General features: G+C 55.3%; 42 protein-coding genes and 1 pseudogene (1 of these 43 running past the window's edge). 26 read left to right on the forward strand and 17 right to left on the reverse strand.

Translation table 11 applies throughout. The features are described 5' to 3' along the window. Window positions 1–233 precede the first annotated feature (233 nt). Together EK22_RS15510 and EK22_RS15515 are read left to right on the forward strand one after the other, a co-directional pair. Window positions 234–2,453 carry a pentapeptide repeat-containing protein gene (locus EK22_RS15510; protein WP_036252467.1) on the forward strand — a complete coding sequence of 740 codons (2,220 nt, stop codon included), beginning with the start codon at window positions 234–236 and terminating at the stop codon, window positions 2,451–2,453. Window positions 2,454–2,754: 301 nt separating this feature from the next. Continuing rightward, window positions 2,755–4,272, forward strand: coding sequence for an ISNCY family transposase (locus EK22_RS15515; RefSeq protein ID WP_036252557.1), 1,518 nt, complete (start codon window positions 2,755–2,757; stop codon window positions 4,270–4,272). A gap of 568 nt (window positions 4,273–4,840) precedes the next feature. On the opposite strand, the gene EK22_RS15520 is transcribed toward EK22_RS15515, so the two are convergent. The 5 genes from EK22_RS15520 to EK22_RS15540 all read right to left on the reverse strand — a co-directional run bounded on the left by EK22_RS15520 (window position 4,841) and on the right by EK22_RS15540 (window position 13,763). Then, the gene (locus tag EK22_RS15520; RefSeq protein WP_036252469.1) at window positions 4,841–5,638 is read right to left on the reverse strand and encodes a methyltransferase domain-containing protein; all 798 of its coding nucleotides are present in this window, start codon (window positions 5,636–5,638) and stop codon (window positions 4,841–4,843) included. Window positions 5,639–5,698: 60 nt separating this feature from the next. After that, complete coding sequence (locus EK22_RS15525; protein WP_036252479.1) at window positions 5,699–7,516, reverse strand: hybrid sensor histidine kinase/response regulator; 1,818 nt, start codon at window positions 7,514–7,516, stop codon at window positions 5,699–5,701. A 15-nt stretch (window positions 7,517–7,531) separates the two neighbouring features. Beyond that, complete coding sequence (locus EK22_RS15530; protein ID WP_036252558.1) at window positions 7,532–8,233, reverse strand: response regulator; 702 nt, start codon at window positions 8,231–8,233, stop codon at window positions 7,532–7,534. Between the two features lie 34 nt (window positions 8,234–8,267). Then, complete coding sequence (locus tag EK22_RS15535) at window positions 8,268–13,412, reverse strand: AAA family ATPase (RefSeq protein ID WP_036252481.1); 5,145 nt, start codon at window positions 13,410–13,412, stop codon at window positions 8,268–8,270. 150 nt (window positions 13,413–13,562) lie between these two features. After that, window positions 13,563–13,763 carry a hypothetical protein gene (locus EK22_RS15540; RefSeq protein WP_036252482.1) on the reverse strand — a complete coding sequence of 67 codons (201 nt, stop codon included), beginning with the start codon at window positions 13,761–13,763 and terminating at the stop codon, window positions 13,563–13,565. A 365-nt stretch (window positions 13,764–14,128) separates the two neighbouring features. Between EK22_RS15540 and EK22_RS15545 the strand changes: the two genes are divergently transcribed. The 4 genes from EK22_RS15545 to glgC all read left to right on the forward strand — a co-directional run bounded on the left by EK22_RS15545 (window position 14,129) and on the right by glgC (window position 22,968). Then, window positions 14,129–15,298, forward strand: coding sequence for an MdtA/MuxA family multidrug efflux RND transporter periplasmic adaptor subunit (locus EK22_RS15545; RefSeq protein ID WP_036252484.1), 1,170 nt, complete (start codon window positions 14,129–14,131; stop codon window positions 15,296–15,298). Further along, complete coding sequence (locus EK22_RS15550; RefSeq protein WP_036252486.1) at window positions 15,295–18,345, forward strand: MdtB/MuxB family multidrug efflux RND transporter permease subunit; 3,051 nt, start codon at window positions 15,295–15,297, stop codon at window positions 18,343–18,345. Before EK22_RS15545 ends, EK22_RS15550 begins: the two co-directional genes overlap by 4 nt. Next, window positions 18,342–21,455 carry a multidrug efflux RND transporter permease subunit gene (locus tag EK22_RS15555; RefSeq protein ID WP_036252488.1) on the forward strand — a complete coding sequence of 1,038 codons (3,114 nt, stop codon included), beginning with the start codon at window positions 18,342–18,344 and terminating at the stop codon, window positions 21,453–21,455. The genes EK22_RS15550 and EK22_RS15555 overlap by 4 nt, the downstream gene beginning before the upstream one ends. A gap of 286 nt (window positions 21,456–21,741) precedes the next feature. Beyond that, on the forward strand, window positions 21,742–22,968 hold the full coding sequence (glgC, locus tag EK22_RS15560) for a glucose-1-phosphate adenylyltransferase (RefSeq protein WP_036252490.1): 1,227 nt from the start codon (window positions 21,742–21,744) through the stop codon (window positions 22,966–22,968). Window positions 22,969–23,377: 409 nt separating this feature from the next. On the opposite strand, the gene EK22_RS15565 is transcribed toward glgC, so the two are convergent. From EK22_RS15565 to EK22_RS15575, 3 genes are all read right to left on the reverse strand, one after another. Then, window positions 23,378–24,007 carry a hypothetical protein gene (locus EK22_RS15565; protein WP_200882608.1) on the reverse strand — a complete coding sequence of 210 codons (630 nt, stop codon included), beginning with the start codon at window positions 24,005–24,007 and terminating at the stop codon, window positions 23,378–23,380. A gap of 1,154 nt (window positions 24,008–25,161) precedes the next feature. Then, complete coding sequence (locus EK22_RS15570) at window positions 25,162–25,905, reverse strand: hypothetical protein (RefSeq protein WP_036252494.1); 744 nt, start codon at window positions 25,903–25,905, stop codon at window positions 25,162–25,164. Between the two features lie 366 nt (window positions 25,906–26,271). Beyond that, entirely contained in the window at window positions 26,272–27,879 is a 1,608-nt protein-coding gene (locus EK22_RS15575) for a hypothetical protein (RefSeq protein ID WP_152565123.1), read from the reverse strand. A gap of 138 nt (window positions 27,880–28,017) precedes the next feature. Here EK22_RS15575 and EK22_RS25585 point away from each other — a divergent pair, with 138 nt between their 5' ends. Next, entirely contained in the window at window positions 28,018–28,245 is a 228-nt protein-coding gene (locus EK22_RS25585; RefSeq protein ID WP_036252498.1) for a transposase, read from the forward strand. 613 nt (window positions 28,246–28,858) lie between these two features. On the opposite strand, the gene EK22_RS23750 is transcribed toward EK22_RS25585, so the two are convergent. From EK22_RS23750 to EK22_RS15590, 3 genes are all read right to left on the reverse strand, one after another. After that, complete coding sequence (locus tag EK22_RS23750; RefSeq protein ID WP_200882609.1) at window positions 28,859–29,101, reverse strand: hypothetical protein; 243 nt, start codon at window positions 29,099–29,101, stop codon at window positions 28,859–28,861. 494 nt (window positions 29,102–29,595) lie between these two features. Further along, a complete protein-coding gene (locus EK22_RS15585; RefSeq protein WP_235209425.1) occupies window positions 29,596–30,306 on the reverse strand; it encodes an amidohydrolase family protein in 711 nt (236 codons plus the stop codon). Between the two features lie 53 nt (window positions 30,307–30,359). Next, window positions 30,360–31,190 (reverse strand): TOBE domain-containing protein, encoded by an 831-nt coding sequence (locus tag EK22_RS15590; protein WP_036252502.1) that lies wholly within the window; start codon window positions 31,188–31,190, stop codon window positions 30,360–30,362. Window positions 31,191–31,824: 634 nt separating this feature from the next. On the opposite strand from EK22_RS15590, the gene msrA reads away from it, so the two are divergent. The 10 genes from msrA (at window position 31,825) to EK22_RS15640 (ending at window position 43,600) form a co-directional block, all read left to right on the forward strand. After that, window positions 31,825–32,442, forward strand: a complete 618-nt coding sequence (gene msrA, locus EK22_RS15595; protein ID WP_235209426.1) for a peptide-methionine (S)-S-oxide reductase MsrA — start codon at window positions 31,825–31,827, stop codon at window positions 32,440–32,442. A 169-nt stretch (window positions 32,443–32,611) separates the two neighbouring features. After that, entirely contained in the window at window positions 32,612–33,817 is a 1,206-nt protein-coding gene (locus tag EK22_RS15600) for an NAD-dependent formate dehydrogenase (protein WP_036252504.1), read from the forward strand. A gap of 681 nt (window positions 33,818–34,498) precedes the next feature. Next, window positions 34,499–36,007 carry an alginate export family protein gene (locus EK22_RS15605; RefSeq protein ID WP_036252506.1) on the forward strand — a complete coding sequence of 503 codons (1,509 nt, stop codon included), beginning with the start codon at window positions 34,499–34,501 and terminating at the stop codon, window positions 36,005–36,007. A 46-nt stretch (window positions 36,008–36,053) separates the two neighbouring features. Further along, window positions 36,054–36,851, forward strand: coding sequence for a molybdate ABC transporter substrate-binding protein (gene modA, locus EK22_RS15610; RefSeq protein WP_051961926.1), 798 nt, complete (start codon window positions 36,054–36,056; stop codon window positions 36,849–36,851). Window positions 36,852–36,859: 8 nt separating this feature from the next. Further along, window positions 36,860–37,546 carry a molybdate ABC transporter permease subunit gene (gene modB, locus EK22_RS15615; protein ID WP_020160944.1) on the forward strand — a complete coding sequence of 229 codons (687 nt, stop codon included), beginning with the start codon at window positions 36,860–36,862 and terminating at the stop codon, window positions 37,544–37,546. An 8-nt stretch (window positions 37,547–37,554) separates the two neighbouring features. Continuing rightward, entirely contained in the window at window positions 37,555–38,634 is a 1,080-nt protein-coding gene (modC, locus tag EK22_RS15620; RefSeq protein ID WP_027147499.1) for a molybdenum ABC transporter ATP-binding protein, read from the forward strand. Window positions 38,635–38,654: 20 nt separating this feature from the next. Next, window positions 38,655–39,083 carry a TOBE domain-containing protein gene (locus EK22_RS15625; protein ID WP_020160942.1) on the forward strand — a complete coding sequence of 143 codons (429 nt, stop codon included), beginning with the start codon at window positions 38,655–38,657 and terminating at the stop codon, window positions 39,081–39,083. 497 nt (window positions 39,084–39,580) lie between these two features. Further along, entirely contained in the window at window positions 39,581–41,248 is a 1,668-nt protein-coding gene (locus EK22_RS15630; protein WP_020160941.1) for an ArnT family glycosyltransferase, read from the forward strand. Further along, the gene (locus tag EK22_RS15635; RefSeq protein ID WP_020160940.1) at window positions 41,245–42,195 is read left to right on the forward strand and encodes a glycosyltransferase family 2 protein; all 951 of its coding nucleotides are present in this window, start codon (window positions 41,245–41,247) and stop codon (window positions 42,193–42,195) included. The genes EK22_RS15630 and EK22_RS15635 overlap by 4 nt, the downstream gene beginning before the upstream one ends. A 70-nt stretch (window positions 42,196–42,265) precedes the next feature. Further along, a complete protein-coding gene (locus tag EK22_RS15640) occupies window positions 42,266–43,600 on the forward strand; it encodes an oligosaccharide flippase family protein (protein ID WP_161786450.1) in 1,335 nt (444 codons plus the stop codon). A 224-nt stretch (window positions 43,601–43,824) separates the two neighbouring features. Here the strand turns inward: EK22_RS15640 and ltrA are convergent, their stop codons facing one another. Then, window positions 43,825–45,075, reverse strand: a complete 1,251-nt coding sequence (gene ltrA, locus EK22_RS15645) for a group II intron reverse transcriptase/maturase (protein ID WP_235209427.1) — start codon at window positions 45,073–45,075, stop codon at window positions 43,825–43,827. 781 nt (window positions 45,076–45,856) lie between these two features. Between ltrA and EK22_RS15655 the strand changes: the two genes are divergently transcribed. Next, the gene (locus EK22_RS15655) at window positions 45,857–47,053 is read left to right on the forward strand and encodes a cation:proton antiporter (protein ID WP_036252511.1); all 1,197 of its coding nucleotides are present in this window, start codon (window positions 45,857–45,859) and stop codon (window positions 47,051–47,053) included. Window positions 47,054–47,224: 171 nt separating this feature from the next. Here the strand turns inward: EK22_RS15655 and EK22_RS15660 are convergent, their stop codons facing one another. The 3 genes from EK22_RS15660 to ycaC form a co-directional block, all read right to left on the reverse strand. Beyond that, window positions 47,225–48,619 carry a DUF1254 domain-containing protein gene (locus EK22_RS15660; RefSeq protein ID WP_036252513.1) on the reverse strand — a complete coding sequence of 465 codons (1,395 nt, stop codon included), beginning with the start codon at window positions 48,617–48,619 and terminating at the stop codon, window positions 47,225–47,227. A 222-nt stretch (window positions 48,620–48,841) separates the two neighbouring features. Then, on the reverse strand, window positions 48,842–50,278 hold the full coding sequence (locus EK22_RS15665) for a DUF1254 domain-containing protein (RefSeq protein WP_036252515.1): 1,437 nt from the start codon (window positions 50,276–50,278) through the stop codon (window positions 48,842–48,844). Between the two features lie 42 nt (window positions 50,279–50,320). Beyond that, window positions 50,321–50,947: an isochorismate family cysteine hydrolase YcaC gene (gene ycaC / locus EK22_RS15670; RefSeq protein WP_036252517.1), complete on the reverse strand. Its 627-nt coding sequence runs from the start codon at window positions 50,945–50,947 to the stop codon at window positions 50,321–50,323. 839 nt (window positions 50,948–51,786) lie between these two features. On the opposite strand from ycaC, the gene zigA reads away from it, so the two are divergent. The 6 genes and pseudogenes from zigA to EK22_RS15695 all read left to right on the forward strand — a co-directional run bounded on the left by zigA (window position 51,787) and on the right by EK22_RS15695 (window position 55,401). Beyond that, the gene (zigA, locus tag EK22_RS15675) at window positions 51,787–52,998 is read left to right on the forward strand and encodes a zinc metallochaperone GTPase ZigA (RefSeq protein ID WP_036252519.1); all 1,212 of its coding nucleotides are present in this window, start codon (window positions 51,787–51,789) and stop codon (window positions 52,996–52,998) included. A 21-nt stretch (window positions 52,999–53,019) separates the two neighbouring features. Beyond that, window positions 53,020–53,319: pseudogene (locus tag EK22_RS23245) on the forward strand (DUF1826 domain-containing protein). 9 nt (window positions 53,320–53,328) lie between these two features. Continuing rightward, window positions 53,329–53,451, forward strand: coding sequence for a hypothetical protein (locus EK22_RS25470; protein WP_255360594.1), 123 nt, complete (start codon window positions 53,329–53,331; stop codon window positions 53,449–53,451). Window positions 53,452–53,615: 164 nt separating this feature from the next. Then, window positions 53,616–54,137, forward strand: coding sequence for a peptide-methionine (R)-S-oxide reductase MsrB (gene msrB, locus EK22_RS15685; protein ID WP_235209428.1), 522 nt, complete (start codon window positions 53,616–53,618; stop codon window positions 54,135–54,137). A 39-nt stretch (window positions 54,138–54,176) separates the two neighbouring features. Beyond that, window positions 54,177–54,854 (forward strand): class I SAM-dependent methyltransferase, encoded by a 678-nt coding sequence (locus EK22_RS15690; protein ID WP_036252521.1) that lies wholly within the window; start codon window positions 54,177–54,179, stop codon window positions 54,852–54,854. Window positions 54,855–54,948: 94 nt separating this feature from the next. Continuing rightward, on the forward strand, window positions 54,949–55,401 hold the full coding sequence (locus EK22_RS15695) for a DUF305 domain-containing protein (protein WP_036252530.1): 453 nt from the start codon (window positions 54,949–54,951) through the stop codon (window positions 55,399–55,401). 15 nt (window positions 55,402–55,416) lie between these two features. Here EK22_RS15695 and EK22_RS15700 read toward each other — a convergent pair whose 3' ends face one another. After that, on the reverse strand, window positions 55,417–55,986 hold the full coding sequence (locus EK22_RS15700) for a CAP domain-containing protein (protein WP_036252532.1): 570 nt from the start codon (window positions 55,984–55,986) through the stop codon (window positions 55,417–55,419). A 95-nt stretch (window positions 55,987–56,081) separates the two neighbouring features. Next, entirely contained in the window at window positions 56,082–56,222 is a 141-nt protein-coding gene (locus EK22_RS24730; RefSeq protein ID WP_161786452.1) for a hypothetical protein, read from the reverse strand. Between the two features lie 134 nt (window positions 56,223–56,356). On the opposite strand from EK22_RS24730, the gene EK22_RS15705 reads away from it, so the two are divergent. Both EK22_RS15705 and EK22_RS15715 read left to right on the forward strand, forming a co-directional pair. Further along, entirely contained in the window at window positions 56,357–56,962 is a 606-nt protein-coding gene (locus tag EK22_RS15705; protein ID WP_036252533.1) for a hypothetical protein, read from the forward strand. Window positions 56,963–57,421: 459 nt separating this feature from the next. Then, a protein-coding gene (locus tag EK22_RS15715; protein WP_036252535.1) for an OmpA family protein crosses the window boundary here: on the forward strand, window positions 57,422–57,671 show its beginning. Its footprint extends 746 nt past the window's final position; only the first 250 of its 996 coding nucleotides appear in the window; it begins with the start codon at window positions 57,422–57,424; the stop codon falls past the right edge of the window.

Raw genomic sequence — 57,671 nt, forward strand, 5'->3', positions numbered from 1 at the left:
GTACCCTACCGGATTTATGAATATCTCTGGCGCACTGCCGGTCAGTGAATGGCTTGTTTTCATGGCGACGCATGCCTGAAGGTAATGTTTCCGGCTAATGAATAAACGCTCTGGCCAGTGTGTTTAACAACGGACGGCACAATCCGTTTTTAACTTTCAATTCATAATAGAAGAATCAATTCAGCTGATTTATACTGAAAATCACCAAACGATCGCAATTCGGGTTAACCGCCATGTCCAGCCCTGCATCGCCGCCCCATGCGCCCACCTCGCCGCATATCGAGAAACTGCTCGATGCGGCCAATTCCGCATCGCAGACAGTGGCGGCACTCCATGTCGCGTTTATTGCGTTCGCCGCCTATCTCGGCGTCATCGTCTGGGGGACCACGCATGAAGACCTGCTTCGCATCAGCCCGGTCAATCTGCCGATTTTGAACGTGGAACTGCCGCTGACCACCTTTTACTCCTTCGCGCCGTGGATGCTAGTCCTGTTGCATTTCAACCTGCTCATGCAACTGGAGCTGCTTTCCAACAAACTCTGGAACCTGGACAATGACCTGCCTGATACGCCTGCCGGGCAGCAAATACGCGATCGCCTGTTCATCTTCCCGTTCACGCACCTCATCGTAGGGCGCTCCGATGTCTGGCTGGTCCGCTGGCTGCTGTCCCTGGTCGTTGGCATCACTATCATTGCCTTGCCTTTATTTATATTACTGGCGGCCCAGATCCGCTTTCTGCCCTTTCACGACGAAGCCATCACCTGGTCTCAGCGCCTCGCGGTCTGGACCGATGCCGCCATGCTGCTTGGCCTGTGGCCGTTGATCGCCTCGCCCCAGGACAGGGCTAGCGAATGGTGGCAAAACCTCACCTTCAAGCTGCTGGGTTATTGGCCTTCATTGCTTCGCTATTCAGCAACCTTCGGCTGGAATAAACTAGTGCGATCGATTCAGCGCCACTGGCCGAACCGTCGCTGGCGTGAACTACCCCCTCACCCCGTGCGGCACCCCGAAATCGAACCCAAAGGCATGGTTATCCTGCTGGTTTCGGTACCGTTAGTCGTTTTGCTCAGCATTATCGCGCTGGTTCCCGGCAGCATTACCGTACGGACGTATTATCTCCCGGCGGAAGACAGCCTTCAAGATAATGCGCCTGAAGAGGCTCCCGGCTATTTCGAAGACTGGCTGATCCGAAGGGTGCCCGAGTCATGGCTGAGCGTTGCCGCCCACAAATATGATGTCGTTTCCTGTACTTCCTTAGAGCAGGCTGAAAAGACCGATGCTTTTATTCTTCAGGTCATGCTTGGCCCCTGCGCGTGGTTTGACTGGGGTATTTTTCCACGCAATCTGAATCTCAGGGAAGCCCGTCTGGTGCCGAAAGAGGTTTCCCTGTCGCTGTTGACGCGTGCGATAGATCCGGATAAAGAAATTCGTGACGCGGCTTTCCAGGAATTCGACGGCCTTAATTTACAAAATCGCGACCTGCGCTTCGCCAATTTGTATGGGGCCGTGTTACCCAAGGCGGATATTCGGCATGTCCAACTGCAGGGTGCGGTCCTGCTAAAAGCGAAACTCCAGGGCGTGGTCGGCTGGGACAAGACGCAACTGCAGGGCGCGATCCTGGGCGGGACGCAACTGCAAGGCGCGGTTCTGACCGAGGCGGATCTGCAGGGCGCGGATCTGCGCGGGGCGGATCTTCAAGGGGCGGACCTGAGCTGGGCAAGGCTGCAAAGCGCCGATCTGCGCGGCGCTAATCTGCAGGGCGTGGATTTGCGCGGGGCGCAACTGCAGGGCGCGGATTTACGCGGTGCACGATTGCAGGGCACCATCCTGCGCAAGGCGAATTTGCAGGGCGCGGATCTGGTCCACGCGGATTTGCAGGCGGCGGACTTGACCATGGCGGAACTGCAGGGCGCGGCGCTGCGTAAGGTGAAACTGCAAGGAAGCGACTGGTCGGAAGCCCGTCTCGACGGGGTGTTCATCGTCGACGCGTCATGGACGGGCTGGGATGAGCGGCAACAGCGTAAGTTGGAAACGGCTCTCAGGCAAATACTGGACACGGAAAAATTCAGGGCCTTCGAGGCTCGCATGACGCATGCCGACACTGGCATGCTGCCGGGCAAGGCGGCCAGCCGAACAGGCTGCTACAGCGACAGCCGAGCCCTGTTGAAATGCGAATACGCTGATCCGTCGCGTCTTAATGCCTATCGTACCCATGTACTGCACCCGAAATTGATCGAGCTGGCTTGTGCCGATGCGTCAATTGCGCCGGGCATTACAAGACGCGCGCTGGAAAACGCCACGGCCAAGGAAGCCGATTATGGTCTGGCGGCCGCCCTGCTTAGGGTACTGGACGCGCCGGAAACCTGTGACGGCCTGGACACACTGCCGGAGCAATTACGGCAACAATTACGGCATGCGGCGGAACAACAAAAAAGCCAGGACAGGCCGAAATGAGACATTGGCACCTGAATTTGCGGATTACCTGAACTCCTGCGCGTAACCGACGAGTAGCGAGCGTCCCTGGTTCCCACGGTCCTCCGCTCATCGTTATACATAGTGCCTGACCGAAAAGCATAATAATATATATTTAACAATAGGTTATAGTATAATATCTCCCGCGAAGATGATAGCTTTGCCGAGAAAGCGGTAATTGGCAAAATCATTCAAGCTATTGAAACATATAGTCAATAAAAAATGCCCAGCAAAAAGCAACAGGGCCAAGACTGCCAAATTGCACAAAACTCAGGAAAAGCTCATGAGAGACACATTCCCAGCCCAACGAGCCTTAGGCGAAATCGACATCGCGGACATAAAAATTGATGTGCGCTCACGGGACGACATTCCTCTCATCCTGCTAGGCCTCCAACACATTTATTGCACCGATGACTTAAGAGAAAAAGTCTTTGAAATCATTAAGGACATACTGCCAACGCAACTTGTAGACGGTCAGGCTAAGCCGGTTTCAGCGGAGTTGGGATGCCCTGGAATGAATCAGTGGACCATTCTGGTGCTGGGCAGCTTGCGCCTGTGCCTGAATGCTGATTTTGACCGCATCCACGAATTGGCCAACCAGCACCGGACCTTGCGGCTCATGCTGGGCATCACCGATTGGGATGAAAAGCTATTTTCCCTGCAAACCCTTAAAGATAATCTTCAGTTGTTTACTCCGGACATTTTAGCGCGTATCAACCAGGCCGTGGTCGAGGCGGGTTATGCCTTGCTCGGAAAAAAAAACAGTCCCGTACCCGTCGCAGGTCGTTGTGACTCATTCGTCGTTGAAACCGATGTGCATTTTCCAACCGACATCAGCTTGCTTTACGATGCCCTGCGTGTTTTGCCGCACATTTGCGCCCGGTTTAGCGAAGAGCTGGGTCTTAAAGGCTGGCGGCAATATAAAAGCGGTTTGAAAAAGCTCAAAAAATCCCTAAGGATCATACAAAAGCTCAAACATTCCACATCAAAGGACGAGTCCAAAAAGCAAGCCAAAGCCGAACAAATCGCTCAGGCGCATCAAACCTTCATTGATTTGTCAGCCACGACCCTGAAACGTGTGGAAGAAACCATCGAACAGCTGGGAAGCCAACACCACGTTGGCGAACTGCAACTGACGAAGCCCAAACATTTCATTGCCCACGCCAAACGCCAAATCGATCAAATCGAGCACCGCGTGATGAAAGGCGAAGCCATCGCGCATGACGAAAAAGTGTTCTCCCTGTTCGAGCCGCACACCGAATGGATTTCCAAAGGCAAAGCGGGGGTGCCGGTTGAGCTTGGCTTGCGTGTGGTGGTAGTGGAAAGCCGGGAGGGTTTTATCCTGCACCACGCCGTTATGGAAAAACAAACCGATGACCAAATGGCCGTGCTCATGGTCAAAGAGACGCAAACACAATTTCCTTCATTTAAGGCCTGTAGCTTTGACAAGGGCTTCCACAACCCTGCTAACCAAACCGACCTTAAAGCCCTGCTTGACCAAGTGACGTTGCCGAAAAAAGGCAAGTGGTCCTCAAAAGATGAAGAGCGCGAGACGAGTGAGGCTTTCGTTGCCGCACGAAAGGCGCATTCCGCGGTCGAATCATGCATCAACGCACTGGAAGTGCATGGCCTGGACAAATGCCTTGACCACGGTATAGAGGGATTCAAACGCTACGTGGCCTTAGCCGTGGTGTCGCGGAATATTCAAAAAATCGGGCAGATCAAGCGCGACATTGAGCGCGAACGGTTAGCCCGCGAACGGGAACGGCAGCGACAGCGCCGGCAAAAGCTCGCTGCCTAAATTTTTTTAACCGTTTTGGCCTCAATGACAGGCATGTTGCGCCTGGAATTTTGTAAGATTGCCAATTGTTGTCGAATTTTATACTTTTAAGCGCGTTGTCCCGAGTCGTCAGCCTATTTCTGTTTAAAACTTAGCCGTGCGTTCCGCCAGTTTTTTATGTTTTTAGCTTTCTCGGTCAGGCACTACATAAGTCAAAAATTACTGTTTTGCAATCTTAGCCAGTGAGGCTTCGATACCCTTTTTTGTCGCCCAACGTTCCCGACTTCGAAATCGCGATCCGGGGATCGCTCCCACAGAGCATCCGCCCCCTTGTGGGAGCGACGCCTTCGTCGCGATTTCGAAGCCACTGATGTTCAATGTCCGCGGATTTATCAAACAGCACCGTTTCCAGGTATACGACGAACTCTGTTTAGCAAGTTTACCGATACTTGTGTATAACGGCGAGCGGTCCTCCGTGGGACCCCATACCGAGCTTTGAGCGCGGCATGTCATGTGCAAGCCCGGTATGAGCGCGAAACGAGTACAGTTCAGCCCGTAAACGAACGCGCCCTTGACGATATAGTGATCGTCATGCGGTTTTTTCCGCTTCGACTTCAATCATGACCATAGCCACATGCGCCTGGCCATCCGCTGCCAGCGGCACTTTCGCCAGATATCCCGAACAAACCTCTTCGATAAACGCCGCCCTTTTTTCCTCGGGAATCCGCCCCGTATAGGGCAGCCATGTGGTTCGAATCCAGCCTTCCAGTCCTGATTTACCATCATGCGTCATATCCTTGGGAATGAGCTCAACATGATTGATGGAAAATCCCGATTCCGTCAATAGGGCTCGATATTCCTCGACACCGGGAAACGTGTAAGGAAATTCGAATCCGGTAAAATATCGTGCCCATTCATGCGAAACTTTAACCTCGTCAATAGCCGAAATGATTCCTTCGGCATCGCCTTTGCCTCCCATGCGCAGGAGAATTTTCCCTCCCGTCCGGAGGCTTTTATACAAGCCTTCAATAACAGGCTGATGGTTCTTGACCCAATGCAGCACGGCATTCGAGAACACCACATCAAAGCATTCCGCAAACGATAAATCACTGGCATCCATCACTTGAAACGAAAGATTCGGATGTCTGGAATGAGGATAGGTCTCCTTTGCCAGCGCTATCATTTGCCTTGAGTTATCAATGCCGACCACCGAGCCCCCGGCCACTAGCCGGGCGATTTCCGCCGTTACTTTTCCATCGCCGCAACCTAAATCAAGAACAGCCTCCCCACCTCTTAAATCCAGATTCGCAATCAGTTCTCTCGCCCATTTTTGTTGAGCTTGTGAGTTTCTTTCGTAATCCTTGGCATTCCAACGGTATGTATTCATATTTTCCTTTTTACATGACAAATAAAGATGTGGCTCCAGGCATCCGGTTTAAAGACGGGCTTAACCGGGCACCTGCACCGGAAATGATGGCTGGGTCAGGGCGCACTGCAGTTCATCAAAATCGACCGGTTTGGTCAGATAACCGTTGAATCCGGCTTTCCTCGCCTGTTCTCGATCCACCTGCCGGCCGTAGCCGCTCAGGGCGATCAGATGCGTCTTTTCCAGGCCCGGATGTTGCCTTAGCGCCCGAGCAACCGTGTAACCGTCCATGCCCGGCAGGCCGATGTCGAGCAGCACGACCTCCGGCCGTTCAGCCAGCGCGGTTTCCAGCGCCGCGTGGCCGTCATAGGCCACGCTTACGGCATGCCCCACGGTGTTCAACAGCAGGGACAGACTCTGGGCGGCATCGCGGTTATCGTCCACTACCAGAATACGGAATGAGCCCTCGGTCGGCTTAACGCCGGCCTGATAAAAAACCGGCACGTCCGGCGCTTGCGGCAGGCAAGGCAGCCGGACGACGAATTCACTGCCCTTGCCGCGCCCTTCGCTGATGGCCCAGACCTCGCCGCCGTGCATCGTTACCAGGTTTTTAACCAGCGCCAGACCGATGCCCAAGCCGCCTTCCGAGCGGTCGATGGTCCGGTCCACTTGATAGAACAGCTGAAACAGGCCGGGCAGCGCCGAAGGATCAATGCCTCGGCCATTGTCGCGGACCCGGATGAAGATTTCGTTGTCGCCTCGTTCCACGGTCAGCGTTATGCAGCCTTCTTCGTCGGTATACTTGGCGGCATTGTTGATCAGGTTCGAGACGACTTGCGACAGCCTCACCAGATCGCCTTCGACGATGACCGGCTCAGGCGGCAGGTGCACGGAAAATTCATGACGGTGCGCCTCCATCAACGGCTGGCTGGTCTCGACCGCCCGTTGCACGATGGTCGAGATTTCCAGGAGTTCCCTCTTGAGCTCGATCTTGCCGCGACTGATGCGCGAAACATCCAGCAGATCATCGACCAGACGCACCAGGTGTTCGACCTGACGACCGATGACATCGTGGCACCAGGCCAGGCGCTTCTTGTCCAGACTGAAGTGCTTCATGATGTGCACCGCGTTGCTGATCGGTGCCAGGGGATTGCGCAATTCGTGGGCCAGCATGGCCAGGAATTCATCCTTGCGGCGGTCGGCCTCGCGCATGGCCGCCTCGGCCTGTTTGCGCTCGGAAATATCCCGGCTCACGGTGGCGATACCCACCGGCTCGCCGGTACTGTCCTTGATGAAAAACACGTTATAGATCATCCAAATGGCGGCGCCGGTTTTAAAATGGCGGAACCTGATTTCCACGTCCGCGTGGCCGTCGCGCAACACCCGCGGGAAAAATTCATTAATGATGAAGCGCTGGTCTTCGGGGAAAAAAAATTCCTCGATCGGCGTTTGGCCGCATTGCTCCACACTGTCCAGACCGATCAGGCGCATGCCGGCTTCGTTGATGTAGAATGAATTGAAATTCATATCGCACATGCTGATGAATTCCATGCTGTTGCCGGCCAGCGACACGAATTTTTGCCGCTCCATCTCCATATGCTTGCGCTCGGTAATGTCGCGCAAGGCGATGACGTAGCCGGGCTGCCCGTCCCATTCCACCGGCGCGGAACGCATTTCCGCCCAGGCCAGGCCGTCCGGACGGATCAGATTAATGTCCTGATGGCTGTTTTTATTGGGATTGACCGGAATCGCCAGCGATTGGCCGACTATCGGACTGCGCGCCAGCAGGATCTCGGCGGCGTGATTGGCATAGAGTACGACGCCGCCGCTATCGACAACCAAAACGCCGTCGGTAATGGTTTCGAGAATCAGGTCGAGCTTGGAAAGGTGCGTGGCCATGATGGGTTAGTTTGCTTAAACGATGACGGTTTGTACACCTATGCCTTTAGCCTGGGTGGTAATGGCCGCGATGACTGACGGGACGCGCGACAGGTCGCCGAGCAGTTTCAGCACCGGTTCCGGCACATCGCGCACCAGCATCGGCGTAGCAAATACGTCTTTTTCCAGCGCTTTTTCCGGCATGCCCAGCACTTCGACGACATCCAGAACCCATTGTCCCGGATCGTAAAGCTTGGATAGCGCGGTCGAGATCTGCTCGACCAGCGCGCGGGTTTCGTTGTTCAACGATACCACATACAAGGTTAACACCAGCTTATGCTGCATTACGTTCCGTTGTTCCTGAAACTTGGCGGTACGGACAATCTGGGCGATATTGCGAATTTGCGTCGAAGACAGCGGCTTGCTCGCCAGCTCGAACTGAAAGCCTTGCTCATGAATGTCTTTCAGCTGCTCCATGTACTCGCTGGCAAAAGCCGTGACGATATAGACATTCAGCGTTTTGTCGATGGTTTTCAGCCGACGCAGGGTTTCCACGCCATCGATGCCGGGCATGCGCAGATCTAGAAAAATCAGATCGGGACGTTCGGCAAGCGTCAGTTCGATGCCTTGCAAACCGTTCTCGGCTTCGCGAACCTCGAAGTTGTCGTCTTCCAGAATCAGTTTAAAGGCGCCGCGCACTGCCGGATCGTCGTCTATTACCAGAATTTTACTTACCATTTGGTGGGTCTCTTGATTATTGGAATCTAAATGTTCAAACATAGGAAAATTGCAGCCGCATGCAGCAGCCGTGTTCATGTAAACTTTCCACCTGTATCGTGCCGCCGACGTCCTGAACCAGGCGGCGGATGACCGACAGGCCCAGTCCGGTTCCTTTTCCTGGCGGCTTGGTGGTATAAAACGGGTCGAAAATCTTGCTTTGCACCTCTTGCGGAATGCCGTGGCCATTGTCGGCCACGCTCAGCTCCAGCATGCCCTCCATGGACCGGGCCGAGATTCTGATTTGGGGTTGCGCGCTGTCGACCAGCGCGTCGCGGGCATTAATGATCAGATTGACCAGGATCTGCTGCAGACTATCGGCGCTACAGTGGATGGCCGGCAAATCATCGGCGGCATCGACCTCGACGGCTATGCCGTGCTTGCCCAGTTCGCCTTCCAGCAGCAGCAGGCTCTGCCTGATGACCTCCGTGATCCGGCAGTTGTCACTGGGGGTCGATCGGCTGTGGACAAATACCAGCATGTTGCTGACGATCTTCTTGATGCGGTGAATCTGCTGCAGCGCCTGATCGAGAACTTCCCTCGATTTTTCATCGCTGCTTCGGCTGCCGGCGAATTCGACAAAATTCATCACGCCCATCAGCGGATTGTTGATTTCATGCGCCACGCCGCCCACCAATGTCCCCAGCGCCGAGAGTTTTTCCATCTGCAGCATGTGCTCCTGATTTTCCTGCAGTTTGGTGTAGGCCTGCCGGGTTTGTTCCAGGAGCCGGGCGTTTTCCAGGGAAATCGCGGCCTGGGCGGTCAACAGTTCGGTCATGTCGGTTTTTTCGGCGGTAAAGACGCCGGCCGACAGCCGGTTTTCCAGATACAGCAACCCGATCAGTTCGTTCTGCTTGATGATCGGCAGGCACAGCACCGAACGCAGTTTGAGCGCCTGGACTTCCGGCGTGTTCTGAAACTCGCCTTCGGCCAAGGCGTCATGCAGCAGCACTTTTTTACGCGTGCGCAACGCGTAGTTGACGATGGCGCGGCTGATGATGCCGCGGAACTGGTCAAGGCTGAGATGCTTGCGGTTAACGATGTGTTTTCTGCCGACATGGCTTTCGGCGGCAACCAGCAGTTCATCCGCTTCCTTGATCAGCAGATAGCCATGCTGCGCGCCCGAGCTTTCCAGCACCACGCTCATGATTTTCTGCATGAGCTGGTTCAGGTCGACTTCAGCCGACAGGGCCAGCGCCGATTTCATCAGGTAATTGAAGTCGAGATTCGGCAGCGTGTCCGACACATCGGGGCTATCGGCTCTATCGGCGCGCGCGATGTAGTCCGAGTCGGTTTCGGGGTGACGCTGCCGCAACAGCGCGCTTTTGCGATCGGCGCGGCAGGTCCGGTAGATGCGTTGCGCGGCGCAGTAGTAAAGTTGGGCATCGCCGAGCTTGCCGGCGGCCACCACCTCGGCCAGGGCTTCATACAAATGACCGGCGAGAAAACCGTAGTTTTGCGCCTGGGCGGTCGCGATGGCATCCAGGTACAGGTTGCGAGCCTCGCGCATCTGGTTGCGGGCGCGGGCGATCTCGGCATGCACAAAGGCCAGAAAAGGTTGCAGCAACGGCCCGAGGCGGGCCCAGGTTTCCAATTCCGCCAGCAGCGGCGCGATTTCCGCTTCAAGCGCCGGCCCGTCGGCGCCTTCCGGCCAACGCAGGCGATTGACGATGCGGAACACATACCAGAGGCGTTTCAGCACGTTATCGGTCAAACCGTGCAGATAACGTTCCACCATTCGCAAGGATACGGCCGCCGCGGCGTAATCGCCCAGATAATGCTGGGCAAACCCCAGCAGCGCGAAATAACTGCCCGAAGCGGCAACATAATTGTCGGTTTCCCAGCGCGCCAGCGTTTCGGTCATGTCCACCGGCTGGTAATCGGGTTTCATCGGCCCTACCCAGCCAGCCAGCACGGCTTCGGCCAGTCCGACCGAGAACGACAGCTGGTTCTTGCGGGAAAAATGCAAGCATTCCTCGGCGGCTTCTTCAACCAGGCGCAGGTTTTTGCCCTGCACCTGCAGATTCCACATCAACGGGCCGTAGGACAGGCCGGCGTTATAGAGATCGCCGCAATTCTTGCCGCACTGTATGGCTTTATGGCTGTAATCGACGATCTCGGCCGGATGGCTGCGCGAGTGCATGTTGCACCAGACGATGCCGTTCATGCCCCGGGTGGCGCCAAAGGTGTTGGGGTGTTTTTCGCACAGGTCGTGCGCCAGATCCTGGTACAGGAAGGCCTGTTCGAACTTGCCCTGCTCGCCGAGATTGAGGCCCATGATCGAAAACGAATAAATCACCGATTCATCCATGCCGCCGTGCAGGCAATGCAGCGTCGATTGCGCCGCCGACAGATACAGCTGCGGAACCAGGCCGGACATGTAGAGATCGGGGATCAGCTCGCTGTAGAACGCCAGTTCGATCTTGCTTTTCCGGTCCTGGGTAAAAGGCATGTTCAGGATAGTGGTCCAGACGTCGCCTTGCCATTCGATATCCGCCATCAGGTCCAGCATCCGCTGATTGGCCGTCTCGGGCTGCTCGGGAATCGATTTGTCGAAATAGGCCAGGCCGCGGTTGGCGGTCGCTATCGCCTTGTTGAAATTACCGAACGACGACAAAGAGGTGGTCTGTTCCGCCAGGGCTTCGGCTTTGTCCAGGTCGCTGGCGGCGTATTCGATCAGATGATTAAGCAGCACTTCGGATTTTTCGTAACGGCCGCACATCAGTTCTGTCTTGGCCAGACGTTGATGAATGCGGAAAGTCAGCTCGTAAGCCTGTTGCCAGCAATCATCCGGCAGATAGTCGTGGGCTTTCTGGAAAAATTCGTTGGCGGCATCGCCGGCCAGCGCATCCAGCGCCTTGTTGCCGGCACGGAAATTGATGTCGACCAGCCGGTACGCCAGTTCATGGCTTATATCGGCCGGACGGCCCAGGTTGAGGTGGGCCGCTATGGTAAACAGGTTATCCAGGGTTTCCAGGTCGGTTCCAGCCGGTATCGCTTGCAGCAGGCGATTGCCGATACGCCAGTGGATGGCCGGCCGGTCCTCGGGGTTGACCTGGCGCAGCACCGCTTCCTGCACCCGGTCGTGCACGAACTGCAAATCGGATTTATTCTCCAGCAGCATGCCCAGATTCAGGACCGGCTTCAAATCCTCAAACAGCTGTTCGATGCGCATCTTCAGCACCAGCGCCACATCCTCGACGCTGAAACGGTTGCCCATACAGGCGCAGTGGTCGAGGATATACAGGGTTTTCAAAGGCAGTTTTCCCACCTTCGAACTGAACAATTCCACCACCGAGGTCGGCATCCGCGTGTCGCGAATCCGCTTGATATCCCAGTGCCAGTGCTGCTCGGCGTCGGTATTGAGCAGATTCTCGTTATAAAGCCAGGCCAGGCTTTCGCTGACAAACAGCGGGTTGCCTTCGGTGAGATGCGCGATGAATTCCGCCAGCGAGGCCGTGGTCTCCAACGTGGAATTAAGAATATAGGCCACCATCTCGTGACAGTCGGCATCGCTCAGCGCCTCCACGCGGATTTGCGCGAACGGGCTCTGGTTTTCCTGGATCTTGCGGATCAGCTTGCTGAGCGGATGGCTGCCGTCGACTTCGTTGTGCCGGTAGGCGCCCATGAAAAACAGAAAGGGATGCTCATGATGGTTCTCGAACAGGTTCTGCAGAAAATCGAAGGTGGCGCTGTCGCACCATTGCAAGTCGTCGATAAACAGCACCAGCGGATTGTCCTCGCTGGCCAGGCAGGCCAGGAACCGGCCGAACAGGTTGTTGAAACGGTTGCGGGCCTCCACCGGCGGCAGGTGCGGCACTTCCGGCTGCGGCCCGATGATGAATTCCAGTTCCGGCAGGACATCGATGATGACGCTGCCGCTGTTTCCCACGACCTCGAGTATTTTGCTCCGCCACTGCCGCACCCGCCCGTCGCTTTCGGTCAGAAAGATGCGCATCAGATTGCGCAAGGCCTGGATCAGCGAACTGTAGGGGATGTTTTTCTGGTATTGGTCGAATTTGCCGGACGTGAAGTAGCCGCGATTTTTCACCAGCGGCTTTTGCAGTTCCTGAATCAGCCGGGTTTTGCCGATGCCGGACAGGCCGGAAATAAAGACCGAGCGGAACTTGCCGCTGATGACCTCCCGGTATTGCTGCTGTATCAGCTCGCTTTCGGCCTGGCGGCCCACCATTTTCGAAATAAAAACAACCCGGCGGCTGCGGTCGTACTGGCCCACCGTAAATGCCGACACGTAACCGTTGGCGGCGTATTCATTCTTGCAGCGGATCAAGTCGGCCAGCAATCCCGAGGTGCTCTGATAACGTTTCTCCGGCTGCTTGACGGTGAGCTTGGCGATGATATCGGCCAGGGCCCGGGGAATACTCGGCTTGATCTGATTGGCTTTAGGCGCTTCCTCGGCCAGATGCGAATGGATCAGCTCCAGCGGGTCGCTGGAAAAAAACGGCAGCCGGCCGGTCAGCAGTTCATAAAACACGATCCCCAAAGAATACAAATCGGTGGAGAAATCCACTCTGTAATTGATGCGGCCAGTCTGTTCCGGCGAAGTGTAAGCCAGGGTATGGCGCACGAATTCCGGATCGTAGATAAAATGGCTGACGTCACGAATGTCGAGCGGGGTGATGAAATCGGTCAGCCGCAGGGTCAGCGTTCCCGGCTGCAGCAGAATATTGTGGGGCTTGACGCCGCCGTGGGTAATGCCGGCATCGTGTACCGCCTGCAGCGTATCGGCCAGGGTGCAGGCCAGGGTGAAAAAATCGTTGAGATCGAGCTTGTCCTGTTGTTTCATCCAACCATTCAGCGGTTGCCCGGCGAACCAGGGCTGGACTATAAATTGCAGTTCGCCGTAGGATTCCAGGGCGAGCGGCGTGGACACACGGGGATCGTGCAGCACTTTCAGGCGTTCGATTTTCTGGCGCAGATGCCGGGACTGGTCATCCCAGCTCGACAGCTGCTTCAGCAGCTTGATAACCAGCGGCTGGTCGGGAACGTGCTTGTGGTAGCCCTTGAACACCACGGCCTGCAGGCTTTCCCCGAGCTTTTCGGTAACAACGTAGTTGCCCAGTTTCGGCGCGCTCAGCGGTTGATTGGATTTTGATTCTAAATCAATTACTTGAGGCATAACTTTTGGGGAAATAGAGTGATTTCGGGCATGATGCGGTCATTTTTACGCTAAAACCCATCGTTTCACGACGATGAGGTGGTAACAGGGAGAGGTTTAAATGAACGACAGAAATGTTTCATAGGCTTTACAAGCAATTACTACTGAGAACTACGCGGGAAGGCGTCGATTAAAATTTGAGCGCTTTTTTATACGCGATCGCGGTCCAAAGCCTGCCATGCTCCGCAGGACAGCCATCCGGCATTCGCCGATTTCAAACACGGCCAAAACATCACCCCATGCGATGCTGTTTTTCTCTTTGGCAAAATCCGGCAAAGTCTCGCCATGCTTCAGGATGTGAACTTGCTTCATCCTTGCTTGAGTTAACGATGACGGGCTGGCCGGCTTTTTCTGGTCAAATTATTGTTCTGTATGCCTGTTCCAGACAGAAACACAGAACAATAATTCATTTAATTTTTTAGGGTTATTTCAATTGCAAGTAAATGACTACATTAAGCCTGAAAGTAAATAGAAAAAGAATAGGTATAACTACCTAGCCAAGCGCACTCCGATTTTCGGGCCTGTCCGCATTGAAATTGCCTATAGCGATATGCCGTTACATCGGGCAGGCGGAAAAATTGTTGCGATTGGGCCCTGGCTCTTGCATCTCGTCCGTCCGCCAGTAATATTGAGACTTTTATCCTTTTAATCCCAGGAAGCACCCCATTAAAACCATCATGAATTCGCGTCGCTCAAAGCCGCTTCTGATCGGGCTGGCGGTCCTTCTTTCGATCGTCGCCGCCGCCTATCTGTTCAAGTCTTACAAGGCCCAGCCGCAACAGCATGACGGTGGCAAGCCGGGCAAACCCGGCCTGTCCGCCGTCGCGGTTGTGGCGGAAACCGCCTTGCAGGGCGACTTTCCGATCTATCTGAGCGGTTTGGGCACGGTCACGGCGCTCAATACCGCGACGATCAGATCGCGCGTCGACGGCGAACTGATCCGCGTCGCGTTCCGGGAAGGCCAGACGGTGCGCGCGGGCGATCTGCTGGCGGAAATCGATCCCCGCCCGTTCAAGGCCCAGCTCATGCAGGCCGAGGGCCAACTGCTGCGCGATGAAGCGCTGTTGAAAAACGCCCGGATCGATCTGGAACGCTACCGGACCCTGTTGGATCAGGATTCCATCGCCGCGCAGCAGACCGCCACGCAGGAAGCCCTGGTCAGGCAATATCGCGGCATTGTGGAAACGGATCGCGGCCTGATCGCGGATGCCAGGCTGCAGTTGGCTTACACGCGCATCACGGCCCCGTTCGCGGGACGCCTGGGCCTGCGGCTGGTCGATCAAGGCAATATCGTGCAGGCCTCCGATGTGACCGGCCTGGTCGTGCTGACGCAGATCCAGCCGATCACGGTCGTCTTCACCCTGCCCGAAACCGACCTGCCGGCCGTCATGAAACGGCTGCGCACCGGCGAGAGCCTGCCGATAGAAGCGTACGACCGGTCGGACCGGATCAGGCTGGCCCGGGGCAAGCTCTTGGCCGTGGACAATCAGATCGACACGATGACCGGCACCATCAAGCTCAAGGCGCAGTTCGACAATGAGGACCTGGCCCTGTTTCCGAACCAGTTCGTCAACGCCAGGCTGGTCGCCGACACGCTGCACGATGTCACGATCGCGCCGGCCGCGGCCATCCAGCGCGGCACGCCAGGCACCTTTGTTTATGTCGTGAACGAAGACAAGACCGTCAGCGTGCGGCCGCTGAAACTGGGCCCCGCCGAGGGCGAGAAGATCGCCGTGCTCGAGGGACTGGAACCCGGCGAACAGGTCGTGGTCGATGGCGCCGACAAGCTGCGCGAGGGCGCGACAGTCGACATCAGCACGCGCGAACCGGCGGCGCCGGCGCCATGAACCCGTCCCGTCTGTTCATCCTGCGCCCGGTCGCCACCTCGCTGTTGATGGCGGCGCTGCTGCTGGTCGGGATCGTCGCCTACCGCGCGCTGCCGGTCTCCGCCCTGCCCCAGGTCGACTATCCGATGATCCAGATCGTCACGCTGTATCCCGGCGCCAGCCCGGACGTCATGACCTCGTCGGTCACGGCGCCGCTGGAACGCCAGTTCGGCCAGATGCCGGGGCTCAACCAGATGTCGTCCTCCAGCTCGGGCGGCGCATCGGTGATCACGCTTCAGTTCGACCTGGACCTGAGCCTCGACATCGCCGAGCAGGAAGTGCAGGCGGCCATCAACGCGGCCAGCAGCTTTCTGCCGTCCGACCTGCCGATGCCGCCCATTTACAGCAAGGTCAATCCGGCCGATGCGCCGATCATGACCCTGGCGGTCAGCTCGAAGACGCTGCCCCTGACCCGGGTCGAGGATCTGGTGGACACGCGCCTGGCGCAGAAGCTGTCGCAATTGCCGGGCGTCGGCCTGGTCAGCATCGGCGGCGGCCAGCGCCCGGCCGTGCGCATCCAGGCCAACCCCACGGCGCTCGCAGCCTACGGCATGAGCCTGGAAGACCTGCGCGCGGCCATTGTCGACGCCAATGTCAACCGCCCCAAGGGCATGTTCGACGGGCCGACGCGCGCGGCCACCATCGATGCCAACGACCAGCTCCGCTCGGCGGCCGAGTTCAGGCCGGTCATCATCGCCTACCGCAACGACCGGCCGGTGCGCCTGTCCGATGTCGCCGAGGTCAGCGACGCGGCCGAAAACGCGCGCCTGGCGGCCTGGGCCAATGACACGGCGGCCGTGATCGTCAATATCCAGCGCCAGCCCGGCACCAACGTCATCGAGGTGGTGGACCGCATCAAGGCGCTGCTGCCCCAGTTGCGGGCGGCCATGCCCAGCGCCCTGGAAATCATGCCGCTGAGCGACCGCACCATCACCATCCGCGCCTCGGTGCGGGATGTGCAGACAGAGCTGTTGCTGGCCGTGGCGCTGGTGGTGCTGGTGATCTTCCTGTTTCTGGGCAACGCCTCCGCGACCGCCATTCCGGGCATCGCGGTGCCGCTGTCGCTGGTCGGCACGTTCGCCTTCATGTATCTGGCCGGCTTCAGCATCAACAATCTGACGCTGATGGCGCTGACCATCGCCACCGGCTTCGTCGTCGACGACGCCATCGTGGTGGTCGAGAACATCACCCGCTACCTCGAAAAGGGTGAAGCGCCCCTGCAGGCCGCGCTCAAGGGCTCGGAACAGATCGATTTCACGATCATCTCGCTGACGCTGTCCATGGTGGCCGTGCTGATCCCGCTGCTGTTCATGGAAGATGTGGTCGGGCGCCTGTTCCGCGAATTCGCGATCACTCTGGCCGTGTCCATTCTGCTTTCCGGCGTGATCTCGCTGACCCTGACGCCGATGATGTGCGCGAAGATTCTGCGCCCGGCCGCGGAAAAAAAGACCGCCCGGTACTTCGACAGGATCACGGCCGGCTACGGCAGGATGCTGACCCGGGTGCTGAACCATCAGGGCCTCACCCTGCTGGTGGTTTTGGCGACGTTGGCGCTGACCGTGTTCCTGTACGTCATCGTGCCCAAGGGTTTCTTCCCGGTGCAGGATACCGGCATGATCCAGGGCATTTCCGAAGCGCCGCAGACCGTGTCTTTCGAAGCCATGGCGCGGCGCCAGCAGGCCCTGGCAGAGGTGGTGCTGGCCGATCCGGCCGTCGACAACCTGTCCTCGTTCATCGGCGTCGACGGCACCAATCCCACACTCAACAGCGGGCGTTTCCTCATCACCCTGAAGCCGCTGGCCGAGCGCGGCGTCAATGCCTCGGTAGTCATCCGGCGGCTGCAGGCAAAGCTAAACGAGGTGCCCGGCATCACGCTGTACCTGCAGCCGGTGCAGGATATGACCATCGAAAACCGCGTCAGCCGCACGCAGTACCAGTTCACGCTGGAAGCGGTCGATCCCGGGGAACTGAACCGGTGGACGCGGCGCCTGGTCGAGCAGTTGTCGCGCCAGCCGGCACTGGCCGACGTAACCAGCGACGTTCAGGACCGGGGACTGCAAGTGTTCGTGTCGATAGACCGCGACAGCGCCAGCCGCCTGGGCGTCACCACCGAGGCCATCGACAGCGCCCTGTACAACGCCTTCGGACAGCGGCTGATTTCGACCAGCTTCACGCAGTCGAACCAGTACCGCGTCGTGCTGGAAGTCCAGCCCGAGTTCCAGAAGGGTCCCGCGGCCCTGGACGACATCCGCGTCGCCTCCGCCAACGATACGCAGGTGCCGCTGCCCGCCGTTGCCAGCCTGTCCGAGCGCTCGGCGCCGCTGCTGATCAATCACCTGGGCCAGTTCCCGGCCGCCACCATCTCCTTCAACCTGGCGCCCGGCGCGGCCCTCGGCGAGGCCATCGACAGCATTGAGGCCGCCAAGCGGAACATCGGCCTGCCCCTGAGCATACAGAGCAGTTACCAGGGCGCCACGCGCGCCTTCACGGCCTCGCTCACGAACACGCTGTGGCTGATCCTGGCCGCGATCGTGACCGTCTATATCGTGCTGGGCGTGCTGTACGAGAGCTATGCCCACCCGATCACGATCCTGTCGACGCTGCCGTCGGCCGGCATCGGCGCCCTGCTGGCCCTGATGCTGTCCGGCACCGACCTGGGCATCATCGGCATCATCGGCATCATTTTGCTGATCGGCATCGTCAAGAAAAACGCCATCATGATGATCGACTTCGCCCTGGAGGCCGAGCGCAAGGAAGGCAAACCCGCGCGCGAGGCGATTTTCCAGGCCTGCCTGCTACGCTTTCGGCCGATCATGATGACGACGATGGCGGCGCTGCTCAGCGCCCTGCCCCTGATGCTGGGCACGGGCGTCGGGTCGGAGCTGCGCCATCCGCTGGGCATCACCATGGTCGGCGGATTGATTTTCAGCCAGATGCTGACGCTGTTCACGACGCCGGTGATTTATCTGGCCTTCGACCGGCTGAGCCGGCGCCTGGCCCGGCCATGACAGGGCTGTCCGCGCATTTCATCGCCCGCCCCGTGGCAACCACGCTGCTGACGCTGTGGCTGGCGCTGGCCGGCCTGACGGCCTTTCTGCAACTGCCGGTCTCGCCGCTGCCGCAGGTCGATTTCCCGGCCATTTCCGTGCGCGCCCAGCTGCCCGGCGCCAACCCCGAGACCATGGCCGCTACCGTGGCCACGCCGCTCGAGCGCGCTCTCGGCCGGATTGCCGGCATCAACGAAATGACCTCGGAGAGCACCACCGGCTCCACGCGCATCAACCTGCAGTTCGATCTGGACCGCGACATCGACGGCGCCGCGCGGGACGTGCAGGCCGCGATCAACGCGGCCGGCAGCCTGCTGCCCACGAACCTGCCGAGCCGCCCCAGCTATCGCAAGGTCAACCCGGCCGACGCGCCGATCATGATCATCGCCCTGACTTCGGCAACCCAGACACGCGGCCAGCTCTACGATGCCGCCTCGACCATTCTGGCGCAAAAGATTTCCCAGATTCCGGGCGTCGGCCAAGTGGACGTCGGCGGCAGTTCGCTGCCGGCGGTGCGGGTGGAACTCAATCCGGACGCCATGACCCGATACGGCATCGGCTTCCAGGATGTCCGCTCCGCGATCGCCGCGACCAATGCCAATCTGCCGAAAGGCGCCGTCGAGGACGCCGGCCGGCACTGGCAGATCTACGCCAATGACCAGATCGGCACGGCGAAGGAGTATCTGCCGCTGATCGTCAGCTACCGCAACGGCGCCGCCGTGCGCATCGCCGACATCGGCGAAACCGTCGACTCGGTGGAAGACCTGCGCCATGCCGGCATCTACAACGGCAAGCCGTCCGTGCTGCTGATACTGAGAAAACAGCCCGAAGCCAACATCATCGAGACGGTGGACCGGATCCGGGCGCTGCTGCCCCAACTCAAGGCCTCGATTCCGCAGGCCATCGACCTGTCTGTGCCCATGGACCGGGCCGGCACCATCCGCGCGTCGCTGCATGAGGTGGAGCGGTCGCTGTGGATCGCCACCGGACTGGTGGTCCTGGTCGTGTTCCTGTTCCTGCGTAACCTGCGTTCGGCCTTGATTCCGTCCATCACCGTGCCGTTGTCGCTGATCGGCACTTTCGGGGTCATGTATCTGTTCGGTTACAGCCTGAACAATCTGTCGCTGATGGCGCTGACCATCGCCACGGGCTTTGTCGTGGACGATGCCATCGTGGTGCTGGAAAACACCTCGCGTCATATCGAGCAAGGCCTGCCGCCGCATCAGGCCGCCATCAAGGGCGCCCGCGAGGTCGGCTTCACGGTATTGTCGATGAGCCTGTCGCTGATCGCCGTGTTCATCCCTATTCTGCTGATGGGCGGCATCGTCGGCCGCCTGTTCCGGGAGTTCGCGATCACGCTGTCGGCGGCGGTGCTGATCTCGCTGCTGCTGTCGCTGACCACGGCCCCGATGCTCTGCGCCCGCTGGCTGACCGGCGCCGGGGAGCAACAGCACGGCCGGCTCTATCACTGGAGCGAGCGGCAGTTCGAGCGCCTGCTCGCCGGCTATGAGCGGACGCTGCGCTGGTCGCTCGATCACGGGCCGCTGATGCTGGCCTTGCTGCTGGGCACGATCGTCCTGAATGTCTACCTTTATGTGATCGTGCCCAAGGGATTCTTTCCGATCCAGGATTCCGGCCGGCTGGCGGGCACCATCCGGGCCGACGAGAGCATTTCATCGCCCGCCATGCAGCAGAAACTGATCGATTTTGCCAAGACCGTGCTGCAGGATGCCGAAGTCAAGAACGTGGTCGGATTCACCAGCACCGGCAATACCGGGCGCATGTTCGTCACCCTCAAGCCGCTGGAGGAGCGCCGGCTGAGCGTCGACCAGCTGATGCAGCGCCTGCGCGCCAGTATTGCCGAGCAACCGGGCGCCAGCCTGTTCCTGCGGCCGGTCCAGGACCTGCGCATCGGCGCGCGCAGCTCGGCGGCCATGTTCGAATACACCCTGCAGGCCGAAGACCTCGCCGAACTGCGCGCCTGGACGCCGCAAATCCAGAGGGCGCTGGCGCAACGCCAGGAACTGGCGGACCTGAATACCGACCAGCAGGAAAAAGGCCAGCAGGTTTCCCTGGTCGTCGATCGCGACGCCGCCGGGCGCCTGGGCGTCAGCCTGGACCTGATCGACTCGACGCTGTACGACGCCTTCGGCCAGCGCCAGGTATCGATCATCTACATGCCGCTCAACCAGTATCATGTGGTCATGGAAGCGGCGCCCGAATACTGGCGGCATCCGGACACGCTGAAAAACCTGTACGTCAGCGTGCCGCCCGGCCCGCAGTCGCCGACCGCCAGGCAGGTGCCGTTTTCCGCCTTCGCCCGCTACGAGCTAACCAATGCGCCCCTGGCCGTCAACCATCAGGGCCAGTTCGCCGCCGCCACCCTATCGTTTAATCTCCAGCCCGGCGCCTCGCTGTCGGCGGCCACCCAGGCCATCGAGGAGACGATGAATCAGCTGGGCGTGCCCGATTCGATACAAGGCGGCTTTCAGGGCACGGCCAAGGCCTTCGCGCAATCCCTGAGCAACCAGCCCTGGCTGGTGCTGGCCGCGTTGACCGCGATTTATATCGTGCTGGGCATCCTGTACGAGAGCTATATCCATCCGTTGACCATTCTGTCCACACTGCCGTCGGCCGGCGTCGGCGCGATCCTTGCCCTGCTCGCGTTCGGAATCGAATTCAGCATCATCGCCCTGATCGGCGTGATCCTGCTGATCGGCCTGGTGAAAAAGAACGCCATCATGATGATCGACTTCGCCCTCGATGCCGAGCGCAATGACGGCCTGAACCCGCACGATGCCATTTTCACGGCCTGCCTCATGCGCTTTCGGCCGATCATGATGACGACCTTCGCGGCATTGCTGGGCGCCTTGCCGCTGGCTTTCGGAACCGGCTACGGAGCCGAATTGCGCCAGCCGCTGGGCATTTCCATCGTCGGCGGCCTGATCGTCAGCCAGATGCTGACGCTGTACACGACGCCGGTCGTGTATCTGTATCTGGACCACTTCCAGTGGTGGTGCCGGCGCCGCTTCGGCCGCGATCCGGCCGCCGTCCGCTTGCCGCGCCTATGAGAATGAGCGTCCGGTGAACGCTTGTTCATGAAGATAGGGATAATATCAGTCGTAAGGTACGCAATCTATACTCTACAGCGCTACAGGGCTTTACCGCTGGAAACAGAAAAATTTTTAACCGCGCTGATAAACAAATCCTACCGGTCAAAACAGCACGGGCGCTGAAGAGATTTTGCGGGAACGCGCGATGCAAGAAAACGCATCAATGGGGTTGCCTCAGTTTGGAAGGGATGTATTATGATTAAAGGGATTTTTTTATTCATAGGCTAAATTAACGAGGTGACGGATGCTTGATAAAACTCTGGCGATCATCCTGGCTGGTGGAGCGGGTTCTCGACTGCATCCACTGACGGCTGATCGGGCCAAGCCCGCTGTGCCATTCGGCGGCAATTACCGGATCATCGACTTCACGCTGACCAACTGCCTGCATTCCGGATTGCGTCGCGTGCTGGTGCTGACCCAGTACAAGTCGCATTCCCTGCAAAAGCATCTGCGCGATGGCTGGGCCATCTTCAACCCCGAACTCTCCGAATTCATAACGGCCGTGCCGCCCCAGATGCGGACCGGCGAATCCTGGTACTCCGGGACGGCCGACGCCATCCGCCAGAATCTGTTTCTGCTCGAGCGCAGCAATGCCAGTTATGTGCTGATTCTGTCAGGCGATCATATCTACCGGATGGATTATGCCGCAATGCTCCAGTTTCATCGTGACCACGGCGCCGGGCTGACCATCGCCTGCATGCCCGTGCCGCTCGCCAGCGCCGGCTCTTTTGGCATCATGTCGGTGGACGCAACCAATCGAATTCGCGAATTCCACGAAAAGCCGGAAAATCCCAAGCCCCTGCCGAACGATCCCCATCATGCCCTGGCCTCCATGGGCATCTACATTTTCAGCATGGACCTGCTCTGCCAGGCATTGCATGCCGACCACGCTCTTGCCGAATCAAGCCACGATTTCGGCAAGGACATCATTCCGCGGCTTATCCAATCGCATAACGTTTACGCTTACGAGTTCGGCGGAGAATCCGGCCGGGTCACGCCGGACCGTTACTGGCGCGATGTCGGCACGATAGACAGCTACTACTCGGCCAATATGGACCTGCTCGCGCCGGTTCCGCCGCTGAACCTGTACCAGCCCGACTGGCCCATCCGCACCTACCACGGCCAAAACCCGCCCGCGCGCATGGGCCCCGGAGCGAATGGGCACGAAGGATTGCTGGTCAATTCCCTGCTCGGCAGCGGGACGATCGTCTCCGGAGGCACGGTCAAACATTCGATCCTGTTCCCGCAAGTCCAGGTGCATGAAAAAGCCGTAGTCGAAGATTCGATCCTGTTCGACGGGGTGCAGGTCGGAGCCGGCGCACACCTGAATCGCTGCATCGTCGACAAAAATGTGCGGATTCCGCCCGGCGAGCGGATCGGCTTTGACCCCAGCGCCGATGCGGCACGCTTTGTTGTTTCGGAATCCGGCGTTACTGTTGTTCCGAAGGGGTACTGCTTTTTTTCCGATTAATGGCAGTTGTCAAAAGGGTTGAAAACTTTTTAGTGAAGAGGGGCGAATATTTCAAGCATTGTAGGTGCGAATTCATTCGCACTGTGCGGATACCCCTTTCCGGTAAATCCGCACCTACACCGGAAATTCATCCTCGCACTTGAGGAAGTTATTTTATGCGCGTTCCTTAAAACAGACAGGCGTCATTGGCTATTTAGAGGCAGCCCCAACACTCGTGTCACCAGCCGCCATTTCGATCACGGCAGTGCCAGTCGCACATTCATGTCGGGATCGAGCCGACTTACGGGTTCACGTGCTCCAAATCAACAAGGTAAATGCGGCATAGTGGCAGTAGCAATCCAGAAAACTGTCGTTCAACATGGAATTGAAGGACGCCGCCGATAGGCCGAGCACCCTCTCGAAAGCAAGGTTAGGCCATATGCTTTGCTAGTAGTTGGCTATCTGCATAAGCCTTAAATACTTCTTCTGAAACCAATGCTGCACGGCGCCCCTTGCCGTTGGGTTGAATCACGAACTTTAATGATTCGCGCAAACTTACAGGCTTCTGGCGATAGTCATTGCCAATGTAGAACGATGAAGAGAAGTGGCTTATCGCACGCGAAAAGCTCTGAATCATGACCTCTGAACTGGAAAAGTCTTCAATATCGAAGGCTGACATCTCCATAAGCACTGAACAATCGATTAGCGTACCGGCTAGCCATGCGCTCTCCGATGCGTACCCCACGCACCATTTAAGGTTTGACCCTTCGAGACAAACCTCGAGTGCAGCCGTATTTTTACCAACGAAGCATGATCCGAGCATGACACCTGTGATGTTGTATTTCTTGGATTCAATTCCGATCAAGGTGAGCAACTTGATGATCTCTACACCACTCATTTTCCCCTTGTAACCGTGAGCCGCCACGTAAACAGTAGTGTTCAAAAAACTGCTCTTACACAGACAAGCAAGCGCTTTTTTGAAACTACTTTCATCATAGAAGTTGGCGTGGAAAACTTCAGTATCACCAGCATACTTTGCTACGCCTTCAACAAAAGGCAAAACGCTTGTCCTATTTGAGTCGAACTCATCAAGTTCCCATGGTGATTCAAGAACTAGGATCGCGCGGTTTGAACTATGCCTACTTTTCATTTTTGGGTATACCTCTTTTAGCCTAAAAAGATTAAATAGTTTCGTATATTTTCCATAATTACCTCACTACTTAGGTAATAAATTTAGGATATACCTTAAAAACTGCTATCGGTATAGCTTTCTGATCGGATGATATACAGTTTCTTTTTGTCTTAACGAGATCTGTTATCCAGCGATAAACAGCCATTCAAACAACTTAGCCGTTTTTTCATGTTATTTTTTCCCCAATTGCCCGGATTTCCATGCCAAATCTGTAGCCAAATCCGCTGTTTTCGGGTCTATTGAGTCGAGCAAGCAGGGCTCTATCCGAGAAGGTGTTTCTTGTGGTATGGTCATTTGCCGATCTTTTTAATGATATAACTTACTGTTACTTATAAGTTTTTTTGTTGTTAATGACAACTTTTTTCCGATATAGAATGCCGATTCTAAAGCATAATGCAAGTCTATGTTTTATCAATAAAAATTCATACTTACGGGAATGTTTTTTGCCGACTAAAGAATGCCAATTTATGGGATCGACTTGCTGTCGACCATTAACCTCATAATTAAGGGATTGAAGTCCATCAGAAGTGTAACCCATGCGGCAGAGGCACGGAATGGGACAGTATTCATTAGAGCTGTAGTGGTCAAGTTTTTTCGGGCACCGAGATGGTAGAATCCAGTCGCTGATCAATCTGCTGCAGAAGCCGTTACGGCAGTATGACATCCAGCAGATGGATAAAACCAGTCTGCAGGTGCTCGAGGAGGACAGCAAAAAAGCCCAGTCCAAGTCCTATCTGCGGATACAATGCGCCGGGGCGACACGCAATCATATTCACCTATGATCCTTTCCGCAGCCGACACAAGTCAGCAAAGTCAGGGTCAGTTCTAACATGCCCACATCATTCCCGGTTATTCTTTTCAAATTGCCTGCCTCACAGATCGTAGGCTGGGCTGAAGCTTTGCGGAAACCCAGCTTTGATGACGTCGAAATGCTGGGTTTACCAACTCAGCCTACGAACTCTGTAGCCGGGCAATTCATGCGTCCGATTACGCTGCGCTAATCGGACCTACGCAGGCTCAGATCATCGCGGCGGCAATGGGTCAGATTTCAACGGGGCACATGCGCCCTGTACGTATTCATAGCCAGGAACAGGAATCCGCCATGTGTTGTTTTCGAAGTCCCATACCCATAGCGGCATGGCTGAGATGATACCGCCATTGTCGCCGGTGCAACTGTCTTTGGTTCCCACAAACGGCGTGTCCTCTACCCGACACTGACAGCGCAAGGGCCTGTCTGGATCGGATGGATTCTCGGTTTCCGTGCATGGAGCGCCATCGCAGATAGCCCAATACAAATCCCCGCTATAGCCTGGCTCGTTTTGATCACAAGCTTTTGGCTTGTAAAGACTGCACCATCCACGATAAGAAAAAGTTGATACCCAATCATATTTGGCCTTATCCACCTCATACTGTCCGTACTTGATGGCCCTGCAAACAGGAGCTTGATCTACATCGCAAGGATGTCTGTTAGTGCATTTGGCCTCAGTCAGGCGTTTGACCGCGTGATCCTGAATTTCACTTGTCTCAACGATATGGGGTTCATTAACCCTCAGACAGTCGCAGTCCGCCTTGTCGCCATTCATTTGGCAGTCGGTGGATGCACTACAAAGGGCATGCCATCCAGTGCACACGACTAATTCCTGGGGTACAACGCCATGATTATTGGTACTCCTGTCCCCTTTGCCACCAATTTCTGCCAGAGATACCGGCCCATAACTCATGGCTAACCAGGTTATCCACGTGATCGCTAAAAATTGAAATCTCATCTTCCTTCCTCCAAGAAGATTCATTTAGTATCTAACTGATGTTACGCATTAGTTGAATTGAGACAGGTTTAAAAGTACATCCAGCACGGCTGGTTATTTGAATTCAACTGTAGAGTCGAATTGGCTTGTACCCTTTAGGGTATTCGACCCGAAACGCTTATTATTCAGTGTAGTGCGAATGAATTCGCACCTACGCGTGCATGACCATTCAGACGATGAGGCCACACTGCCAGTTGAATAAAGATCGGTTTAACAACCTATCGCCAGCGCGGCAAGCAGGATAAAAAACGGCCCATGCGTAACGTCAGTATCTAATACTCTTATAAGCGACCGGCGCATCGGTTCTGACCCTGTAAAAGGAGCATCTTACATCGTCGGACGCATCCCTTTTTTCCCATCGAATTGGATGGAGATCGGGTTGAGAACCTGTGTCGGGTCTGGTCCCCGCGTTGAGCCAGGGTTGAGGTAGTTCCGCTGGACGATTTTGATCGTATCTCCCCGGGGAACCAGTTTTCCGGGTACTTCTTGGCACCACGGGTACAGGCCGCTGCAGTCCCGCGCAAAGTAGTACACGTAGAACTTTGTGTATAGCTCCGGATTTGAAAGTGCGTCCTTAAATTTCTTCGCACTCTCTTCGAGAACAACGTCGTCACGATTTAGAACACCGACGAGTTCCGGGAACCAATTGACCGACAGGCTTGTGTAGGTGGCATTCCCGGTTTTTGTCCCGAGCGTTCCGACCACCGCGATGACCTGGTCGTCGTCGAGATGGTAGGTGCCGCCACTGATCTGGGGCTCGTCATCCTGGTTGTCGCCGAGGCAGTCCATCGGGCCGCGAGGCAGTGTAATGCCCTCGTCCGGGTCTGGAGACGGGGGGCCATCGTACCCTAGGCAGTGCTGGCCGATGAGGTCAACCCAGAGGGTCAAGCTTTTGAAATCCGATGCAAGGGCCTCGTGACCTGAAACGGCGTCCTGGCCCCAGTATTTCTTGACCGCTGCCACAAGGCTCATAAGATCGGCCTCCAGGGCACGCTCGTCGAAATTCGCATTCTTTGCTTCATATTCCGGGATAGGGAACGGTTCTTTAGCCGTGCCACCGTTAGGGTCCCGGACCCGGAGAACCGTGAGCGGAAGCTGCTCGCGCCATTTTTCACCTAGTGCGAGATCGTTCGGCATCGAGTAGCGGATGTAGGTGATAAAATCATCCGCCTCTGGCCCATATCCCACTTTGGCCAATACGGGGGAGACCTGCTCGATGAATACGTGGTTCTGATCGACGCCCACTGATTCGAGCGCTTCGGTCATCGCGTCCGCCATTTCCTTGTCTGGCGTGATTATGAAGAAGCGCTGCTGCCCCCAGTTCTCTTTGCTCTGCTTCTCGATGACGACGTTGTTGATGGTGTCGCCGATGGACGAGATCATCATCATGCGGTCGGGATTCGGCGAGAGTCCGAAGATGATCCCAAGCAGATCCTGCGTTTCGGGTTGGTCCAGTTTTTTATAGACCGGGTCATTTGTGTTGAGCTCGGTCTTCCGGGTGAAGACATTCGTCCCGAGCCCGAAGTAGCGGGCCGGCGGGGGAAGCTCGGCCATGACCACCAGCGCTTCCCGTTCACCCAATCGGTAGTTTGGGTTCGTCCCCTTGCGTGTTTTGGTGAGAGTAAGCTTCAGGCTCGGGTCCACGAATTCGTCCTCCCACGGCGGGACGGCGGCCAGCACGTATGGGGCGGTCGGATTGTTGCCGTAGCAGAATCCGACCGTCTGGAGCGGATATTTGCAGTCCTCGGCCGACCACAGGGTCCAGTAGCCCTGTGCCGTCTCGTACCCTTTCGTTATGACCTCGTTCTGAAAATCCTGAACTTTCCGCTCAAGGTCTGGTGGGAGCCGGTTGGCCTTGCTCAGCGAGTCAGTCGCAGCGACATTGCTTGTGGAGAAGGCGCCAAGCAAAAGCATGGTGCATAGGATATGCTTCATTATTATTCTCCTAATATTGATCGTTGATCAGAAAAATAAAAAGCTTGAAAGCTTAAAAATGAGCAACCGTTTTCAGGATGAGAGACTTTTAAAATCAGGCTTTGTTGCATAAATTCTCTGCAATCCTCAAATTAGGAGATGAAGAATCCGAAAACCTGCTACAAGCTCAAGAATGGGCGAGCGTACAATGAGTCCCTGGTTAATCAAGGAGCCTTGACGCTCTGGTTTGAAAAATCGCAGATTGAATGCTGGCATCAAGCGGAGCGGTCCGGTTATCGAGACAGCCTCATGACCTATTCCGATGTAGCGGTTCAGTATGGCCTGACGATCCGGGAGATTTTTAAATTAGTAATGAGCATGAAATAAATCAGGAATTGTAGGTGCGAATTCATTCGCACTGTGCGGATAAATCCGCACCTACACCGGAAATTCATCCGCGCACTTGAGGAAGTTATTTTATGCGCGTTCCTTAATTGTCACGCTACCGAATTAAACCGACTGGAATGGGTGCTGACCGGCCATTTTCTGCCAGTCTTTCTGGAATTTTCGAGCAGCTCAGCTGCTTTGAGTCGGTAGCGGCAAATCAAGGTCAGAATCAAAGCTCAGACTGGGTTGAAGCTTTGCGGAAACCCGGCTTTGATGACTTCGAATGCTGGGTTTACCAACTTAGCCTACGAGCTCTGTGCCGGGCAATTCATGCGTCCGATTACGCTGCGCTAATCGGACCTACGCGGGCTAAAATCCCAATATGGCACGGATTGGTGCAAGATGGTTTTGGACGTATTCAATTACGTTGCCTACGCAAAAGAATATGGCAGCGCCGAAGCCTACAGATACCGCTATTAATGTGATGGCAAGCTGCTCGGTTATCTTGAGCCCCTAACGACTGATATAACCGGCGGGAAAAAGTGATTGCGAGTAAAACGAGCAACGCTTTTTTCCGTCCGCGTTTATATTTTTGTTATGCTTGACAACGCTTTCAATAGCTAGATTTAGGTTCGCCCTCAAATCCCCAACCTTCGCGTTTTGCTTGCTCAAGCATTTCTTGCGCTAAAGCAATATTTGGTATTCTGGCTTGTCCTCGTGCGGCTTGAAGTTTTCCTTTAGGTGTTTTCCAAATAAACCTATATCCACTTTCTTGACCACCATCGGCATAATTATATGAACACCACTGAAAACACAAGCTCCAACCACTTGGCATAACCTTTTCAGTTGATTTCAAAACATGAACTCTACATTGCGCCATTCTTCACCTCAATTAAGAACATTTAAGTGCAATTAAGATAGCCTAAGTGTTTGCTCTTGTCAATTAAGTGCAGTTAAGCGCATTTAAGTTTGTAATGTTGAATATCTAAACAGCATAACAAGTTATTATCCAGATCGGGCTAACATATGACTTTTTGTAGATCACTGTCCAGAATGAGCTTGAATACCAAGTTTTCCAAACGGTTTAACCCACATTTTACGCATGATAAACGGACCAGGATGATTCCAAAGTCTCATTTTGAATGCCCTAAATCTCGTTCCGGAAAGACACTTAAAAACATTATGCATATACCTGTTTAGATCGGCAGCGGCCAATCAATAAGTTCAAATGGCGGTTGGTGACATGAGTGTTGGGGCTATCCCTATATGCCGATACTGAACCTCAAACTCAAAGCTGCAAATAGACTTGGATATATCCCCGGAATCCAATAAGAGCCATCGAAATAAAATTCAGCAAGCAACAACCCCAGGCCGTTCCATTCCGATCAAGTTAAGGAAATTCCCCGCCAGAATCAGCTGTTCCTGGGCATGCGGAAGTTTTAAAAGCCGAATTTTAGCGAGTTCCACCGCCGGGTGCAGCCATGGCTCGTCCGAGCCGAAAAGAAGTTTCCGGGCGCCGCCGCGTTCGATCAGGCGTGCCAATAAATCGAAAAAGCGCACCCCGGCGCTATCGGCATGGATGTTGGGATAAGATTCCAGCCGCTCCAACAATGCCGTTTGCGCCCGCCAACTCTCGCCGAAACTCCCGAGATGAGGAATGATGAAATTGACGTCGGGGTAATGTATCGCCAGCCAATCCACCGTCGCCAGCTCATTTTCGATATCGTATAGCACCGGCAGGTTATATGCCCTGGCCGCCTCGCAAACCTCGCGGCTGATACGCGCATCCTTCCGATGAGCTTTGATGCCCACGAAGCCGTATGCGTCCACGGCGGTTTGTACCATGCGGAAAATCCTGCCCTTATCGCGTACCGGATGGACGTAGGCGAAACCGAAAAAACGCCTCGGAAAACGTTTGACGAGGCGCGCCACACTAAGGTTCGCCGCCGCGTAATCTTGATGGAAATTGGCAAACAGCACGCTATGCGTGATCCCTGCGGCCGATGCCCGGCGCATATACTCAAGCAGGACGGGGCAGAAGGCGACTAAAGTCGCCCCCACATGATTGCATAAGCCCCGTCTTAATTTAAGAACTGCACGTTCTTTGCAGTCATTTATGAATTCACGCTATCCGGAGCCGCCACGGCAAGCATGACGGCATTGCTTTTAAACACGGCGTTGACCGGCATGCCGGACTTCAGCCCCAGGGATTCGGCGCTGGATTGGGTGATCGTGGCAACCAGGCTCTCTCCGCCGGGCAGCCGGAGCGCGATCTGCGCATCGATGCCGTCCCGCTGCATGCGGACCACGGTGCCGGACAGGCTATTGCGCGCCGACAGCTGTTGCTGCCCGAACTCGGTGACAATGCTGATCTCCGGGGCATTGATCAGCAGCAGCACATCCTGGCCGACATTAAGTTCAAGCCGGTCAAGCACCGCCAGATTCATGGAAGCTGCAACCGGCTCACCGCCTTTCAGCTCGACGAGTGCTTCAACATTGACGGGGCCGGGTTGAATGGCAGTGATAGTGCCGAACAGCTGATTGGTGGCGCTGGTTTTGATGGACAGCGGTTTAAGAAGCAGCACCATCTCGGGATCGTCCGCCAGAGTCTGATTGAGATGCCGCAAGAACTGCCGGTGCTGTTGCTCGAGCTGCATGAACAGTTGCAGCAGCGCCTGACCGGCAGTAGTCAAGCGGGTACCACCACCCTTGCTGCCGCCGGTTGTCGTCGCGATCAGCACTTTGGGCGCCAGGTTGTTGGCACGCTCTATCATTTGCCAGGCGCCTTTGTAACTCAAGCCCTGCTGTTTGGCGGCCTGATTGATGGAACCGCTTTCGTCGATGGCCCTTAGCAAGCCGATCATGCGGCTGTCCAGTATGCCGGCCAGCCGCAATTCGCCTTCGATCCAGGCGGTGTTCATGTTGTCATTCGGGTTGTCTGGCATATTTTTCTCTTAACGTGTGAGTGCTGATCGTCTGCTCGACCGGCTTATTGTTTCCCAAAACGGCACAACCTGTTTTCCAGTTTTCTTTTTACTCGGTGCAAGAATAAGTCCCACGATTATAAGCCATTCATGGCCAATAGAACGTGCTTAACAACAGGTTCATGCTTCATAACTGATATAGGGTATTCGACCCGAAACGCTTACTATTCAGTCTAGTGCGAATAAATTCGCACCTACGCGTGCATGACCACTCAGGCGATGAGGTCCACTCCGCCAGTTAAATAAAGATCGGTTTAACAACCTATCGCCAGCGCGGCAAGCAGGATAAAAAACGATCCATGTGTAACATCAGTTCATAATAAAAGCTGTTTTAATCTGCATAAATCCTGAACCCATTCTCCAAAGCACTTACAAGGCATCAGGCTTTTTGGGAGGCATCGCTAACCCCGCCGAGTAAATAATTTCCCCCGGCAAACGCAACCAATATCGATTAAACACGATCATACAGCGTAGACGGAGCTGAGTGGCTCCATTATGTAACTGAATGTATAAGAAGGACATAGTTGTGAACAGATGGCATCGAGCATTTTGGTCTTTACTCATAATAGGCATTTTAGTGGCCGCGACTGGAGTCTTGCTGAATTCTTCAGTGCTTGCGGACAAAAGCGTCAATCCTTCCCTGAATAAAGCGGCTGTTGGTCCTGATACGCCTTATATCGTCCTGGGAATGGGGTGTTTCTGGGGCGCGGAAAAACGCATGCAAATCCTGGCAGGCGTATTGGATGTTGAGGCCGGCTACGCCGGAGGCGATATCGCCCACCCCAACTACCAGACGCTCCACGATACCGAAAAATCCATACGGGAAGGCAAAGCCGTCGAAAACCATGCGGAAGTGGTCAAAGTCTATTACGACCCCAAACAGACCACGCTTGAACGGGTCCTGATCCAGTTCTGGGAAAACCACAACCCCACCCAGGGCAATCGCCAGGGCAACGATATAGGCAGCAATTACCGGAGCGCCGTCTTTTATCGTACCGATGAAGAACGGCAACTGGCAGAGAAAACGCGGGGCATCTATCAGGCCAATTTAAAAGCGGCCGACATCACCAAACCTATTACCACTGAAATTGCCCCGCTGAAAAACTATACGTCCGCCGAAGCGTATCATCAGGATTATCTGGAAAAAAATCCGCGCGGTTATTGCGGCTTGGGCGGGACCGGAGTCGCCTATCACGATTCGAAGCAGCAATAACGATTCGATTCGTTGATAACCGCGGGTTATCAAGCCCTATCTCCAAACGATTGGACGCCCTCCGGCCGTAATGCGGACAATATTGTCATCTGGCCAGGATAAACCCCGGTCCCGATCAATCAAAGGTCAGGACCGTTCCTCAAAATTCAACTCATGATGGAGGTGGAAAATGGCTAAAATTATTTGTGTTCTTTACGATGATCCGATCGATGGTTATCCGACTTCCTACGCACGGGATGACTGCCCGCAGCCGGAGCGTTATCCGGACGGGCAAACCCTGCCGACGCCCAAGGCCATTGACTTCACGCCCGGCACATTGCTCGGCAGCGTGTCCGGCGAACTGGGCCTGCGCAAGTATCTGGAATCAAACGGCCACCAATTAATCGTCACCTCCAGCAAGGACGGCGACGACAGCGTTCTGGACCGCGAACTGCCCGATGCCGAAATCGTGATTTCGCAGCCGTTCTGGCCGGCCTATATGACGGCCGAACGCATCGCCAAGGCGAAAAATCTCAAGATGATCGTGACAGCCGGTATCGGCTCTGACCATACTGACCTGCAGGCGGCGATGGAGCGCGGTATTACTGTCGCCGAAGTCACTTATTGCAACAGCAACAGCGTCGCCGAGCATGTGGTCATGGTAACGCTCGCGCTGGTGCGCAACTATATCCCGTCCTACAATTGGGTGATCAAAGGCGGTTGGAATATCGCCGACTGCGTGGCGCGCTCCTACGACCTGGAAGCGATGCAAGTCGGTACTGTGGCTGCCGGCCGTATCGGTCTGCGCGTACTGCGCCTGCTGAAACCTTTCGGTGTGAAATTGCATTATATGGATCGCCACCGCCTGCCGGAATCAGTCGAGCAGGAACTCGATCTGACCTATCACGCCAGCCTGGAAAGCCTGACCCAGGTGTGCGACATCGTGACCCTGAACTGCCCGCTGCATCCTGAAACCGAGCACATGATCAACGAGCAGTCGCTGAAAAATTTCAAGCGCGGCGCTTACCTGATCAATACGGCCCGGGGCAAACTGTGCGATCGCGACGCCATCGTCCGCGCCCTGGAAAGCGGTCAATTGGCGGGCTATGCCGGCGATGTCTGGTTCCCTCAGCCGGCGCCGAACGACCATCCCTGGCGCACCATGCCGCACCACGGCATGACGCCGCACATTTCAGGCACCAGCCTGTCGGCGCAGACGCGCTATGCGGCCGGCACCCGCGAGATTCTGGAGTGCTACTTCGAGGGCCGGCCCATCCGCGACGAGTATCTGGTGGTTCAAGGCGGCCAGCTGGCGGGTGTCGGCGCACATTCCTACAGCAAAGGCGACGCCACCGGCGGTTCGGAAGAAGCGGCTAAATTCAAGAAGAAGGAATAACAGTCGCTTGACCTGAAAGCGGGATGCGGCAGTCAATGCCTGCATCCCTTTAACCAACTTGGAGAAGGGCTTACGCAAGCCTGTGGGGGCAACTTCAGTCGCCCATTCAGATAAAAGGCGGCTGCCAACAGTAGGCGCTTTAGGCGAAGTCGCCCCCACAAGTTTTAAACCCGCTTGTTTCGGCGGATGAACAGGCAAACTGCGTAAGTCCTATACAACAAGAAATAGCGGCAAAGCCCTTCTACCAAGTCCTTCTCTGTCTTGCATGAAGCTGGCCTGGATTGAGCCTGGCGTTTGCTTCTGTTGCCGCCCTACGTCAACTTTCCCGATTCCCACTCAATATTATCGGCCTGTTAATGAAAGAAGCGCTCATTTATCCGCTTTTTGGACACGTTATGACGCTTCAGGGATGAAAAGACACGGGTGAATGATCACTCTCTCAACCTACAAAACATAACAAAATGTTTGAAACCCGACATTATCCACTTCTGACTCAGCAACAATAACTGACGTAACTCAATAACATAATTGCCATCTGAATCACTGGCACATTATTTGCTTAAAAACCATTGTCGTTATATACTTTTGTCTATAACGAATAGATTAGAGCGATGCTTATTTTTGGGGGGCTTCAAAGTAAGGATTGCGCTACAGATTCCGTATTTACAATAATTATTAGGATTGACCGTGCAAAGAAAACATATTACCGGCAAGAGTGCCGGCCATACACTCGGTTTGATTATCGCCGGCAGCATTTACATGGGGACCAGCAGTCCTGTTCAAGCAGCGACAGAAAAGAAAAGCTACGTCGCCCCGCCCTTCTCCTCGTTTTCCAGCCAGATGCGCGATGCGTTGACCGGCACCGGCAAATACGAAAAACCGGTCTGGAATCTGCACGATGCCTTGGACCTGCCGGAATGGCTGTCGATGTCGCTGGAACAGCGCACCCGCTATGAAACCCTGGACGGCAGCTATAAAGCCAACAGCCAGGGCGGCGACCAGCAAATTGCCATGCAGATCAATCTGTCGATGGAAGCGCGTTTCGGCCACTGGCGCGTCGGCGGCGAGTTCCTCGATTCACGGCAGTTCGGCGCCGATCAAGGTTCCCGTATCAACAATACCCATGTCAACGAGGCCGATTTTATCCAGGGCTATCTGGCCTGGGCCGATCAAAACGCTTTTCACAGCGGCCTGGGCGCGGAAGTCATCGCCGGCCGGCAAACCCTGAACATAGGCAGCCGCCGCCTGATAGCCCGCAACGTGTTCCGCAATACCATCAATACCTTTGACGGTTTGCGGCTGCGGGTTCTCGATTACGGCAACTGGCAGTTCAATGCCTTCGTCACCAAGCCGGTCGGCCGTTATCCCAATAATTCGGCGCAACTGCTCGATCATTTCCACAGTTTCGATGAACCGGAATACCAGACCTGGTTCTCCGGCGGCTTCCTGGAAATCTTCGATTTACCCTGGAAAACCAACGCCGAGCTGTATTTGTACCATCTGGATGAGGGCGATCGGGATCGCAATCCCACCAGCAATCGCCGCTATTTCACCCCTGGCATGCGTGTTTACCGCAAGCCCGCCAAAGAGCAGTTCGATTTCGAACTGGAAGCCATCGGTCAGATCGGCACGGTGCGCGCCAGTAAAAGCGCCTCCGACGGCCAGGACCTGCAGCATCGGGCCTGGTATCAGAGTTTCAATGTCGGCTATACCTTCGATCTGCCCTGGTCCCCGCGCCTGTCGCTGGAATACGACTATGCCAGCGGCGACCGCGATCCGAATGACGGCAAGGATGAACGTTTCGATACTTTATACGGCGCGCGTCGTTTTCAGTACGGACCGACCGGCATCTACGGCACCTTTGCCCGCAGCAATATCAACACGCCGGGCTATCGGATAAAAATTAAGCCGCGCCACAACGTGCAAGCCTTTTTAAGCCACCGGTTTTACTGGCTGGCGGAAGACAAGGACGCCTGGACCACCGCGAATTTGCGCGACAAAACCGGCAACACCGGCAATTTTGTCGGTCATCAACTGGAGTTGGCGACACGCTGGAATGTCAACAGCAGCTTTAACCTGGAAACCGGCTGGGCGCATCTGTTCAAAGGTGAATTCGCCAAGAACGCGCCATCGGCGCCGGAGGCCGGGGATCTTGATTATTTTTATGTCCAGAGCTTATTCCGATTTTAGTAGCGCGCCGCCCGCGGCAGCATTTTTTTTATTATGGAGAACGACCATGTCATTTAATTCTATAAGGAACGTCCTGCTGACTTTGTATGTATTATCAAAGAGCTTCTTTCTGACTTTATTGCTGTTTTCGCTCACGGCGATAGCGCATGCCGAAACCACGCTGGTCGCGGTCGCGTCCAACTTCAGCAAGCCGATGACCGAAATCGCCGAGGCGTTTGAACAAGCCACCGGCCACAGTGCCAAACTGTCGTTCGGTTCCTCGGGCAAATTTGTCGCCCAATTCGAGAATGGCGCGCCGTATGAAGTATTCCTGTCAGCCGATAATGAAAAGCCGCTTAAGCTGGAACAAGCCGGTTTGACGGTGACCGGCAGTCGCTTCACTTACGCCATCGGCCAGTTGGTGCTCTGGTCGGCGACAGAAGGTCTGGTCGATGAGCAGGGCCAGATCCTGGGCAAAGGCGGCTTCAGGCACCTGGCGCTGGCCGATCCGAAACTGGCGCCTTACGGTGCGGCGGCGGTCGAGGTGCTGAAGAACGCCGGACTGCTGGAAAAGCTTGTGCCTTTGTTCGTGCAGGGTGAAAACATCGCCCAAACCCATCAGTTCATCAGCACCGGTAATGCCGAACTCGGTTTCGTGGCGCTGTCGCAAGTCATCGACAACGGCAAAATCGCCGGCGGTTCCGGCTGGATTGTGCCCGGCAAGCTGCATGGCCCTATTCTGCAGGATGCGGTGCTGTTGAAAACCGGCGCCGATAACCCGGCCGCGCCGGCGCTGCTTGGCTTTTTGAAATCGCCGCAAGCACTGGCGATTATCCGCAAATACGGCTACGGCGTTGCCGAGTGACCTGAACGATGTTGAACGCCGCCGATATCGCCGCCCTGTGGCTGACCTTCAAGGTCGCCGGCCTCGCCACGCTGCTGATGCTGTTGCTGGGCACACCGTTGGCCTGGTGGCTGGCCCGTACCACATCGCGCTGGAAAGGCGTCTGCAATGCCCTGGTAGCCTTGCCGCTGGTGTTGCCGCCGACCGTGCTGGGATTTTATCTGCTGGTGCTGATGGGACCGAGCGGTCCGATCGGCCGGCTGACGACGGAATTGGGTCTGGGCACCTTGCCGTTCACCTTTGCCGGTCTGGTCGTGGCTTCGGTACTGTATTCTCTGCCGTTTGTCGTGCAGCCCCTGCAGGCCGCCTTTACCACCATCGGCGAGCATCCCCTGGAGGCGGCGGCCACCTTGCGCGCCGGCCCGTTGGACACTTTTTTCAGCGTCGTGGTGCCGTTGGCGCGCCCCGGCTTTTTGACCGCGACGATCCTGGGCTTTGCCCATACCGTCGGCGAATTCGGCGTGGTCTTGATGGTCGGCGGCAACATTCCCGACAGAACCCGCGTGGTGTCGGTGCAAATCTACAATCATGTCGAGGCGCTCGAATACACGCAAGCCCACTGGCTGGCCGGCGGCTTGCTGGCGTTTTCGTTCAGCGTGTTGCTGGTGCTGTACACCGCATTAAAAACCCATCCCGTAGCCCATCAATTGAAATGACTTCCGAGATGACTCAACCGATTACCGCCCGCTTTCAACTCGATTACGGCAGCTTTCAGCTGGCTGTTGATCTCCGGTTGCCGGGTTCCGGCGTCACGGTGCTGTTCGGCCCTTCCGGCTCCGGCAAGACCACGTTGCTGCGCTGCATCGCCGGCCTGCAGCGCGCGCCGCGGGGCTTTCTGTCAATCAACGGCAAGGTCTGGCAGGACAGCGAACGCGGCGTGTTTCTGCCCACGCATAAACGGCCGCTGGGGTATGTGTTTCAGGAGGCCAATCTGTTTCCGCATCTGACGGTAAGCGAAAACCTGCGGTTCGGCAGAAAACGGATCGGCAAGCCGCCGGACGCCATCGAACTACGGCAAGTTATCGATTTGCTGGGCATCGGCCATCTGCTCAAGCGCATGCCGGATCGCCTGTCCGGCGGCGAAAAGCAGCGGGTTGCCATCGCCCGCGCGCTGGCCTTGAATCCCGAAGTGCTGCTGATGGACGAGCCGCTGGCGGCGCTGGATTACCAACGCAAACAGGAAATCCTGCCGTTTCTCGGCCGTTTGAACCGGGAACTCAACATTCCGGTGCTGTATGTCACGCATTCCCAGCAGGAAGTCGCGCAACTGGCCGACCACCTGGTGATGATGGCGGACGGACAGGCGCTGGCTTCGGGCCCGCTCGCGGAAACGCTGAGCCGTCTCGACATGCCGCTGGCCCGGGACCGGGAGGCGGCCACGGTTTGGCCGGTTACCGTCATCGAGCACGAAACCGACTATTATCTCACCCGCGTTGCTTTTGCCGGCGGCTCGCTCAGCCTGCCCGCGATCGATGCCGCGGTCGGCATGCCGCTGCGCGTGCAAATTTATGCCCGCGATGCTAGTATCGCCCTTGAGGCGCCCGCCGCCACCAGCATTCTCAATGTGCTGCCGGCGACCATCACAGGGATGGCCAACGCTCACGGAGGCCAGAGCGTGGTGCGGCTACAGGTCGGCAATCAGGCATTGCTGGCGCACATCACCTGCAAATCGGCGCTGTTGCTGGGCTTACAGGTCGGCATGGGGGTTTATGTGCAAATCAAGGGCACCTCGATCTTAAATTAATCACTATCAGGAGTTTTATCATGAAAGCCAGTGCAAGAAATCAATTCAAGGGAACAGTCAAGGACGTCATTATCGGCACGGTCAATGCCTCGGTACATGTCGGGCTGAACGGAGGCACGACCATCGTCGCCACGATCACCAAGGAATCGGCTGAAAATCTGGCGATCAAAACCGGCATGGCGGTCATCGCGCTGGTCAAGGCCTCGCACATCATCATCGTCACCGATTTCGGCGGCTACCGCATTTCCGCCAGAAACCAGCTGCCCGGCTCGGTCACCGGAATCAAACCGGGGCCGGTCAACACCGAAGTCGATCTTGAATTAACCGGCGGCGAACAGATTGCCGCCACCGTTACCAACGACAGCGTCGAAACGCTGGGCTTGCGCAAAGGCCAGCCCGCAACCATTGTCTTCAAGGCCGGATCGGTGATTCTGGCGGTTGCAGACTGAGCGTTTTAATCTAGCCTGAGCCAAAATTGCGGCGGAGATCTGTTCAAACATCAGCGGTTTCTCTGCCGCTTTGCGTAATTGCGCAGCTTGCGCATTAGTTTACCTGTTAGTCTCCATGCCAGATTTCCGCTAATGCTGCAACCTAGTACTTAGTAATGGGCATGAAATAAATCAGAGAATTGTAGGTGCGAATTCATTCGCACTGTGTGGATACCCTCTAGGGCACAAGTCAAATCGGCCCTGCAAGCGCCCGAGCCAATCATCCGCGTAACATCAGTTAAGATCTTGCCCCAGGGAACTTTTAACTCCGCAACCTTATCAATGATGGAAGCGAATGAGGTAAATGCCATTCCGACTGTTTCTTAAGGAACAAGGCGGCCGCCTTCAGGCGTTCAAAAAATAGACTCCATTGACAAGCAAACAACTACTAAGTCCCCGACTTTGTGGATCGGCAGTTTAACTATCCCAAGCCATTGGGTTGCTACAGATAAAATGCTATGAACTACAATAAAGTAATCTTAGATAGTAAGACCGCGCTTTTTACGGTGCTCGGCGTCATGACGGTTTTGTCGCTCAGGCAAATCGAGAATTCCAGCCTCGGCTATCCGGATGCCGACAGAATTCTGATGGATGGCGTGTTCCTGCTGGATTTCATGCGGGACTTCCCGATCACGCACATTTACGACTATACCATCAACTATTTCGGCCAATACCCGGCATTAAGCATCGGCTACAGACCGCCTTTCTTTCCCTTTGTCGAGGCTATTTTCAACGGCATTTTCGGAATCAACATGTGGAGCAGCCGGCTCGCGCTTCTGGCATTTTACCTGGTCGGCATCGTGGCCTGGTTTAAGCTGATCAGCCGGATTTTCGACTGGCAAACCGCTTTCGCGGCCACCCTGGTGCTGGTCACCACGCCGTTTATCGCCAAATGGGGCTGGTATACCATGGCCGAGCTGCCGGTGCTGTCCATGGGCCTGCTGGCCGGTTATCTGTTCTACCGGTACACGGAAACAGACAATCCTTCCTATCTATATTCAACGGCCGTGGTTTTCAGCCTGGCCTGCTGGACTAAACAGACCGCCGTGTTTCTGGTGTTGTGGTTCGCTATTTTCAGCCTGATGCAGGGCAATCTGCTGAATTACGTCAAAAGAAAGGAGTTCTGGATCAGCACCGCCATAGTCCTGATCACCTTGATGCCGCTGGCGGCGATCACCTTATGGCTGGGCAAGCAGAACCTGGCCCAGTCGCTCGGGGAGAATGAAGGCCATTACCACCTTGCCCGATTGAGCTGGGACAATCTGACCCTGCATTTCGTCAAGCTGAAGCAATACCATCTGACACTGCCCCTGTTGATTATGAGCATTGCCGGCGCCATTGCCGCACTCATCCAAAAGGACAGGAAAATTCTTTACCCCCTTGCGCTGCTGCTTGGCACGTATCTGTTTTTCACGTATCTGGTGGGCAAAAACGAGCGCTATCCAATTTTCTGGATACCGGTTTTTTGCCTGTTCGCGGTCCTGCCGTTGTATTACCTGAAACACAAGGTTGCCGGGTATATGCTCATGAGCGCGGCGATTCTGGGTCTGGTCGTGTTCCAGACCTATAAGATTTACAACCAGCCGCCCAATTACGCAACGGGATACGACGAAGCCGCGCAATTTGTACTGGATAACCAGCAATTGCCGACGGTATTCGTCGATGCCTACAATAACGGCTACTTCACTTATTTCATGCGGGCGCTGGATGAGGAAAAATCGACTTATGTGCTGCGCGCCGACAAGCTGCTGACCTCGTCCTCGATTTTCCCGGACAATTGGCTGGATGTGCACGCGCACTCCGTCAGCGACATCAACAAGTTACTCGATGAGTATGGCATTGATCTCATCGTGATCGAGAACCGGGATGTGTCGGGCATCGAAATTCACAAGAAATTCCGCGAGTACCTTAAAAAAGGCCCGTTCAAATTATTAAAAACGATTGACGTTGAAAGCAGCCGGCCTGTTTTGCAGAACCAGCAGCTGCTTATCTATCGCTACCTGAACAGAAAGCCGGCCACCGAGAATTATCTGCAGCTGCGCTTGCCCGTGGTCGGGCAAACGATCAAGGTCCCCATTAAAAAAAACAGGCGTAAAGAACAAGCCGAGTCCAGGAGTGTGGAATGAAACTGATTGTACAGATTCCTTGCTACAACGAAGAGCATACGCTGCCCGGAACTATCGCCGACATACCGCGCCAGATTGACGGTATCGACCAGGTCGAGCTGATGATTATCGATGACGGCAGCACCGACAGAACCGTCGAGGCGGCCGCGGAACTGGGCATCGATCACATTATCATCAACAAAAAGAACCTGGGGTTGGCCAGGACCTTTCGCAAGGGCCTGGATGAATGCCTGAAGCGCGGCGCCGATATCATCGTCAACACCGACGGCGACAACCAGTATTACGGCGGCGATATTCCCAAACTGGTTGAGCCGATCGTGCAGGCCAAAGCCGATATTGTCGTGGGCGATCGGCAAACCAGCACCATTCCGCATTTTTCGCCATTTAAAAAACTGCTGCAACGGGTCGGCAGCGCGACAGTCCGGCGCCTGTCCGGCACGGATGTGACCGATACCGTCAGCGGATTCAGGGCGTTTTCCAGGGAAGCCGCCATCCGCATCAATATTGTCTCGCCGTTCAGCTACACGATCGAGAACATCATCCAGGCCGGCAAAAAGCACATGGCTATCGCCTCGGTGCCGATTCGCACCAATCCCAAGACCCGGGAGTCGCGGCTGTTCAAAAGCATACCCAAGTTTATTGAGCGGCAGCTGTCCAGCATGCTGCGCATGTACCTGATGTATCAGCCGTTGCGTTTTTTTGCCTATATCGCCATAGCCTTAACGTTCATCGGTTTAATACCGATCACCCGCTTTTTGATTTACTATTTCATGGGCGATGGCAGCGGCCACATCCAATCACTGATCCTGGGCAGCGTGCTCCTGCTGATTGGCTTCGTGACTTTTGTGATGGCGATACTCGCGGACCTGATTAACTTTAACCGGCAATTGTTGGAAATGACGCTGGAGAAAGTGCGGAGAATCGAGTTGGGCGACCATAAGAAATGAAGCTTTCACGCCACGTGGCCTGATGCCCTACCCGCTTGTATTTATAATCCTGGCCAGATCAATCGTATCGATGAAATCAATCGCAGGCGGCGGGTTTCACTCTATCCTATCCAATGGCAGTTACCTGTTCAGCGGCCGTGTGCTGAACATTATTGTGCGCGGCATTTATATTTCGCTGGTCGCCCGGCTGCTGGGACCGGAAATTTACGGCATATTCGCCTCTTTTCAGGCCTGGTATCTAGGCTTTCTGCCGCTCGCCCTGTTCGGCATGCAGGGGATTATTGCCATTGAATTGGCCAGGAGCACAACCGATCCCCATCAACTGGCCGGCGCTTCATTGACGTTACGCTTCATTACCGCGTTTTCGGCCAGTTCAATTTGTTTGCTGGCCGGATGGCTGCTTAATCCCGACCCGCTCAGCAGGCATTTGATCCTGGTCTTTTCGATCGCCATGCTGGGCCGCTCTTTAGCCAACTGGACCGAGGATATCCTGATCGCGCATGAACGCGCCCATTACAGTTTACGCATGGAAGGCCTGTTCAGGCCGCTGGAGGCCATTTTGGGCGCCAGCTGGCTGTTGCTGGGCGATGGCGGCATTATTGAAGTTGCCCTGATGCATGCCCTGAGCTGGTGGTTGCAGGCCTTGGCGGGGTTCTGGCTGATCAGGAAAAGGTTTGTCGCCACGCTCAAGCCGACATGGGCGCCGGCATTCATGACCCGCATGCTGGCCATGGCTGTTCCATTGCTGATTTCAGGCTTTTCCATCAACTGGTTGCTGCAGGGGCCTGTTATCCTGCTGCGGTACACCCGGCTGCCCGAACAAGCCATCGGTTTTCTGGCGCTTGCTTTTCAAATATTCTCCCTGTCCTGTTCCGTGCCCATGTCCCTGGGGATGGCGGCGCTGCCTGTGCTGAGCCGGGCAGCGCAAAGAAACGACGGCAAGGATGTCTTTTTTGCCGAAACCATGATCAAAGCGATAGTGTTTCTGGCGGCCCCTGCCCTGATAGCCAGCATTTATATCATGCCGATTGTCACGCCCTGGCTGTTCGGGGCGGCTTATGCGGACGCCGGCAAGTTATTGGCCTGGAGCCTGTGGCTGCTGATTCCCTTTGCCATCGGCTATCTGTTATCCCAGGTATTGATCGCTCAGAAAAAACTGAAAAGCGCCGGGTTATCGGTATTGGCCGGAATGACGGTTTTCAGTGCGGGCTATATTTACCTGGTCGACCGCTTTGGCGCCAATGGCGCGATTTTAGCTTGCGCCATGGGACTGATTACCTGGGGTCTGTTATCCATGGCACTGGTCGCGTTTTACTCCAGGCTGAACATGATCAAAACGTTGGCGTTGCCAGTAACCTGCGCCGTTTTGGTTTTATATGGCGGTTTATATTTCGGCCTGTTATAAGGAGTCGGTTTTTCCATCGCTCAACTCAGCTTAGAGGCGATATGAAGGCAAGGGCGAACATACAGGTTCGCCCTACATGTGTCTGTTCATTTCATACAAATCAATGAGGTCGCCTGTATCGTGCGGATGCATTGATCGGCTCGAGGTGACGGGATTGCGCCCGTCACCCCTGCCACACCACCGGACATGCGGTTTTCCGCATCCGGCGGTTGAACCCAGTGACCTTATATGGTCACAAAATCCGATGGAAGCCATAATCCCCATCGTTTCAACCTGACGTTATTAAGCACCGCATGTAGCATTGGACTTCTTGCCATCCTCCAATCACCTACCGATACACTGGTTTGGTGCTGGTGGTACGGTTTAGCTTTTAGGCGTTTTAAGGCGTTCATTCGGCCTCGCTTGTTATGCCACCGTTGCCAGAAGTATTTCCGCATGTGCCGCCTTATCCAACCCTCTATTGCCCGGCTGAGCGGATATTTTATGCAGGCTCCAAAATAGGCGTACCAGCCTCTGATGTAGTGCTGCCATTCTTCTATCCGCTCTTCCAGCGCCAGTCTGTTCTGATTGTTCCAGCATTTTCTGACTTGGTCTTTCAGTTTCTCCAAACTGGCCTGGGCGAGTCTTGGGCTGCCATCACTGTTGATACTGAATCCCAGAAATTTTCCATGCCAGGGACGGCCTGTTCCACTTTTGTTTGGATTGACTCTCAACTTCAAGTGCTTGGCTATCCATTCCGTCAGGCGGGCCAGTATTCGCTGGCCGCTTCTTTCGCTTTTGACGAATATCACCACATCGTCGGCATAGCGGCAGAAGCTTAAGCCTCGGCTTTCCAATTCCTTGTCCAGTTCATCCAGGTAGATATTGGCCAGCAGTGGGCTGAGCGGACCGCCTTGCGGCATGCCTTGGCTTCGCTTGATGCTCTGGCCATCTCTTTCCATGGGCGCCCTCAGGTAGTTACCGATCAGTTTCAAGACGCGCTTGTCTCTTACCTTACGGCCGATTTTCGCCATCAGTATGTCGTGATTGACTTCGTCAAAGAACGCACTGATGTCTATATCGACTACCCACGTTTTACCTTCCGCCACATAGCGACTGGCCGCTCTGACCGCGTCATGCGCGCTTCTTTGCGGCCTATACCCGTAGCTATGGTCACTGAATTCCGCTTCGAAAATCGGACTCAGAACTTGGCTTACCGCTTGTTGGATCACTCTGTCTTGGACATTCGGTATGCCTAGAATTCGTTCTCCTCCTTGTGGCTTGGGTATCGCTATGCCTCGAATCGCTCCGGGTTGATAGGTCGTCGATCTGAGTTTCTCTGCGACTACCGGCCAGTGTTTTCTGGCGTGTGCCGCAAAGTCCTCGACCTTCATCCCATCCACGCCTGCCGATCCTTGGTTGGCCTTGACCCGTTTGTAGGCTTCTTGCAGGTTGTCCCGATTCAGGACTCTTTCCATCACATCTTCATTCAGCACCTTCTATTTCTCCTTCGCCCAGGTCTCGACTCGTATTCCGCTACCTCGCTACCGACAGGAATCCACCCGCCTCGCTCGGCCGCCAGTCCGGGTAGCTGCCGCAGTTGCAACGCCCGTCTGTTTCAGAGTACTGTTCGCCGTTCCCTGGAGTTAGTTCAACGGTCTGTCTCTTGGTTCTTCGGCCCTTCGCTCCGGCCTGTTTCCAGGCCTTCTTCGCTACTACGGCCTCTGCTGACTTCTCCCAAACTCTCATTCGGGAGATCTCCCCGGGTAAGGTGCTAAAACTTTCTGCCCGTGCCGCCAAGCTCTACCTGATGCGTCTTTCGGTAACGGTTGGATTTCGTGCTCCCTAGCACACTCATCGCCCGCACCCGGCCTCGCTGCTTGTTCGTGTTCCTACGGTCGTGCATTTGCTACGCGCTTCTTTCAGGCTGGCCTCGCGGCTTCCCCCTTGCGCTTCGCTACGGTTGTCGTTACTACTTCCGGTTATCTCCTTTCAGATAACAAGTTTTAGCCCATGCCGGGCACACTAGGGGCGGACCTACGTGTCCGTCCTGTTTCGGGTGCACAACAGGCTATCGGAGAACCGCAAGCCAAGGGTGAACCGATGAGCAAGGGCGAACACGCAGGTTCGCCCCTACGTGTCTGTTCATTTACGGTATCAGGGCATCAATCCATAGGAATGGCAGGATTAAAACGCCTGGGAATCAAAGAGGCCGATTAACAATCGATACTGAAATAATGCTGATTGGGTCAAATTTTACTGTGGAATATAAGGCCAATGGCAGTCCATGACTATTTTTTAACATTGCTCATCATCCTGCTGTCGGCGCGCCTGTTTACCGAGATAGCCGTTCGCCTGAAAGCGCCGGCCGTGATCGGCGAACTGCTGGCCGGCGTGCTGATAGGCCCGAGTCTGCTGGGTTGGGTCGAACCGGTTGAAGCCGTTAAACTGCTGGCGGAAATCGGCATCATCATGCTGCTATTTGAAGTGGGACTGGAAACCGACGTCAGGCGTCTGGCAAAAACCGGCGCCAAGGCCTTTATCGTCGCCTCAGTCGGTTTGAGCATGCCGTTTATCATGGGCTTTTCCCTGGCCTTCTGGTTTTTCGAATTGCCTCTTCTGGTCGCTCTGTTCATAGGCGGCACGCTGACGGCGACCAGCATCGGCATCACCTTGCGGGTCCTGGCCGATTTGAAACGCCAGGACTCCGTCGAAGGCCAGGTGGTCCTGGGCGCGGCGGTGCTCGATGATATTCTCGGCGTCGTTCTGCTGGCGTTGTTGTACGAATTCTCCATAGGCGGCGGCATCAACCTGATCAATGCCGGCAAGGTCTTGCTTTCCGTGTTGACCTTTTTTGTTCTGGCGCCCATCGCCGCCAAGCTGATCTCGTTTATCATCAAGCATCTCGGCAGCGTGAGCGATGTGCCGGGCTTGATTCCCAGCACCATCGTTTCGCTGATGCTGTTTTTTGCCTGGCTCGCCCATGCCGTGGGCGCGCCGGAACTGCTCGGCGGCTTTAGCGCGGGCATGGCCTTGTCGCGGCGTTTTTTTCTGCCGTTTGGCGCGTCCCTGGCCGGCGGCGATATCGACTTTGCGCATGAAATTGAAGCGCAAATGAAGCCGATCATTCACTTGTTCACGCCCATTTTCTTCGTCACGGTCGGCCTGTCTCTCAATCTGCGGGAAATTGAGTGGAACTCGCCGTTTGTCTGGCTGTTTTCCTCGACCTTGTTCGCGGCCGCCGTGGCAGGAAAAATCATCAGCCCGCTGTTCATCAGAGGATCCTGGTTTCAACGCTGGGCGATCGGCATCGCCATGGTGCCGCGCGGCGAGATCGGCTTGATTTTTGCCGAACTGGGCAAGGAAAGCGGCATTTTCACTGACGCGGTTTATGCCGGCATGATTATCGTGGTGGCCCTGACCACGCTATTGCCGCCTTTTCTGTTGAAGTGGCTTTATGGGCGTTATGGATGATCAACTTGTCTGATTGATTCGATTCCTTCATTTTTGGACCATAAGGCGTTTCAAAGGGATTATACAGCCCTGGCGCGAGCCACGGTATTGGCTTGATACGATGCGCTCCGTAGTACGCGAGATCACACCGCCCCGCAGGCATCGAGGCGTTTTACCGAACATGGCTTTCTCTCAATCAACCCGTTTGACTGGCTGCGGCGCCCAGGAACCGTCGAGGACTTCGGCCTTGGGCCAATAAAGTCTCAGGTTCATCGTAAATGAGCCGCTTTCCGGCGTTGGCAGCCAGTTCGACTCCTTGTCCTTACCCGGCGATTCCCGCTGGATATAGAGATCGAGCGAACCGTCCGGATTTAAGGCGAGATTGTCGCGATCGCCGATCGCATAGCGGTTGATCGGATTCCTGGCGAAGATCTGGCGATCATTGTACATGGTCAACGACCAGAAACCGCGCACCGGGGGAATCTGGTCTTTGTCAAAATGCAGTACGTAACGGTTATCGCTGCTGAACGGTTTGCCGTCCGCATCGGCAAACGCCGTCGGATAAACTGCATCGTCTACGACATTCGCGCCATAACCACCATAGGCAACGCCGGCACGATGCAAATAATCCGTCCCGTAGGTGCCGATAGCGCTCAGGTTGGTGCGCCAGCCGTTCGCCTCAACGCCCGCCTTGCTCCAGGCATCCTTGATCTGTTTGAGTGCGACGGCCGGCGCTGCATTCAGCGCGTCCTGCACCGCCTTGGGCGCGTCGGCGAGTTTAAAAGACTTGCCGGGCACGATGCCGATGCGCTTCATGCGGTCGAGAATCGGATAGTCGTTGGCGTGCGGCGGATTGTCCTTCATCAGCTCGGCAAACATCCCGAAGAAGGTGGCCGCATCCATTTTGTCGATCTGGTCGGGCGGCGCACTCATATCCTGATTAGGATTGACCTTGCCTTTCGGTGGCGTGTAGGGTTTGCCGTAGGCGCTCAGGGGTACCGCCTTCATGCCGTCCTGAAACTTACGCACGGCCTCATAGTCCGCCTTGCCGTTGGTCTGCGTGCGGCCTATCAGCACGCCGATTCCCGTAGGGCTTCGGTATTCCTTGGCGCCTTTCGGCAGAGGTCCCTTCCAGTTCGGGCCGATGATGGCAAAAGTCTGCGCGGCGTTCCCCGTTGTCCGGGTTCCGGGAACCGTGAAAACGTCGCTCCACATATCCATGAAGGGCATCAGATAGTAACGATCGCCTGCATCGGGGATGCTGACGATCAAGGGTTCCTTGGTCACGTCATAGGCTAACGAAGAATACAAGGTATCGGCATTCGGGCGGACTACGATGGTAAAGGTGTCATCGGGAAATGTCCGCATGTGCCCATATTGATTGAGCGGTGCGCTGGTCCCGACAGGCTCTTCGACGTTTTTGCCCACTTGAATTGTCACACCCGACATTACCAGCGGATAGGCATAGATATAGGCGTCACGCGCGATCTCCTGGGCTTCCTGAGAGGAAATACCCTGGGATGCAGCCATTGTGGCAGCATCCCAGAGCATGGCGGTGCAAGCCGTGGCTAGTAATAGATTTTTCATAAATACACTCCTGGTGTTTTTGATGACTATGATCAGAATGAAGATAAGGATTCCGTCAAAATTAAGTTCCCGATATTGTGGAACACCCTGTAGGGGCGAATTCATTCGCCCTTGGGCGATTAAAATCGCCCCTACAATGCATTTTTTTCAACCAAATCCTATAAGCAAGTGGTGGAGTGAGATTTTCCCGGCAGAAGAAGCCTCAAGCCACCCGCATCATCTTTACTGGACCTTTTTGATGGGCGGCAAACCCGGACCGTCGCGCAAAGCTTCCGGCTTCGGCGAATACATGCGCATCATGACCTGAAACGGTCCTTTGGGCGCTGGGAGCCAATTCGACTCTTTACCCTGGCCCGGCGATTCGTGCTGAATGTAAATATCCAGCGAACCATCGGCATTGAAGGCAAGTTTGTCGCGGTCGCCAATTGCAAAGCGATTGATCGGATTAGGGGCCTGAAAGCCGTCCTTGTCGTACATGGTCAGCGACCAGAAAGCATTCGCGGCCGGCAGTTTGCCTTTCTCGAAATGCAGAACGTAAGCATGTTCGCCGCTGGTCGAGTTGCCATCCGCATCGACAAAGGCGTTGGGGTAGATTGCATCTTCCGGCAGATTGGCGCCCAATCCGGCCATGGCCACCATGGCGCGCATTCGATAGTCGGTGCCGTAAGTGCCCATGCCGGCCACAACGTAGTTCCAGCCATTCACCGTCTCGCCCAGTTTGCCCTGGGCGACCACTTGCTGAAGGTCGGTTATTGCATCCTTCGCCGCTGCGTTGATTGCAACGACAGTGGCCGGGTCAAGCTTGCTGGCGTCGAACTCGTGCCCAGGCTGTAGACCGAGACGGCGCATGCGAAACAGGATGGGGTAATCATTGCCGTGGTGCGGATGCTTCTTCAGCAGTTGCGAAAACCGTTTTAGAAGATCAACGCCACTCATGTTGTTGACCTGAACCAGCGGCGGCGTTTGGTCATCGACAGCCGGATCCGTGGGCGATTTCTCGGGCGGTGCATATTTTTTGCCCCACCGGCTCAAAGGCGTCAGCTTGTAGGCATCCTGCACCTTGTGAACATTGTCATAGTCATCCGGACCGTTGGTCTGAGTGCGGCCCATAATCCAGACCACCGGCGTGGGCGCGCGAATGAGTTCCACGCCGTTCGGTAATTTTCCCTGCCAGTCTGGCGATGCGATGGCGAAATTTCCGGCCTTGCCGCCGGTGGTGCGAGATCCTGGCACCGCGAACACATCCGTCCACATGTCCAGCATGGGTGCCAGATAGTAGCGGCCGTCGCTATCGGGTACGGACAGCACGACGGGCTCCTTACCGACGTCCAGCCAGGCGAAGGAATAAAGCGTGTCGAAATTGAAGCGCACCACATCCCTGGCCTCCGCATCCGGATATTTTCGAAAATGCGCAAACTGGTTGACCGGTGCGCGCATGGGCACGCTGGTAGCATCCGGCACGTTAGTTACCTGCCGCATGGTGATATCCATCAGCACCAATGGATAAGCGTAGAGATACGCATCTCTCGCAAGTGCGTAAGTCTCGTCGGCCGAATTGGCGAAAGGCTCAACTTGAGCCATAGTAATCTCGCTAAGTGCGATGAGCAGGCCGAAACCCAGAAACACTTTCCGGAAAACTGTTTTTGCGATATAGACCATGATCGTTCTATCTCCTATGTTGAGTTGCGACTTTCTTAACGCTTACTTTCCACTTTTGATCGTGGTGTAACTGTTGATCAGGTTTCGATAGTCGGGGATGTGGTTCGAGAACAGCGCGCCCAGGCCTTCGACATCGTTGCGCCAGTCGCGGTGCAATTCGCAGGCCACGCCAAACCAGGTCATCAGCTGGGCACCCGCCGCCGACATGCGATTCCACGCAGAATACCGTGTGAGTTCGTTGAAGGTTCCGGAGGCATCGGTCACCACGAAGACCTCATAGCCTTCTTCCAGGGCGGATAAGGCTGGGAAAGCCACGCAGACCTCAGTGACCACGCCGGCGACGATGAGTTGTTTTTTTCCGGTGTCCTTGACCGCCTCGACAAAATCCTCGTTGTCCCAGGCGTTGATCTGACCCGGCCGGGCGATATACGGCGCATCGGGGAAGATTTCCTTCAGTTCGGGCACGAGAGGACCGTTGGGCCCATCCTCAAAGCTGGTGGTGAGGATGGTCGGCAGCTTGAAATACTTGGCCAGATCGGCCAGAGCCAGGACGTTGTTCTTGAACCTGTCGGGCTCGATATCCCGGACGATGGACAACAGGCCACACTGATGATCAACCAGCAAAACGGCAGCATTGTTCTTGTCAAGGCGAATGTAGGGTTTGCTCATGCTTAATACTCCTTAATCCAGGGTTGGTTGCGCGGGCGGCCATTCTTACACCCTCTCCCGGGTTATGCGGGAAGTGCGATGTTGCTAAGGAACGCGCATAAAATAACTTCCTCAAGTGCGCGGATGAATTTCCGGTGTAGGTGCGAATTCATTCGCACTGTGCGAATACCCTGAAGGGCACAAGTACCCATAGGGCATAAATGAATTCGCACCTACAATTCCTTGATTTATGCCATGCCCATTACTATGGATTTGGCTAAAAATGACTTCCTGAAACTGGAATCTTGCATAGGATGTGCTGACCAAAAGTAGGCGACGCAGTGAAGCGCATCGCTCGCGAACGATACCCTAAAGGGCACAAGTGCGCCTCCTGTCGTCGGCACATCCTATGTTTAAACAGGGAACTTATTTATGACCAAATCCTAAGGTCATCGGGAATTGACTATTTTGAAAACATCAACTGCGCACCGAAGCGCAGCCCCAGTCCGGCCCACCTTCGGGCCTCTCGAGGTAATAGCGTCCTCCGAATGTTATTTTGGTACTGGACCTTATGCCTCTAAAAAATTCATTTTTGGCAGATTTAGGGCTATTTTTTGTACCAAAAAACTCATATATAGAATGAAAGTACCACGTCTGAAAATCGATTTGAGTTTCGTTGTGCAACTTTTAAGTTTATGACAATAGTGAATTACTAACGGATGTTACGCAGTAAGTTGAATTCAGATCGGTTTAGCAAGGAATCGTTGCCGTATGCCTTAAAGAGTTGTTATTTTGAATGTTATGTTATAACATTTCCATCATATTGCATTGCCCTCCCCTAACCCTTGAGACCCCTTTTCATGACTTCGAAAATATTACCCGTGACTGTTCTTTCCGGCTTTTTGGGTGCCGGCAAAACTACGCTGCTTAACCATATCCTGACTAACCGCGAGGGCCTGAAAATTGCCGTGATCGTCAACGACATGAGTGAAATCAACATTGATGCCGCGCTCGTTAAAAACGAGGTCGCCCTCAATCGCGCCGAGGAAAAAATGGTGGAAATGAGCAATGGCTGCATATGCTGCACGTTACGGGAAGACTTGCTGGTGGAAGTTGGACATTTGGCCAAGGCCGGCCGTTTTGACTACTTGCTGATCGAATCGACCGGTATCGCGGAACCCATGCCGATTGCCGAAACCTTTACTTTCCGCGATGAAGACGGCGTCAGTCTGTCGGACATTTCCAGACTGGACACGCTGGTAACAGTGGTCGATGCGGTCAATTTCATGCGCGATTATCTGGAAGCCCAGTCGCTGAAAGACATCAATGCCGAACTGGGCATTGATGATGAACGTAACATCGCCGATTTGCTGGTCGAGCAGGTTGAATTCAGCAACGTGATTCTGATTTCAAAGGCCGACCTGGTATGCAGCGATGAGCTGGCCAATTTAACAGCCATCCTTAAATCCCTGAACCGGGACGCCGAAATCATCCCGATGATCATGGGCCGGGCGCCGCTGCATAAATTACTCAACACCGGCCTGTTCGATTTTGAACAGGCGGAGCAGGCCCCCGGCTGGCTGCAGGAAATGCGCGGCAGCCATACGCCCGAAACCGAGGAGTACGGCATAGCCAGTTTTGTTTACACCGCCCGCCGACCGTTCCATCCCGGCCGTTTTTATGATTATCTGCATCGTGACGATTGGAATAACGGCACCTTGTTGCGTTCCAAGGGCTTCTTCTGGCTGGCCTCGCGCCCCGAGTGGGCGGGTAGCTGGTCACAAGCCGGCGGGACCATGCAACATGGCTGCGCCGGCCGTTGGTGGGCGTCGGTACCGGAAGCTGAATGGCCTGAAGAGTATGCCGTTGACATTCTGGTCAATTGGCAGTCGCCTTTCGGCGACTGCCGACAGGAACTGGTCTTTATCGGCCAAAACATCGATGCCGACAAAGCGCGTGCTGAATTGGACGGTTGCTTGCTGACTGATGACGAACTGGCCGCGGGACCCGCGGTCTGGATATCCTATCGGGACGATTTCCCGCAATGGCTTGCCGAGACGGATCAAGCATGAGTCCGGCATGCCGACCATCCCATGTACCCGCGTTTTCATGTGGATTCGGTCACTTGCCGCCTGGTCTGCACCTATGGCGGTATCGGCACGGAATGGCTGGAAGACGCTTATGTTGACCGCGGCAAATTGGGCGGACTTAAGGACGAGCAATCCGGGCTCATTCTGGACCCGGATGCCATTTCCGCCATGCCGGCCTATGCGGTGGGCTTGGTGAAAGGCCGTACCTGAGAAGGCAATGAACAACATGGCGCGGTACACCGCTCGCCGCAAGTCAACCCGGACTTACCGCGCCGGTTATTGTTGACTCTCGACTTTGCGTAAGGATAAAGCATGCTGATTCGTTTTCGTGGGGGCCGTATTTACGACCCGGCCCAAGGACTGGATGGAGTTATTAAGGATCTGTTCGCGCAAGATGGCATCATGGTTGCCGCGCCCGCGACTTCGGTAAAATAAAATAAATTCGGGCAAGACCATCGAACAAATTCCGGTTGTACCCAACTAATTTTGATGGGCACTGTTGCAGGAGCAAAAAGACGCGATACACGGTTGCCCTGACCGCCTTGCTGAACAGTTTTGCCACCGAGATGTCATAACAGGTAACGTTTTGGAGTTTTACCATGAATAAAGCCGTTTTATCATTGACCTTATCGTTATGGGCCGCTACGGCCTTCGCCTGGGACGCCCAATCATTTATAAAGCCTTCTCCGGAGGAACTCAAAAGCCGGCTGACGCCGTTGCAGTTCGAGGTGACGCAGCGCGAAGGCACGGAGCGCGCGTTCAATAATGAATACTGGGATAACAAGCAGCCCGGCATTTATGTCGATGTGGTTTCGGGCGAACCCCTGTTCAGCTCGCAGGATAAATATGACTCCGGCACAGGCTGGCCGAGCTTTACCAGGCCGATCAGCAAGGACAGCATTACCCTCCGAACAGACCGCGGCTTTTTCATCTCGCGCACCGAAGTGCGCAGCCGCCTGGCCGACTCGCATCTGGGCCATGTCTTCGACGACGGCCCGCAGGCCACAGGCGGCAAACGCTACTGCATGAATTCAGCCGCGCTGCGCTTCATTCCGGCCGACAAGCTGGAAGCAAGCGGCTACGGGGAATTTGTGCCGATGTTTGAAAAACCATCAAAATAACAACGCGTTCAAGAGCGGACGCCAGCTGATAACCGACCCATGAGTAAACTGACCGACCACGAAATCATAGCGTCCTGGAAAAAGAATGTTCAGCCCTGGATCGCGGCTGTCCGTCACGGTGAAATCGAAAACAGAATGCTGATCACGAATAAGGCGGTCGTGAATGCGATATTGCGTAGAGAACCAAACACCGTTCTTGATGTCGGTTGTGGTGAAGGCTGGCTTATCAGGGAATTGGCCCGTACGGGGATAAACGCGCTGGGCATCGATATCGTGCCTGAATTTGTCGAGGCTGCCGCAAATGATGGAGGCGGAAGGTTTCGGGTGTTGTCCTATGAGGACGTGTCATTGCAAGCGCTCGGTGAACAATTCGATGTCGTCGTGTGCAATTTTTCCCTGCTTGGCGAGACATCCGTTAATCATTTATTTCAACAAATCCCCTCCTTATTGAATGAGCACGGTGCTCTTATTATTCAGACAATTCACCCTGTGGCAGGTTGCGGGGAAAACCATTATGAGGACGGCTGGCGCGAAGGAAGCTGGAGCGGATTCAGTGATGCATTCACCGATCCCGCGCCCTGGTACTTCAGGACCTTGGAAACCTGGAAATCGTTGTTTCTGGAAAACGGCTTCAGGCTTGTTGAGCAACTCGAACCCGTGAACCCGAAAACCCGTGCTCCGGCTTCCATCATTTTTATCGTAGAGCCCGCCGGCTGACAATGGGGACTGGTTGATGGTAAAAAGCGGTACGACCTGATTCAAGCGTCAGCCGTGCCGCAGTGGCAATCCACATTTACACCGGAGGATCACTATGAGCAAGTACGCAAAATTCGGTGCCATGATCGCGACTTCAACCGTCGTTATGCTGGTGCTGATGTATTTGAACACCTACCAGTTAGAGCATGTGGTTTTCAGCGAGACACGCATGTACATGGCGATCGTGATGGGCGCGACAATGGCTATCATCATGTTGGGATACATGCTGAATATGTACCCCGACCGGCGCGTGAATACAGGTATTTTTGCGGGCAGCGCGCTCGTTTTCGCCCTCGCGCTGTGGCTCGTCCGCAGCCAGAGCACCGTGGACGATGTCTCTTACATGAAGGCCATGATTCCTCATCATTCCATCGCCATCCTGACCAGCGAGCGTGCCCGCATCTCGGACCCGCGCGTCCGCAAGCTTGCCGACGCCATTATCGAGACCCAACGCAAGGAGATTAACGAAATGAAGGTCCTGATTAAAGAGCTTGAGGGTCGGCGATAACCGCGTCTATCCCTGTTAAAACAAATCCTCCGTCACATACACGTCATTGCCCGATATGGCGACGCCGATGCCTTGGCGGTCAACCAGCGGAGACAGGATATTGTGTCGATGCGGCGGGCTGTCCATCCAGCCCTGTACTGTCGTTTGCGCGAGCTGGTCCGGATTATTCCAGAAATATTCCCGGCTGACGGTGCCGTTCTCTCTTGTCGTCACTATTTTGTTGTAAAGGCTGTTCAGGAAAATATTTTCGGCCAGACCGGTTTTCCAGGTACGGGGGCCGATTTGCTTCTTTTCGTTCCATCCCTGCCGTTTGCCGCGCGCGGTCGGGTCTTCATGCCGCGGATTGATATGACTGAAGAAATTGTATCTGGCCATGTCCTGGCTGTGATTGCGCGCTATCTCGGTCAGCTTTTCATCCCGCGCCAGTGGCGCCAGGCCGTATTTCTGCCGCTCGCGATTGATCTCCTGATGAATCCGGCGTTCCAGTTGCCGCGGGTCTATCCGGAGCGCGGTGCCTTCATAGGAATCTGCCTGGCAATAGGAAGCGACTAGCCATATCAGTGTAATCAGCGCGAGTTTGTTCATTTCAGGATGGTCGACAGGACGATGAAGTTGATGCGAAAAACAGGCGTTACGCCCAAACGGCCGCCAATGCTATCCGAAATACTCATCCCCATCAATCAGTAAACTTCGGGCATTATTAATTGATGGCTGTTGCGCAAGGGGATTTGATCTTGTTTTGCCGGCAATCCGATTGGTGCTTTGGCGGGTATGGCGATGCGGTGCAGCGCATCGCTCGCGAACAATGCGCCTCTTGGCATCGGCACATCCTCTGTTTAAACAGGGAAGTTATTGACGACCAAATCCTTATAACTATTGGGGTTGTAGAAAACGGTTGTTCTATAATGATTCTGGTATATAAGACAGGCATATTTTGTTGGACAAAGGAGAACATATGGGAGTCATGCCTTACAAAGAGATTTTAAGCGCTGTCGCTATCGCGCTTACTTTCGCGGCGTTTGTTCCGTATATCCGGACAATCATTAGCGGCGCGACCAAGCCCCATGTTTTTTCCTGGATCATTTGGGGCGCCACAACCTTCGTGGTTTTTCTTGCACAGATCGAAGATAAAGGCGGTGTGGGCGCCTGGCCCATCGGGGTATCCGGATGCATAACGGTGTTTGTTGCATTCCTCGCTTACGTTAAGCGTGCCGATATTACAATCACAAAAACGGATTGGCTATTTTTTACATTGGCAATGTCTTCCCTGCCGCTTTGGTATTTTTCGTCCGACCCATTGTGGGCCGTTGTCGTTCTTACAACCGTCGATGTTCTCGGGTTCGGACCAACGTTCAGGAAGGCGTATAGTTTTCCGCATTCAGAATCCTTGCTGTTCTTTTCCCTGTTCGTTGTCCGCAATATCCTCGTCATGATAGCGCTTGAGAATTATTCCATTACGACAGTACTGTTTCCCGCCGCCGTTGCGGTGGCGTGTATGCTGTTAATGGCAATGATAATGTATCGTAGACGGGCCGCTACTACCCTTGCTGGCGGCACGTAATGGCAACGAATCACAAACTCAAAACCGGCCTGACATTGCACTTAACCGGAGCGCGGTTATAATGCGGTCATGTTTTTTCTGCTTTCCGAGGCCGCGCCCGGCAAGCTTTTTACCTCATGCGAATATGGAAAAGGAACCTGGCATTATGAATGCAATGCTCATTCTGGATAAAACCGTTAGCAAACTGAAAAACTTCCGCAACCACCTGCAAAACAGACCTGAACTCATCAAACGGCATTCAGGCATGCATGTCGTTCAAGGGACGGAACCGGCCATCAGGCATTTGGCTAAAGACGACTCCCTGAAACTGGAATCTTGCATAGGATCGCTGACCAAAAGTAGGCGCTCTAGGCGACGCAGTGAAGCGCATCGCTTTCGAACGCTGCGCCTCCCGTCGTCAGTACATCCTGTGACTGGGACGCTGCTTTTCGCTGGAAACGAACAAAGGGAGGCAAACGCATGAAGCTGCCGTTGAGAATTTTATTTTTGCTCCTGGCCGCTTCCGCCCTGTCAGGCCGCGTATCGCAAGCGCAGGAGGCCGATCTGGCCGGTTCCGGCGATCATCCCCTGGTCGGACGTTATGAAGGATCGCACATCAACTTCTACGAGACCAAAGCCTACGAAGAATTGAAGCTGCCGGGCAAAGCGCTGGAACGCGGCGAGAAGGACAAGCCCGAGGCATGGCAGGTGGACCTGTCCGGGAAGCTTA

This window comes from Methylobacter sp. BBA5.1 (assembly GCF_000746145.1).
In the GTDB taxonomy this organism is placed as follows: Bacteria; Pseudomonadota; Gammaproteobacteria; order Methylococcales; family Methylomonadaceae; genus Methylobacter; species Methylobacter marinus.

Coding starts and splice junctions, on each gene's coding strand:
- EK22_RS15510 (WP_036252467.1), top strand. CDS start 234: ATGTCCAGCCCTGCATCGCCGCCCCATGCGCCCACCTCGCCGCATATC.
- EK22_RS15570 (WP_036252494.1), bottom strand. CDS start 25,905: ATGAGATTTCAATTTTTAGCGATCACGTGGATAACCTGGTTAGCCATG.
- EK22_RS15700 (WP_036252532.1), bottom strand. CDS start 55,986: ATGAACAAACTCGCGCTGATTACACTGATATGGCTAGTCGCTTCCTAT.
- EK22_RS15635 (WP_020160940.1), top strand. CDS start 41,245: ATGAAACTGATTGTACAGATTCCTTGCTACAACGAAGAGCATACGCTG.
- EK22_RS15660 (WP_036252513.1), bottom strand. CDS start 48,619: ATGAAAAATCTATTACTAGCCACGGCTTGCACCGCCATGCTCTGGGAT.
- EK22_RS15695 (WP_036252530.1), top strand. CDS start 54,949: ATGAGCAAGTACGCAAAATTCGGTGCCATGATCGCGACTTCAACCGTC.
- EK22_RS15625 (WP_020160942.1), top strand. CDS start 38,655: ATGAAAGCCAGTGCAAGAAATCAATTCAAGGGAACAGTCAAGGACGTC.
- EK22_RS15525 (WP_036252479.1), bottom strand. CDS start 7,516: ATGGCCACGCACCTTTCCAAGCTCGACCTGATTCTCGAAACCATTACC.
- EK22_RS25585 (WP_036252498.1), top strand. CDS start 28,018: ATGAAGAATCCGAAAACCTGCTACAAGCTCAAGAATGGGCGAGCGTAC.
- msrB (WP_235209428.1), top strand. CDS start 53,616: ATGAATAAAGCCGTTTTATCATTGACCTTATCGTTATGGGCCGCTACG.
- EK22_RS15655 (WP_036252511.1), top strand. CDS start 45,857: ATGGCAGTCCATGACTATTTTTTAACATTGCTCATCATCCTGCTGTCG.
- EK22_RS15590 (WP_036252502.1), bottom strand. CDS start 31,190: ATGCCAGACAACCCGAATGACAACATGAACACCGCCTGGATCGAAGGC.
- EK22_RS15530 (WP_036252558.1), bottom strand. CDS start 8,233: ATGGTAAGTAAAATTCTGGTAATAGACGACGATCCGGCAGTGCGCGGC.
- EK22_RS15535 (WP_036252481.1), bottom strand. CDS start 13,412: ATGCCTCAAGTAATTGATTTAGAATCAAAATCCAATCAACCGCTGAGC.
- EK22_RS15545 (WP_036252484.1), top strand. CDS start 14,129: ATGAATTCGCGTCGCTCAAAGCCGCTTCTGATCGGGCTGGCGGTCCTT.
- ycaC (WP_036252517.1), bottom strand. CDS start 50,947: ATGAGCAAACCCTACATTCGCCTTGACAAGAACAATGCTGCCGTTTTG.
- EK22_RS15705 (WP_036252533.1), top strand. CDS start 56,357: ATGGGAGTCATGCCTTACAAAGAGATTTTAAGCGCTGTCGCTATCGCG.
- EK22_RS15555 (WP_036252488.1), top strand. CDS start 18,342: ATGACAGGGCTGTCCGCGCATTTCATCGCCCGCCCCGTGGCAACCACG.
- EK22_RS15540 (WP_036252482.1), bottom strand. CDS start 13,763: ATGAAGCAAGTTCACATCCTGAAGCATGGCGAGACTTTGCCGGATTTT.
- modB (WP_020160944.1), top strand. CDS start 36,860: ATGTTGAACGCCGCCGATATCGCCGCCCTGTGGCTGACCTTCAAGGTC.
- EK22_RS15575 (WP_152565123.1), bottom strand. CDS start 27,879: ATGAAGCATATCCTATGCACCATGCTTTTGCTTGGCGCCTTCTCCACA.
- EK22_RS15600 (WP_036252504.1), top strand. CDS start 32,612: ATGGCTAAAATTATTTGTGTTCTTTACGATGATCCGATCGATGGTTAT.
- modA (WP_051961926.1), top strand. CDS start 36,054: ATGTCATTTAATTCTATAAGGAACGTCCTGCTGACTTTGTATGTATTA.
- EK22_RS15640 (WP_161786450.1), top strand. CDS start 42,266: ATGAAATCAATCGCAGGCGGCGGGTTTCACTCTATCCTATCCAATGGC.
- EK22_RS15630 (WP_020160941.1), top strand. CDS start 39,581: ATGAACTACAATAAAGTAATCTTAGATAGTAAGACCGCGCTTTTTACG.
- EK22_RS15665 (WP_036252515.1), bottom strand. CDS start 50,278: ATGGTCTATATCGCAAAAACAGTTTTCCGGAAAGTGTTTCTGGGTTTC.
- glgC (WP_036252490.1), top strand. CDS start 21,742: ATGCTTGATAAAACTCTGGCGATCATCCTGGCTGGTGGAGCGGGTTCT.
- modC (WP_027147499.1), top strand. CDS start 37,555: ATGACTCAACCGATTACCGCCCGCTTTCAACTCGATTACGGCAGCTTT.
- EK22_RS15550 (WP_036252486.1), top strand. CDS start 15,295: ATGAACCCGTCCCGTCTGTTCATCCTGCGCCCGGTCGCCACCTCGCTG.
- EK22_RS15515 (WP_036252557.1), top strand. CDS start 2,755: ATGAGAGACACATTCCCAGCCCAACGAGCCTTAGGCGAAATCGACATC.
- EK22_RS25470 (WP_255360594.1), top strand. CDS start 53,329: ATGCTGATTCGTTTTCGTGGGGGCCGTATTTACGACCCGGCCCAAGGA.
- zigA (WP_036252519.1), top strand. CDS start 51,787: ATGACTTCGAAAATATTACCCGTGACTGTTCTTTCCGGCTTTTTGGGT.
- EK22_RS15520 (WP_036252469.1), bottom strand. CDS start 5,638: ATGAATACATACCGTTGGAATGCCAAGGATTACGAAAGAAACTCACAA.
- EK22_RS15690 (WP_036252521.1), top strand. CDS start 54,177: ATGAGTAAACTGACCGACCACGAAATCATAGCGTCCTGGAAAAAGAAT.
- EK22_RS24730 (WP_161786452.1), bottom strand. CDS start 56,222: ATGCCAAGAGGCGCATTGTTCGCGAGCGATGCGCTGCACCGCATCGCC.